The organism is Kitasatospora sp. SolWspMP-SS2h, from assembly GCF_003259315.1.
Lineage (GTDB): Bacteria > Actinomycetota > Actinomycetes > Streptomycetales > Streptomycetaceae > Kitasatospora > Kitasatospora fiedleri.
In genome coordinates, this window is the sequence record NZ_QLLT01000024.1 from 56,721 (window position 1) to 106,372 (window position 49,652).

Below are 49,652 nucleotides of genomic sequence, written 5' to 3' on the forward strand. Positions count from 1 at the left end.
CCTGGCATTGAGGATGCGGGAGGTCTTGGCGTGGTGCCAGCCGCAGAGCACCGACAGTTCCCCTCCCTTCAGACCGGCGTCGCGCATCAGCTCGCCGAGGCGGCCGGCGAGGGCGGCGCGGGCCGCCTGGGCGTTGGAGGACGGGGAGGTCGACATCGTTTGCGCCGTACGGATTCGGGCCGGTCAGACGGTGAACTTCTCGTGCGGTACGGCCCGCTCCCAGACCACTTCGAACGCGGCGGCGCACAGCCGCGCCACCGCCGGGTCTGCGCTGAACGACGGACCGGCGCTCTCTCCGTCACCGGTGAAGTGGTTGAACCTCACCAACGTGCCGTCGAACAGCCAGAAGTCGTTGCCCGGCAGGGGAATGTCCGATGTCTCGCGACGGTCCAGCCATCGGACCTGCTCGCCGGCGGCGATGTTGGTGAAGGTCCCGGAGTGCTCGAACCGGATGTACTCCGACACCGGCGTGGACACGATCCGGGCGCGGCGGATCTCGACGCCCCGCCCGAGGGTCTCCTGGACCGTCGACAGCCACGGGCGCCACCAGGAGGCCCGGTCCGCCGGGTCGTGCCGGAAGCCGTCGCGCCAAGCCGCGAACGCCTCCACTTCCTTGGCCACGCTGTAGCCGTCCCGCATCTCCAGGTGGACCGCCGTGGAACGCGTCGCGGCCAACTGCTCAGCGAACGTGGGTACCTTCGGCTTCATCGCATGCCTTCCTCAAGATCGCCACCATGCGGGCCGGGAGCCGAACCACATCCTCCGTGTCGGGGATGCTTCCGATCTCCAGGCACCTGGCGCGCAGCTCGTCGTCGGCCTTCCAGCCCTGCACGACGATCTCGTCAGCTTCGTCGTCGTACCAGACCGTCGGGCACTCGTCGTCCCCCGTGTTGGGGTCGATCCCGATGAGCCGCAGTGCCATGCCAACTCCCCTCTACAAGAGGTTTGCGCGGTTTTGCAAGACGATTCCCCAGCGAGTCGCCACCGTCAAGAGGGCCGGCGGTCGCGTCTCCGGACGGCAGGTTCGCCGCCCGGAGACGGACGGGACCGGTTCGATCAAGGGGGTACATGCTTTCGGACGGTTGGGGCGGCCCGACGGTTGGAGCGCAAATTCCCGCACATTCCTGGCACCGTCCGCGGTCACCTCACTACGGTCGATCACAGCTTGCGGGACGGTCGGAAGAACGGCATCCACGTACACCGCGGTATCCGCCGCCCCGCACCGGCGCACCACGAATGAACGAGGAAGGAAGCGATGACCACGACCACGCTCCGGCCCTGGGGCCTGAACAGGCTGCGCCCCTACCCGTCGGTGACCGTCGAGCCGTACGCCACCGTCACCCTCGACCCGCTCACCCAGACCGGCGTCTTCCTCGACCAAGGCGGCGACGCCGTGGAGATGGGCAAGCACGGCACCTCCCGGGGGACCGAGACCAGGCCCGAATCCACCAACCAGGACAGCAAGAACGACACCGACCACGACCAGGACACCGAACAGGACTGATGACGATGACGGGCGCGGGACCGGTGGCCGTCGCCACCGCGGCGGACGACATGACCGCCGACACGGTGATCACCGAACTCAACCGGCGCGGCACGGAGGTGATCCGCTTCAACCCCGCCGACCTCGGAACCGACCTGCTGGTCTCCGCCCGCTTCGGCAGCCGTCCGACCGGACCGGCCGGGCAGTTGCGCACACCCTCGCGAAGCGCCGACCTCACGGGCATCCGCTCCCTGTACTGGCGCCGCCCCGACTGGCCGGCGTTCGACCACCTCGATCCGGCCGACGCCCGCTTCGCCGCCGCCCAGACCCGCTTCGGCCTGGGCGGCACCCTCTACTCCCTGCCGAACTGCCTATTCGTCAACCACCCCCTCCGCAACCGCGCCGCCGAGCACAAGCCCCTCCAACTCGCCGCCGCCCAGCGCCTCGGCCTCACCGTCCCCCCGACACTGGTCACCAACGACCACCACGACGCACGCGAGTTCATCACCGCTCACGACCAGGTCGTCTTCAAGACGCTGCGCTGGACGCCCTACCAGAAGGACGGCGTCGGCATGACGACCTGGACCGAGCCGGTGACCGCCGGCGAGATCGACGAGCGGATCACGGTCGTCCCGCACCTGTTCCAGGCCCGCGTCGACAAGACCGCCGACATCCGCGTCATCGTCGCCGGCACCCGGGTGTTCGCCGTCCGCATCGACTCCGACCTGCTCGACTGGCGCCTGGACTACAGCACGCTGGCCTACCGCCCCCTCACCCTGCCGAGCGCCCTGGAGAAGGCACTCCTCGCCTTCCTGGAGGACTTCCACCTCGTCTCGGGCTCCTTCGACCTCGCCCTCGACCACGACGGCAACCACCACTTCCTGGAGCTCAACCCCAACGGCCAGTGGGGCTGGCTCGAAGACGAGACCGGCCTTCCCCTCACCAGCGCCTTCGCCGACCTGCTCACCCGAGGAGCACCGTGACCACCATCGACACCCGGCCGCACCGCCGCGCCCTCGCCGATCGACTCACCGCAGCCGGCCACCTCACCACGCCCCGCCTGCGCGCGGCCGTCGAAGCCACCCCGAGGGAGCTGTTCCTCCGGCCCGGCGTGTTCCTGCCCACCGACGACCTCCGATGGCGGCCGCTCACCCCGCTCGGCACCGACCCCGCCGAGTGGGCCGACATCGCCTACCGCGACGAATCCCTCGTCACCCAGCTCGACAACCACCTCACCGCCGACCAGGCCGCCGAACCCCTCGCCGGCCTCCCCACCTCCTCCTCCACTACCCCCGCCACCGTCGTCTCCATGATCGAAGCTCTGGAACTCCGCGACGGCCACACCGTCCTGGAGATCTGCACCGGCACCGGATACTCCACCGCACTGCTCTGCCACCTCCTGGGCGAGGACAACGTCACCAGCATCGAAGTCGACCCCGACGTGGCCGCCCGCGCCGACGCCGCCCTCGAACAGACCGGGCACTCCACCTGGACCGTCACCGGCGACGGCCTCCTCGGCCACCCCCGCCGCGCCCCCTACGACAAGGTCGTCGCGACCTGCGCCGTCCGCCGCATCCCCCGCGCCTGGATCCGCCAGACCCGGCCCGGCGGCACCGTCCTGGCCACCGTCGGCTCCTGGTCCTACGGCACCGGCCTGGCCAAGGTCACCGTCAACGACGACGGCACCGCGGAGGGCCGGATCACCGGCCCCAGCTCCTTCATGCCCGTCCGCTCCCAGGCCGATCGCCCCCTGGACGGCGACCTCGCCGCCCGCGCCGCCTACCCGGACACCGAACGCCCCACCTCCCTCGACCCGGCGCTGCTCACCGAGTGGATGCCCGCCTTCCTCACCCAGCTCGCCGCCCCCGGCGCGCAACTGGTCCGCGCCACCACCGCCGACGGCGACACCCGCACCTACCTCTTCGACCCGGCTCGGGAGTCCTTCGCCGAACTGACCGGGGCCGACGGCACCCGGACCGTGCGCCAGGGCGGTCCCGCCGCCCTGTGGGACGCGGTCGAGGACACCCTCACCGCCTGGCAGGAGGCAGGGCAGCCCGCCATCAGCGACGTCCTCCTCCGCATCACGTCCCAGGCGCACACCTACCGGATCGGCGCGAACCCCGAGCTCCGCTGGGAACACCGCACCACCTGACCTCCATCGCGGCGTGCTGGCTTGGCGCCTTCCTGCCCAACGCCTTCACGGACCTCCGTCGGCCGCCCGGGCGGCCGGTCACCGGCTGCCGCTGCCGTCCACCGGATGATCGAACCCCTCCTCCCCGGCCGCCCCCCGCCCGCGCGGTGGTGCGTTCGGTCGGAGCCCTTTCGGTCAGAGCCCTTTCAGGAGGATCTCGCGGAGGGTCTCCCACTGGTCCGGGTCGGTGGCGACGAGGAGGCCGTTGGTGCCGCCGGGGGGTTCGGGGCGGTAGGGGGTGCCGTCGAAGCGGGCGCTGCGGCCGCCGGCCTCGGTGACGAGGAGGGAGCCGGGGGCGTGGTCCCAGGGGAGGGTGCGCCAGTAGAGGACGAAGTCGCGGGCGCCGGTGGCGATCAGGGGGTACTCGATGCCGGCGGCGCCGCGGCCGGGGTCGAGGGGGCCGAGGGCGAGGGTGTTGGCGAGCAGGCGGTGGCCGGTGGGCGGGGCGAAGTAGCGGGTCTTGAGGATGCCGCTCCACTCCTCGGGGGCGGTGGTGGCCTTGGGGAGGGTGAGCCGCTGGTCGTCGCGCCAGGCGCCGGAGCCGAGTTCGGCGGTGTACGCGGTGCGGTTGCAGGGCTGCCAGATCCAGGAGGCGACGGTCTCGCCCTGGCGGACCAGGGAGGCCATCACCGCGTACGCGGGCCGTCCGGCGACGAAGTTGCGGGTGCCGTCGACCGGGTCGACCAGCCAGGCGGCGGGTTCGGTGGACAGGGCGCGGGCGAGGTCGGGGTCGGCGGCGACGGCCTCCTCGCCGACGACCGGGACGGGGAGCAGTTCGCGCAGGCGGCGGGCGATGATCCGTTCGGCCTCCCGGTCGGCGACGGTGACGATCTCGCCGGGGGCCTTCTCCATCACCTCGCCGTCGCTCAGCGCCCGGAACCTCGGTTCGACCGCCTCCGCCGATGCCTCGACGAGGATCTCGGTGACCTTCTCCATCAACACGCCCGTGCTCCCTTCACCGACCCCACTCTCCCACGCCGGGGCGGTACGGACGGTGCGCAGGTGGCGGGTGGGGCGGGCGCCGGCGGCCGGGCGCGGTTCAGTCCTCGGTGAGGCAGTCGTACTCGGCGCGCACCCGGCGGTCCATGGCGAGCGCGAACTGGGCGTCGTTGACGGCCCGGGCGAGCGGGCGGACGCGCTGGATCTGCTCGGTGAGCCGGGCCGCCTCGGTGGGGGTGAGGTCCTGGACCCGGGTGAGCGCGCCGAGCAGCCGGTCGCGGATCAGGGCGACGAAGATGCCGGCCATCGCGTCCGCGTACTCGCTGGCCCGGCGGCTGACGTCCAGGACGGCGGCCAGCGGCACGCCCTCGTCGACCAGGGCGACGGTGGCGTCCATCAGGCGGCGGCTGACGTGGGTGATGCCGTCGGGGTGGACGGTGATGTAGCCCTGGGCGACGGACTCGGCGGTGTTGGCCTCGGTGAGCTGGTCGCCGAACGCGGCGCGCAGTTCGTCCCAGTCGAGGTGGACGGGCGTCTCGTCGGACCAGGGGGCGACCAGCGCGGCCTGGAGCCCGATCAGTTCGGCGACGTCCCGGCCGTCCTCGCCGGCGCCGATCAGTTCGGCGATGCCGCCCAGGGCGTGTCCGCGGTCGAGGAGTTCGGCGATCAGGCGCAGCCGGGCCAGGTGCTCCTCGCCGTACCAGGCGATCCGGCCCTCCTTGCGGGGCGGCTGGAGCAGGCGGCGCTCGCGGTAGAAGCGGACGGTGCGCACGCTGACGCCGGCCGCCTCGGCCAGTTCGGCGACGCGGTAGGCGCGGGGGCGCTCGTGGTCCTGTTCGGTCTCCGCCACGCCGGTCAGCATAGGGCCGTCGGGCGGCGCGGAAACAGTCGCGCCCCGCGCTATTCCACTCGGTGTCAACAAGGGCTACTCTGCCAAACGCGCCAGTGATTACTGGCAGCGTCGGCGGGCCCACCCGAAGCACGCGCACCACCCCCGGGACCCGCCCGCAGCACCGCCGGCCACCCGCACCCCCCACCCTCGCCAGGAGGCCCGCCCATGGCACCCCGCAGCAAGAAGCCCACCGCACCCGTGCCCGACCGCCCGGACGGCACCGGGCCCGTGCCGCACGTCCGGGTCGCCGTCATCGGCTCCGGCTTCGGCGGCCTCGGCGCCGGCGTCCGACTGCGCCGGGCCGGCATCACCGACTTCGTCATCCTGGAGCGCGCGGACTCCGTCGGCGGCACCTGGCGCGACAACTCCTACCCGGGCTGCGCCTGCGACGTCCCCTCGCACCTGTACTCGTTCTCGTTCGCGCCCAACCCCGAGTGGCCCCGGGTCTTCTCCGGCCAGCCCGACATCCGCGCCTACCTGGAGCGGGTCGCCGACACCTTCGGACTCCGCCCGCACCTGCGCTTCGGCGCCGAGGTCACCGAACTGCGCTGGGACGAGGAGCACACCCGCTGGCAGGTCACCACCGCCGTCGGCGACTGGACCGCCGACGCCGTGGTCTCCGCCGCCGGACCGCTCGCCGACCCGCAGATCCCCGACCTGCCCGGCCTGGACGCCTTCCCCGGCAAGGTCTTCCACTCCTCCCGCTGGGACCACGACTACGACCTCAAGGGCAAGCGGGTCGCCGTGGTCGGCACCGGCGCCTCCGCCGCCCAGATCATCCCCGCGATCCAGCCCGAGGTCGGCCGCCTGACGGTCTTCCAGCGCACCCCCGCCTGGGTCCTGCCGCGCGCCGACCGCGAGGTCAGCGGCCCGGAGAAGTGGCTGCACGCCAAGCTCCCGCCGACCGGACTGCTGCGCCGCGCCGGGCTGTTCGCGATGCGCGAGCTCCAGGTCGACGCGTTCGTCCGCCGCCCGCAGCTGCTCAAGCTCGTCCAGCAGGTCGCCCTGCGGCACCTGCGCAAGGCCGTCGCCGACCCGGCCCTGCGCGCCACCCTCACCCCCGACTACCGGATCGGCTGCAAGCGCATCCTGCTCAGCAACACCTACTACCCGGCGCTCGCCGCCCCCAACACCGAGGTGGTCCGCGGCGGCCTGCGCGAACTGCGCGGCTCCACCCTGGTCGGCGCGGACGGCAGCGAGCACGAGGTCGACGCGATCGTGTTCGGCACCGGCTTCCACGTCACCGACCTGCCGATCGCCGAACGGGTCTTCGGCACCGGCGGCACCGCGCTCGCCGAAGCCTGGAAGGACGGCATGGAGGCGCTGCGCGGCTCCACCGTGCGCGGCTTCCCCAACCTGTTCTTCCTGATCGGCCCGAACACCGGACTCGGCAACAACTCGATGATCCTGATGATCGAGTCCCAGCTGAACTACCTGATCGACGCCCTCACCACCCTCGACTCGGTCGGCGCCACCGCCATGCAGCCCACCGAGCGCGCCCAGCGCCGGTGGAACCTGGAGCTCCAGCACAAGATGGGCCGCACCGTGTGGACCACCGGCGGCTGCCGCAGCTGGTACCTCGACGAGGGCGGCAAGAACACCGTGCTCTGGCCCGCCTCCACCAGCGCCTTCCGCCGCGCCACCCGGCACGTCGACCTCGCCGAGTACGAACTCGTCAAGCGCACCGCCCCGCAGGCCGCGCCCGAGGCCGAGGCGGTGTCCGCGTGAGCCGCCGCATCCCCGCCGACTGCGTGCTGCCCGACCCGGCGGCCGTGCGCACCGTCCGCTCCGCCGACGGCGCCGAACTCAACGTCGAGGAGTACGGGCCCGCCGGCGCGCCGCTGGTCGTGCTCGCCCACGGCTGGACCTGCTCCACCGCGTTCTGGGCGCCGGTCGTCAACCGGCTCGCCGCCGACTTCCGGGTGGTCGCCTACGACCAGCGCGGACACGGCCGCAGCCCCGCCCCGGCCGGCCCCGCCGGGTACGCCACCGCCAAGCTCGCCGAGGACCTCGAAGCGGTGCTCACCGCCACCGTCCCCGAGGGGCGGCGCGCCGTGGTCGTCGGGCACAGCATGGGCGGCATGACCATCATGGCCGCCGGCGACCGCCCCGCCGTCGCCGCCCGCACCGCCGCCAACGTGCTGGTCAACACCGGCCCGGGCGCGCTGATCGCCGAACTGACCGTGCTGCCGCCCGCCGTCCGGGCCAAGGTGCTGCGCCGCTTCCTGCACCGGCAGATCCTGCGCTCCCGGCTCCCGCTCGGCCCCGTCACCGGCCTCACCCGGGCCGCGCTCAAGTACGCCACCATGGGCCCCGCCACCCCCGCCGACCGGGTCGAGGCCTGCGCGCAGGTGGTGCACGCCTGCCCGGCCAAGGTCCGCTTCCACTGGGCGACCGTGCTGGACACCCTCGACGTGCAGGACGGGCTGGCGAAGCTCACCGCCCCCACCGCCGTCATCGCCGGCAGCCACGACCGGCTCACCCCGCCGGTCCACGCCCGCCGGATCGCCGCCGCCCTCGCCGACCCGCGCGGCCTGCTCGAACTGCCCGGCACCGGGCACATGAGCCCGCTGGAGCGGCCCGCCGAGGTCGCCGCCGAGATCCGCCGCGTCGCCGCCCTGGTCGCCGCGGAACCGCCGACCGCGGAAGCAGTGACCGCAGAAGCACCGACCGCGGAAGCAGCGACCGCAGCACCGCTGACCGCAGAACCGCTGGAGGAGACCGCATGACCCCGCCGCTGTCCTCGCAGGTCGTCGTCATCACCGGAGCCGCCCGCGGCCTCGGCGCGCTGATGGCCCGCAAGCTGTCCGAACGCGGCGCCAAGGTCGCGCTGGTCGGCCTGGAGCCCGCCGAACTCAAGGCGGTCGCCGCCCAGTGCGGCCCGCACGCCTCCGCCTGGGAGGCCGACGTCACCGACCTGGACGCCCTCACCGAGACCGCGAACCGGATCAAGGACCGCTACGGGCGGATCGACGCCGTGGTCGCCAACGCCGGCATCGCGCTCGGCGGACCGATGCAGGACAGCGACCACCGGGCCTGGACCCGGGTGGTCGAGGTCAACCTGTTCGGCTCCGTCGCCACCGCCCGGGCCTTCCTGCCCGCGCTCGCCGAGAGCCGCGGCTACCTGCTCCAGATCGCCTCGCTCGCCGCGCTCACCCCCGCCCCGCTGATGTCCGCGTACTGCGCCTCCAAGTCGGGCGTCGAGTCCTTCGCCCACGCGCTGCGCGCCGAGGTCGCCCACCAGGGCGTCAAGGTCGGCGTCGGCTACCTGAGCTGGACCGACACCGACATGGTGCGCGGCGCCGACCAGGACGCCGTGCTGCGCCAGATGCGGGCCAAGCTGCCCTGGCCCGCCAACAAGACCTACCCGATCGGCCCCGCCGTCGACCGCCTGGTGGCCGGCCTGGCCCGCCGCTCCGCCCACGTCTACGCCCAGGCGTGGCTGCGCGGCATGCAGCCGATCCGCGGCTTCCTGCCCGGCCTGATCGCCGCCGTCGGCTCCCGCGACGTCGCCCGCCTCGCCCCCGAGCTGAAGGCCACCGCCGCCACCCGGCTGGCCCCCGTCGGCGCGGGCGGACAGGCCGACCAGGAGGCCCGGGCGAGCCGGGCGGCCGGGGCGGAGTGACCGGCCGGTGAGGACCGGCCAGTGAGGACCGGCCGGTCAGGACAGGGGGATGGGGACAGGCGGACGGTCGGCCCGGAGGGGAGCCGACCGTCCGCCCGTTTCCGCGTGCTGACTGACCGTCAGCTTCCGTGCACCGAAACCTCGTTGACCGAGTACCCCCACGGGGTCGCCCGGGCCGTCCCGTGGAAGCGGACGTAGCGGGCGGACGTCGGGGCGATGGCCGCGGTGTCCAGGCCCCCGTCGCCCGCCGCGGTCGACCAGGCGGTGTGCCAGCTGGTGCCGTCGGTGGAGAGCTCGATCCGGTAGGACCGCGCGTACGCCCGCTCCCAGTCCAGGGTGACCCGGTCGACGGTGCGGACGGCGCCCAGGTCGAGGCGCAGCCACTGGTCGTCGCTCCAGCCGCTGGCCCAGCGGGTGGCGCGGTCGCCGTCCACGGCGCGGTCGGGCCGGTAGGAGGTGAACGGGCTCCACTCCGACGAGCTGGCGGAGGCCGTCGCGCCGGTGGCCAACTCCCGTCCGGCGGTGTGCCGTTCGGTGGCCCGCCAGGTGCCCAGGTAGGACTCGGCGCCCTTCATCAGGTCGTCCACCACGCCCTGCCCGCCGGAGAGCCGGATCTGCTCGATCCAGTCCGGCAGCAGCCCGGCGTGCGCCAGGCCGTCGGTGTTGACGTCCCAGATCCGCTCGCCGGTCACCTGGCGGTCCAGCAGCGAGCCGCCGTCGGCCGAGCGGAACGGGTACACCACGGCGTCGGGCGCGTCCGGGCCGACCGGGCCGGGCCAGCCGCCGACGCCGTTCAGGTCGCTGCCGTAGCCGTAGCCGACCCCGTACCGCTCGCGCAGCGCCTTCGTCCGGTCCGCCTCGGCGACGAAGGCGGTCGCGTCGTGCGGGTACTGGGCGGCGAACCCGCCCAGCCGGTACAGGCGTTCGGTCCAGTCGAGGTCCATCCAGCTGTGGCTGGAGACCACCCCCGGGTAGCCCCTGGACTCCAGGAGCTCGAAGGCGCTGCGGGCCGCCTTGACGCTCATGTGGTCGACCTCCAGCATCATGCGGCGCTTCACCATGCCGTCGATCGCGTACGCGCCCAGCTCGGTCAGGCCGCGGGTGTTGCACTGCGCGTCGGCCGGGTAGGCGGGCACGCTCACCCCGGCCGGCAGCAGCGCGTCCGCCTGCGCGGTGGGCAGGCCGATCGGGTTATCGCGCTGCGGGCCGGTGCACTGCTCGGTGGCCCAGAAGGTGCCGGTGGACAGGAACTGCCCGGCGTTGACGGCCACCCCGGTGGTGCCCTCGTCGAAGCGCACCCCGCACAGCGCGTTGTCGAACTTGTGGCACAGGAACATGCTGCGCACGCCCAGCGCGTACAGCTCGTCCAGGCCGCGGTCGATCGCCGCCCGGTCGCACTGCGGCACGTCCAGGACCTGCTTGCAGCCGAACGGCTCCGAGGTCTCCACCCCGAGCACCACGGCCAGCTTGCCCTCCGCGACGACCCGGCGGGCCTGCTCGGAGTCGGTGACGATGCGGAACCAGCCCTTGCCGGGGCCGCCGTACATCCGGTCGACGTAGTCCTGGAGCCGGTACGACTCCCGCGCCTCGGTGCGGATGGCCGCCATCTCGTCGCAGGGGCGGTCCTTGTACGGGTAGATCGAGCAGAGCAGCCCGTTGGTCACCAGGTCGTCGACCAGCACGCGCTCGCCGCCGCGCCAGGCCCGCTCCACCCAGGCGTAGTAGTCCTGCTGGTGGCTGAGCGAGTCGTGGGCGGGCCAGTCGGCGAAGGTCGGCCAGCCGACCGGGTCGTGGTGGCCGTCCGCGCCGCCGGTGACGTTCTCGAACAGGGCGAGCGAACCGTCCGGGTAGTGCTCGGGGCAGTCCTTCAACGCGTCCGCGACGCCCTGCTCGGAGAACGCGGAACCGCATATCACCCGGCCGCCGAAGCCCTCGGCGGACATCAGGTGGTTGTGCGCGTCGACAAACCCGCGGACGGCGCCGTCGGGGCCGGTGCCGCGGAACGGTTCGCCGGTCACGTCGATCCGCGAGTCCGGGACGGGTCTGGCGATGGGGTCCCACCACCCGCCGGCGGCCCCGGCGGCGGGGCCGGGCGCGGCGCCGGTGACGAGGGCGGCGGCGAGCAGCAGCGGCGGCAGCAGTCGGGCGAGGACGTTCCCGGCACGGTGGTTCCGGTTCCCGGTCATGGACACCTCTCGGCTCGGGGGAGGCGGCGGCGGGGGAGCGGAGCCCCCGCCCGGGTGCGGTCCCCCGAGAATCCCGAGCGCCTGACGGGCCGTCAAGCCGTCCGACCGGATTCACCGGTCGCCCCGGAACGGGGTCCGGTACTCGTGCGGACACCCGGTGCCACCGACGGACGGAGGCCGGGAACGGCCGCGCCCTACCATCGGACGGAAGGCGGAGCGCCGGGTCGGGATTCCGGCACCGATACGAGGGAGGGATCGGGATGTTCGGTTCGAAGAAGAAGCTCGACGACCTGATGGCGCAGCTCCGACCCGACCTGAGCCGGGAATCGCTCGGCGTCGGGCCCGACTTCCCGGGCATCGCCCCGAACCCGCTGCTGAGCCGCGACGCACGGAAGCGCACGGCGGAACTGCGGACGGGGGTGCTCGCGCTCGGCGTCCTCGTCGACTGGCGGGAGGTCAACAGCAACCCGCGCGTGGTCCTGATGCTCGACGTGGATACCGCCGACGGCGCCTCGTTCCGCGGCATCGCGGACGAGGACCTCACGATCACCGAGCTCACCCGACTCGCCCCGGGACAGACGCTGCCCGTGCGCTACCGGCCGGCCGTCATGGACCACTACGTCGCCCTCGCCCGGGACGCGGACCCCGCCCAGGTGCAGCGGCTCTCGGACCGGATCGCCGGCCGCGGGCGGAACTGAGCCGGAGCCCGCCCGCGCCGCGGGGCGAGCCGCCGCCGCCCGGGGCGGCCCCGGACACGCGTCGGGCCCGGCCCCGTGGGGAGGGGCGGGCCCGGAGGTGCGGAGGCGGTGCCGGTCCGTCAGTGCCGCGCGGGGCGGCGGGGGCGGGCCGGCGGTACGACTTCTATGGAGCGGGCGAGGAGCCGAACGGACATCAGTTCTCCTGGGAGGGAAGGGCGCCGCGTGGGACTGCGGCGCTGCCCGAAACCGTAGGGTGATCGGACGAACGCCGGTGCGGGGCGCGCCGTCGACGTCCCGCGGGTCGCCCGAAGGGCCGAGGGACCGGTGGCCCGGTCGGTCGATGCGGCCACCGGCTACCGCCCGGTACGGTCGGGTCATGACCACCGCTCTCATCACCGGCGCCACCGCCGGCATCGGCGCCGCCTACGCCAACCGCCTGGCCCGCGACGGCCGCGACCTGGTCCTGGTCGCCCGCGACGGCGACCGCCTCGCCGCCACCGCCGCCGAACTCACCGCCCGCCACGGCGTCCAGGTCGAGACGCTCTCCGCCGACCTCGCCACCGAGGCCGGCATCGAAGCCGTCGAGGACCGGCTGCGCGACGCCTCCCGCCCCGTCGACCTGCTGGTCAACAACGCCGGCTTCGGCCACCGCGGCACCTACCTGGACGTCCCCGTGCAGGACGAACTCGACATGCTGAAGGTCCACATCGAGGCGGTGCTGCGGCTCACCACGGCCGCCGTCCCCGGCATGCGCGAGCGCGGCTTCGGCGCGGTCGTCAACGTCGCCTCGGTGGCCGCGTTCCTGCCCCGCGGCACCTACGGCGCGACCAAGGCCTGGGTCGTCAACTTCACCCTCGGCATCGCCCGCGACCTGGCCGGCAGCGGCGTCCGCCTGCAGGCCCTCTGTCCCGGCTTCACCCGCACCGAATTCCACCAGCGCGCCGGCATGGGCACCTCCTCCATCCCCGCCTGGGGCTGGCTCACCGCCGACCGCGTCGTCGACGCCTCCCTGCGCGACCTCGCCCGCAACCGCCCGCTCTGCGTCCCCAGCAAGCGCTACAAGGCCGCCGTCACCGCCGCCCGACTCCTGCCGCCCGGCGGCCTCGGCAAGATCTCCAACACGGCGGGACGCGACTACGGCAAGAAGCCCTGACGGGAACTCCCCTCGGGCAGCGGGGGCGCATTCCCCGGCACGGCATGGCACGGCGGGGCAGGGCGGGGCACGGCGGGGCGGCGGCTGCGGCAAGAAATCCCGACCGGGCGGCGGGGGCGGGGGAGAGGCTGCCGCCCGGTGGTCTCGGCGAGATTTTCCATACCGCAGGGCCTGACCACGGCAGGGAGCCCGGACGGGGGGCCGCTGTCGGGCGGCTGCGGCGTGTTCTCCGGCGGAGGGGGAGGCCCTGGCCGGGCGGCGGGGACGGGGGCGGATGGCCGCGGCGCGTTCTCCGGTGCCGCGAGGTGTGACTGCGGCGAGCCCGTAGCCGCTGCCGCCGTCCCCGCGCCGACCGTCCCCGCTGCCGCCGTCCCCGCTGCCGCCGTCCCCGCGCCGACCGTCCCCGCACCGGCTGTCCCTGAGCCCGTCGCCCCTGGCTCCGCCGTCTCCGGACTCGTCGCTCTCCCGGCTCCGCCGTCCCCCACCGGCTGCTCCCGGGCCTGTCGCCCCGGGCCCGCCCTCCGTCGGCCGCTCTCGGGACCGGCGTCGGGAATGCCGAGAAGTTTAGGTTTGCTAATGATGAGCAAGGCTCGTTAAACTCGTCCCGTCCCGCCCGCCGACCCCCAGGAGGCCCCGTGCGACCGAACCGGATCGACTGGACACCGCCCGAAGGGCAGTCGAAGCAGCCCGCCGAGGTGCGGCGCATCCTGCGGCTGTTCCGGCCCTACGCCGGGCGGCTGGGGGTGGTGGGGCTGCTGGTGGCGGCCTCCGCCGTGGTGTCGGTGGTGACGCCGTTCCTGTTGCGGGCGGTGCTGGACACCGCGATACCGCAGGGGCGGACCGGTCTGCTCAGTCTGCTCGCGCTCGGGATGATCGCCGCCTCGGTGGTCACCAGCGTGCTGAACGTGCTCCAGACGCTGATCTCCACCACCGTCGGCCAGCGCGTCATGCACGACCTGCGCACCTCCGTCTACCGGCACCTCCAGCGGATGTCGCTGGCGTTCTTCACCCGCACCCGCACCGGCGAGGTGCAGTCCCGGATCGCCAACGACATCGGCGGCATGCAGGCCACCGTCACCGGCACCGCCACCTCCCTGGTGTCGAACCTGACCGCGGTGGTCGCCAGCGTGGTCGCGATGGTCGCGCTCGACTGGCGGCTGACGATCGTCTCGCTGCTGCTGCTCCCGGTGTTCGTCTGGATCAGCCGCCGGGTCGGCCGGGAGCGCAAGAAGATCACCGGCGAGCGGCAGCGCCAACTCGCCGAACTGTCCTCCGCCGTCCAGGAGTCGCTGTCGGTCAGCGGCATCCTGCTCGGCCGCACGATGGGCCGCTCCGGCTCGCTGACCCGCGAGTTCGCCGAGCGCTCGGACGGGCTCGCCGAGCTGGAGGTGCGCTCCAGCATGGCCGGGCGGTGGCGGATGTCCACCATCGGGATCGTGATGGCCGCGATGCCCGCGCTGATCTACTGGGCGGCCGGCCTGACTTCCGCCGCCGGGGCGCCGATCGTCTCGCTGGGCACCCTGGTCGCCTTCGTCTCGCTCCAGCAGGGCCTGTTCCGGCCGACCATCGGCCTGCTCTCCACCGGCGTGGACGTGCAGACCTCGCTCGCCCTGTTCCAGCGGATCTTCGAGTACCTCGACCTGCCGGTGGACATCGAGGAGCCGGAGCACCCCGTCCGCCTGGAGCGCGTCCGCGGCGACGTCCGCTTCGAGGACGTCGAGTTCCACTACCGCCCCGACCAGGACCGCCCCACCCTGACCGGCATCGACCTGACCGTCCCGGCCGGCGGCTCGCTCGCCGTGGTCGGCGAGACCGGCTCCGGCAAGTCCACCCTCTCCTACCTGGTGCCACGTCTGTACGACGCCACCGGCGGCCGGGTCCTGATCGACGGGGTGGACGTGCGCGAGCTGTCCTTCGAGACGCTCGCCCGGGCGGTCGGCGTGGTCTCCCAGGAGACCTACCTGTTCCACGCCTCGGTCGCCGACAACCTGCGCTTCGCCAAACCGGACGCCACCGACGCCGAACTGGTCCAGGCCGCCCGGGCCGCCCAGATCCACGACATGATCGCCGCCCTCCCCGACGGCTACGACACCATGGTCGGCGAACGCGGCTACCGCTTCTCCGGCGGCGAGAAGCAGCGCCTGGCGATCGCCCGCACCGTGCTGCGCAACCCGCCGATCCTGATCCTGGACGAGGCCACCAGCGCCCTCGACAACCAGACCGAGCACGCCGTCCAGCAGGCCCTGGACGCGCTCGCCGCCGGCCGCACCACCCTCACCATCGCGCACCGGCTCTCCACCGTCCGCGACGCCGGGCAGATCGCCGTCCTCGACCACGGCGAGATCGCCGAACTCGGCACCCACGACGAACTGCTGGCCCGCGACGGCCGCTACGCCGCCCTGCTCCACCGGGAGGCGCTGCCGGTACCGGCCGCCTGACGCCGCCGGGCCGCCGCCCGCGGCCCAGGACCACCGGCCGCCTGACGCGCACCGGCCCGGGGCGCGCACGCACCCCGGGCCGGTCGGTAGCCGGTCGCGGCCGGTCGGTCAGCCGCGGAAGTCGGCCGGGCGCTCCGGGGAGGCGGCGGCCAGGGCCTCGGTGACGCCCTCGACGCCCGCGCGCAGGCCGTAGACCGGCGTCTCGGGCTGCTGGCGCCAGGAGTCGTCGATGCCGCCGGCGTCCACCGTGTCGAAGCCGAGGGCGTCGATCAGCTCGCGCACCACCTGCTTGGCGGCCGGGTCGTCGCCGGCCACCGGGAGGGCGATCCGCTCGGGGTCGCCGGCCGGGCGGGGCGCGTCCAGGATGTCCTGGGCGTAGGTGCCGTTGAACGCCTTGACCACGGGGTGGCCGAGCTGCCGCTCCACCCAGCGGCTCTCGGTCAGCCCCTCGTCCTCGATGGCGGCGATCCGGCCGTCCCGCTCGCGCGGGTAGTAGTTGTTGGTGTCGAGCAGGACGAAGCCGTCGGCCGCGCCGGCCAGCAGGTCGTCCGGCAGGGCGGGGACGTTCTTCAGCGGGACGGTGACCACGACCAGCTCCGCGCCGGCCGCCGCCTCGCCGGCCGGGACGGGCGTCGCGCCGGTCTCGGCCGCCAGGTCGGCCAGGGTCTCGGGGCCGCGCGAGTTGGCCACCGCCACCTGGTGGCCGAGGGCGGTGAGGCGGCGGGTCAGGTTGCCGCCGATGTTGCCCGCTCCGATGATGCCGATCTTCATGGGGTGTGCTCCGTGCTTCTCGGGCCGGTGCCGCGGTCCGGTTCGGTTCGTGGACGGCTGGGCGCGCCCACGTGGATGCCGAACCGGCGGACCCGGCCGGATGTTCCCGGCCCGGAGAAGTCGTACTGACGGAGGGTCAGGCGGCCTTCGGCGACTCGTTGTACTGCGCGGCGGGCTCCTGCCCGGAGAGCGCCTGGATGGCGGCCATCACCTCGTCGGTGACCTGGCGGCGGGCCTTGGCCGAGCGGGCCTGGCCGTGCAGCTCGTCGAAGTGGAGCGGTTCGCCGAACGTGACGCTGATCTTCCGCAGCCGGGGGATCCGCTTGCCGACCGGCAGGATGTGCTGGGGCCCCTCCAGGGCCACCGGCACCACCGGGACGCCGGCGGTCAGCGCCAGCCAGGCCACGCCGGTCTTGCCGCGGTACAGGCGGCCGTCCAGCGAGCGGGTGCCCTCGGGGTAGATGCCGAAGGCCCGGCCGGAGTTCAGGATCTCCAGGCCCTCGTCCAGCGAGGCGGTGGCGGCCCGGACGCTGCCGCGCTCCACCGGGACGGCGTTGATCACGTGGGTGAAGAAGAACCGGGAGACCGCGCCCTTGACGCCCTTGCCGGTGAAGTACTCGGCCTTGGCCAGGAAGAACACCTGGCGCGGCGCGGCCAGCGGGATCACCACGCTGTCCACGAACGACAGGTGGTTGCTCGCCAGGATCACCCCGCCCTTGCGCGGCACGTTCTCCAGGCCCTCGATCGCCGGCCGGTAGAGGGCCTTGGCGAGCGGCTTGAGCACGAGCTTGGTGACGAGGTCGATCACGGTGTGGCCCTCCCTGGCCGGACAAACGGTACGGCCGGGGGACGTCCCCGGCCGGGGTCTCGCCGCGGGGCGAGGCGCGCGGCTCGGAGCAGGGCCGAACCGCGCGGGTACCGAACCACTGGGTAACGGACCGCAGACTACGACATGCACCCCGAGGTCCGTCCACATTCCGTGCGGCGGTGGCGCTGCGATCCTCGTCACGACCGCCTGTCGGTCACCCGCCGTCCCGCATGGTGAGACAGCGGGGTGGTGGGTCGGCGGGACGGTGGGACAGCAGGACGGCGGGGTGCGCGGCGCGCGCGGGGCGGGTGGTCAGGACCGGAGCGGGAAGATCCGGCTGACCACCCGTTCGGCGGCCCGGCCGTCGTCCCACGGGCAGAACCGCTCGCGGAAGCGCCGCCGGGCCTCCGGCTCCGGGTCGCCGGCCAGCAGCGCCCCGGTGAGCGCCTCCTGGTCGGTGGTGACCGCGCCGGGCGGCTCCTTCATCAGGTCGAAGTAGACGCCGCGGACCTCCTGGTACTCCTCCCAGTCGGGGGCGTACACGGCGATCGGCCGGTCCAGCACCGCGTAGTCGAACATCATCGAGGAGTAGTCGGTGACCAGGGCGTCCGCGGCCAGGTAGAGGTCCTCCACCGACGGGTGGTCGGAGGCGTCCAGCAGGGTCGCCGCGCCGGGGCCGGTGGTCAGGTCGCCCGCGCCGCCGTCGTGGAAGTAGTGGGTGCGCACCAGCACCGTCCAGCCGGGGCCGAGCCGTTCGGCCAGCGCGGGCAGGTCGAGCAGCGGCAGGTAGCCGCCGCGGGACTCGCGGTGGGTCGGCGCGTACAGCACGGTGCGCTGCCCGTCGGCGATGCCCAGCGCGCGGCGGGCGTCGACGCACTGCTCGGGGGTGGCCAGGGCGAGCCGGTCGTTGCGCGGGTAGCCGGTGTCCAGGATCTGGTAGGTGCCGGGGAAGGCCCGGGCGAAGTGCCGGCTGGTGTGCGGGTTGGGCGAGACCAGGTAGTCCCAGCGACCGACCACCTCGCGCAGCCGGTCGAAGTCCATCCCGTCGGCCGCCAGCGGCCGGTCCACCAGGTCCATGCCCATCGCCTTCAGCGGCGTGCCGTGCTGGGTCTGCACGTGCACGGTGCCGGTCCGCTTGGTCATGGTGTGCGGGAAGTTCACGTTGTTGACGAAGTACTTGGCGGTGGCCATCGCCTTCAGGTAGGCGGGCGTGTTGACGATCACGTACGGGACCCCGGCGGGCAGCGTGGCGGCCCGCTCGGCGTTCTCCACCACCCACACCCCGTGCACCTGCGGGGCCAGCTCCCTGGCCTTGGCGTAGATCGCCGCCGGGTTGCAGGCGTACCCGCGGTGCCAGTACGCCGCGTACACCGCCAGGTTCTCGTCGATCGGCAGCCGCTTGAACGCGTTGTACGCGGTGAACCGGGCCCCGCTGCGGACCACCTTCTTCACCCCGGGCGCCACCGACCGGCTGCCGCGCTTGACCGCGCCGGGCAGCCGGCCGCCGCGGCGCAGCTCGGCGTAGGCGCGCCGGGAGCCGCGGGCGGCCAGCCGGTACTGGACGCCGCGCACGCCGGACGGGTAGCGGTAGCCGGCCGGGCGGTGCCTGGCGAAGTGGCCGGTGATCCGGGCGAAGAACTCGGCGCGCAGCTCGGCGGGCACCAGGCCGGGGGTGTCGTAGACGGTGAGCGCCTGCTTGACGGTGCGGTCGAAGACCAGGGTGCGCAGGGCGTCCGCGCGCTCGTTCCGGTCCAGGAAGGCGAAGATCGCGTCGTACTGGGCGAAGGCGTCGGCGTGCTTGGGGGAGGCGGTGGCGGTGATCGCGCCGGGGCGTCCGCGCCGGTAGTTGTAGCAGGGGCGGTCCAGGTAGAGCAGCCGGTCGGCGGCGAGCAGCAGCGGGTAGGTGACCGAGATGTCCTCGTAGTGGCCGCGGCCGAAGCGCACGTCCAGGCCGAGCAGGTACTCCCGGCGCATCACCTTGTTCCACACCGCGAGCACCGCGTTGAACAGCGCCGGGTGCTCGGCGGCGGTGCAGCCGGAGACCAGCGGGGAGCCGGCCAGCACCTTGCGCCAGGGGTTCGGCTCCCGGCCGCCGTCGGGGTAGACGTGGGTGAAGTCGGTGAGCAGCACGTCGGCGGGCAGCTCGCGGGCCGTCTCGGCGCGCAGTTCGCCCAGGACGGCGTCGATGCTGCCCTCGGGCAGCCAGTCGTCGCTGTCGACGAACCAGACGTACGTGCCGGTGGCCTCGGCCAGGCCGGCGGTGCGGGCACCGCCCAGGCCCCGGTTCTCGGCCAGGTGCAGCACCCGCATCCGCGGGTCGCCGGCGGCGTGCGCGTCGAGCAGCGCGCCGCAGCCGTCGGGGGAGCGGTCGTCCACCGCGATCAGCTCGACCTCGCCGGGGGCGGCGCCGTCGGCCCGGAGCGACTCCAGGCACTGCGGCAGGAAGCGTTCCACGCCGTGAACGGGCAGGACGATGCTGAGCAGAGGTGGCACGTGCGTTCACTCCGCGAAGGGAAGGAGGGTGGCTGCCGGCGGGTCGCCCGGTACGGACACTCTACCGAGCGGGACGGGGCGCTCCCCGGGAGCGGGGCGGCGGCGGACCCGGGCCGGTGGCGCTCCGCGCCGGGCCGCGGCACCCCGGGCGCAGGTGGTCGGGGTGACCGGGGTGTCGCGGACGGCGGGGAAACGCGACCGCCGGTGCCGCGCCGTACCAGCGGCGGCACCGGCAGCCCGGTTGGCGATCCGACCGACCCTCAACGGTCGACCGCCGGTCCGTCCACCACAGGGGAGCCGGGCCGCCGCAGCGTCGAGACGGCCTGACAGTGACTCACCGTGGTGTCGGAAGCATCACGGGATGGTCGGGTGATTCGTTCATACTCGAAATCACCCGACCGGGGATGGGTGGGTGTTCCCCGCTATCCCGTGTCGATACAGATATTGCTTGGAGGTTTCAGCCACGTCAATCCCTCGTATGTGTTCAATTTCTGAACACAGGATGTCCTGCGCGCGGGGACGCCGTGTGCGGAGCATTGCCCGGCCCGCGGGCCGCTCCTATATTGACGCCACGTCTCACAAGTGGGGGGTACACCGAGGATGGCCGCCACACCGCCCGTACGACCGGTCAGCCCGCTCCTCAAGGCACTCCTGCTCGGTCCGCTCGCCCTCGCCGCCGGCTGGGTCTTCCTGGTCCTGTGGCCCGCCGCCGGTGCCACCGGCGACCTGTTCGCCTGGACGATGTCGCCCGTCACCGCCGTCCTGCTCGGCTCCGCCCACGGCGGCGCCGCCGCCATGCTGGCCCTCGCCGCCCGGGCCCGCTGCTGGGCCGAGGTCCGGGTGGCCACCGCCGCCGGCTGCCTGCTGATGCTGCTGATGCTCGCCACCACCCTGGCCGGCCGCCGCGACCTCCACCTGGACGGCGGCCCGCTGCTCGGCCTCCTGGCCGCCTGGGGCTGGCTCGCCGTCCACCTCGCCGCCCCGCCGGCCGGCCTGGCCGCCCTCGTCGCCCAGCTGCGCACCCCCGGCCCGGCCCCCGCCCGCACCCCCCGGCTGCCCTGGTGGGTGGCCGCCCCGATGGCCGGCGCGGGCGCCCTGCTCGCCCTGCTCGGCCTCGTCCTCGTGCTGCGCCCCGACCGGCTCGCCGCGCACTGGCCCTGGACCGCCCGCCCGATCGACGTGCGCGCCCTCGGCGCCTGGACCCTCGCCTTCGGCGCGGGCCTGGCGGCGGCCTCCCGCGAGTGCGACCTGCGCCGGGTCCGCGGCGGGATGGCCGCCATGGTGCTCACCGGACTGCTCGGGCTGACCGGCCTGGTCCGCTACGGCGCCCGGGTCTCCTGGCACCAGCCGGGCGGCTGGATCGCCGTGCTGGTGCTCACCGCGCTGCTCGGCCTCGGCCTGTGCGGCTACGGCGTCTCCGCCCTGATCGACCCGCCGCCCGGCGCCGGACCGCGGGTCGACCGGCCGGAGTTCGGCGAGGTCGAGGAGGCCGAACTGCGCTGACCCGGGGGCCGGGGCGGCCGTCTGCGCGCCCGGCGCACCCGCCGCGCCCCGGCACGCCCCGGCAACGCCCCGGGCCGCCGCCGCGCCTGACGCCGGGTCAGGGCTTGGATGGTGCACCATCAACCGATGCGCAGTCGTGACCGAGACCACCGGCCCCTGGTGAAGCGTCAGTTCCGTTCGCACGGTACGGTGGCGGAACACCAGGACGGTTGTGTGAAGGCCGTCGTAGCCGGATAGTCTTCGCCTCACGGCCCTGGCGCCTCGTAGGGGTGGGAAACAGATGGAACAGATGCAAGTGCGGCCGCGGCCCCGGGTGCCCGCGATCCAGTGCGGTGTCGGCACGACCGGCCGCCGGATCGACCGACACCTGTCCGTCCTCGGCGCGCCCGCGCTCCCGGTGATGGACACGGCGGAAGCACTCGGCCTGATAAGGGAACTGACGCCGCGCGGGCCCAGCGCCCCCGCGGCCGCCGCCTCGCCGCGCCGCAGCGCCCGGGTCTCCCTGATGGCCCCGCTGCGCCGCCTCAAGCGGAGCCTCTTCGGCAGCCGGGGCTGACCCGGCGGTCCGGACGCGCGAGCGCCCGGACCGGCCACCGGGCCGCCCGCTGCCACGACCCGACGGACGGGGAGTCCGTCGGGCCCTCGGCGTCCACGGGTGCGGTCCGGCCCGGCGGCCGGTCCGGACCGGCGCGCGGTGGCGGTGCACTGGCGCGCCCTGGCGGGCTCCTGGCGGTCGGGTGGCGTTCAGCCGGCGCCCCTACGCGGCCCCTACCAAGATCGGCCAGGATGGCCCCATGTCCGACACCTTCCACACCCAGACCCTCGACGTCGCCACCGGCCGGGACGAAGTCGCCCTCGACGTCACCGACCGCTGCCACGCCTTCCTCAGAGAAGTCGCGGACGGCCGCGACGGACTGCTCAACGTCTTCGTCCCGCACGCCACCGCGGGCATCGCCGTGATCGAGACCGGTTCCGGCAGCGACCACGACCTGCTCGCCGTGCTGCGCGAACTGCTCCCCCCGGACGACCGCTGGGAGCACCGGCACGGCAGCCCGGGCCACGGCCGCGACCACGTCCTGCCCGGCCTGGTCGCCCCGCACGCCACGCTGCCCGTGATCGGCGGCCGGATGGCGCTGGGCACCTGGCAGTCCGTCGTCCTGATCGACACCAACCGCGACAACCCGCAGCGCAAGCTCCGGCTCTCCTTCCTCGGCTGACCCCCGCCCGCTCCCGACAGCCGCTCCCGACGCCCGTTCCCGACGCCCGCTCCCGACGGCCGGGCCCGCCGGGTGGGCCCGACGCCCGTTCCCGACGCCCGCTCCCGACGGCCGGGCCCGCCGGGTGGGGCGGGGGCCCGGCCGGGCGGGGCCGTACCCTTGGAGGCATGGGAGAACCCGCAGCGGACCGGCGGCAGCCGTCGCCCTCGCCGCAGCCGTCGCAGCAGTCCTCACGGCAGCAGTCCCGGGAGCCGTCGCAGCAGCCGGAGGACCGGGTCTGCGAGGTGTCCGCCGACCCCGGGCAGGCGCTGCGCGGACTGCGCCCGGGCGGCGCGGGGGAGCGGGCCGCGTGCGTGCTGTGCGGCGAGCCGACCGAGTACCCGGCCGACGCGCCCGGCAGCCCGCTGTGCCCCGTCTGCGCCTGGCAGCAGGCCCAGCGCGCCGCCTGCTCCGGCTGACGTGGCGCCGGCCTCCGACGCGGGGCGGCTGGCGCGGCCGCACGCCACCCTCGCCTACTCCACCACCGGCCCCCGACGCGGCCCGCTCGCCGTGCACGCGCACGGGGCGCTCTCCAGCCGGGCGCACGAACGGCGCGCCGGGCTGTTCGACTGGACGGCCGTCACCGCGACGCACCGGCTGGCCCGGTACGACGCGCGCGGCCACGGCGAATCCACCGGCCGGGCCGTCCCCGCCGACTACCACTACCCGGTGCTCGCGGACGACCTGCTGGCGCTCTGCGACCACCTCTCGCCCGACGCGCCCGTCACCGGCTTCGGCGCCTCGATGGGCACGGCCACCGTGCTGTGGGCCGCGCTCGCCCGCCCCGAACGCTTCGACCGCCTGGTGCTGGCCGTCCCCGCCGTCGCCTGGGCGGCCCGGGAGCCCCGGCGCAGCGGGCTGCGGGCCGCCGCGACCCTGGTCGAACGGCGCGGCCGGGGCGCGCTGGACGCCGCCGCGAAACTCTCCGGCCCGCCCGCCGTCCTCGCCCGGGCCCCGCAGTACACCACCGAGTTCGACCTCGCCGAGCCCCTCCTCCCGGCCGCCCTGCGCGCCGCCGCCGCCTCCGACCTCCCCGCCCCCGAGGCCCTGCGCGCCCTCCCCCACCCCACCCTCCTGCTCGCCTGGGACACCGACCCGCTCCACCCCCTCACCACCGCCCGCACCCTCGCCGCCTACCTCCCGAACGCCCGCCTGCACGTCGCGGACACCCTCGCCGACATCCGGAGCTGGGACCGGCTGGCGGCCGGCTTCCTGGCGGGGGAGCGGCCGGCCCCGCGCTGACCCGGCCCTGCGGGGTCAGGCGTTCTCGCGGGTGGTGTGGTGGACGGTGGAGCCGGTGCGGTGCTTGCGGACCAGGAGCTGGGCGGGGATGCGGGTGCGGAGGTCGGCGACGTGGCTGACGATGCCGACGGCGCGGTCGCGTTCGCGCAGGGAGTCGAGGACGTCCATGACCTCTTCGAGGGCGTTCTCGTCGAGGGTGCCGAAGCCCTCGTCGATGAAGAGGGTGTCCAGGGGCATGCCGCCGGCCTCGTCGGTGACGACGTCGGCGAGGCCCAGGGCGAGGGCGAGGGAGGCGAAGAAGGACTCGCCGCCGGAGAGGGTGGCGGTGTCGCGCTCGCGGCCGGTCCAGGCGTCGACCACGTGCAGGGAGAGGCCGGAGCGGCGGTTGCCGGAGACCAGGCCGTCGCTGTGGACCAGGGTGTAGCGGCCGCCGGACATCCGGAGCAGGCGCCGGCTGGCGGCGGCGGCGACCTGCTCCAGCCGGGCGGCCAGCACGTAGGACTCCAGGCGCATCCGCAGGGCGTTCTCGGCGGGGGCGCCGGCCAGCAGGGCGGAGAGCCGGCTGATCCGGGCGTGGGCGTCCAGGACGGGGGCGAGTTCGGTGGCCAGCGCGGCCAGTTCGCGGCCGATCCGGGCCAAGTCGGCGACCCGGCGGCGGGCCTGGTCGTGGGCGGAGTGCGCGCGGGCGAGGAGTTCGTCGGCGCGGGCGGCGGCGGCCCGGGCGGGTTCGGCGTCGGCGGGCGGGAGTTCGGCGGCGGCCCGCAGGGCGGGGTCGGCGAGCTGGGCCGCGGCGAGTTCGAGGTCGGCGTCGAGCTGCTTGAACGTCCCGCGCAGCACGTCGAGTTCGTACGGGGGCAGGACGGCCGCGTCCAGCGCGGCCAGGTCGGCGAAGCCCGCGGCGCGGGCGGCGCGGCGCAGCGCCCCGGTGCTCTCGTCGCGGTGGGCGCGGGCGGCGGCGGTGGCCCGGGTGGCGTCCAGCAGGGCGGTGGTGGCGGTGGACAGCGCGGTGACGGCGGCGGTGCGGGCGGCCACCGACGGGGCGTCGCCGCGGACGGTGGCGAGCCGCTCCTCCAGGGTGGCGAGTTCGGCGGCCAGCGCGCCGAGCTGGCCGGTCAGGCGGGCGCTCTGCTCGCCGGCCTGGCGGAGCTGCTCGCGGTGGGCCGCGCCGTCCCGCTCCAGCCGTTCGAGCTGCTGGCCGAGCGGCAGCCAGCGCTCCGCCGCGTGCAGGAGCGCGTTCCGGCGGCCGGTCAACGCGTGGATGCCGGCGGTGAGTTCGTCCACGGTGTGGCCGCCGGCGGCGGCCTCGGCGGCGGCGGCCGCCGCGGTCAGGGCGCTCAGGTGCCGGGCGGCGGCGGCGAGTTCGTCCTCGGCGGCGTGCTGGGCGGCGCGGGCGCGGCGCTCGTCCCCGGCGGTGACCTGGTCGGCGGAGGGCTCGGCGGGGGCCGGGTGCGCGGGCGAGCCGCAGACCCGGCAGGGGGCGCCGGGGGCCAGGGCGGCGGCCAACTCGGCGGCCATGCCGGCCAGGCGGCGCTCCTGGAGGTCCAGGGTGCGCTGCCGGGCGGCCTGGGCGGCGTCGGTCAGGGCGCGGACCGCGTCCTCGGCCCCGGTGCGGTCCGCCAGCAGCCGCAGGTGCCGGTCGGCGGACTTCCGCTGCTCGGCCAGCTCCTGGTGCCGGGCGTCGAGCTGGTCGAGCCCGGCGCGGGCCTCGCGGGCCGCCTCGCGGTCCTGCTGGAGGCGTTCGTGCCGGTTCTCGAAGTCGTCCAGCCAGCGGCGGGAGTCGGCCGCGAGGTCGTCCGCGCCGTCCCGCCGGCGGGTCAGTTCGGCGCGCTCGGCGAGCAGCGCGCGGTAGCGGGCCTCGTCGGCCCCGGCGGCCTCCAGCCGGCCCACCTCGGCGCGCAGCACCCCTTCGGCGGCGCGCACTTCGTCGGCGGTGCCGAGCGGGCCGGACCAGTCGGCGGCGCGGGCGCGGGCGGCCAGTTCGGCGCGGCGGGCGACCTCCTCGGCCTCGGCGCGCTCCAGTGCGGCCAGCGCGGCGCGGTGCGGGGCGCGCAGCGGGGCCGGGGCCTCGGCGGCCAGCGCGGCCTCCAGCCGGGCCCGTTCGGGGGCCGAGCGGGCGGCCAGGTCGGTGAGCCGCAGGCGTTCCCGCTGGGCCAGCCGGTGCCGCGACTGCCGTTCGGCCAGGGCGTTCTGTCGCTCCAGCCGGGTGCGGGCCGCGGCCCGTCCGGTCTCGGCGGCGGCCAGCCGCAGCGCGGCGGACTCGGCCCGCTCGGCGGCGGTGCCGCGGAGCATCGCCGCCCAGGCCAGCACCTCGCCGACCGGGGCGTCCTCGCCGGGGCGGTGCGCGGCGGTGTCCCAGCCGGGCCCGGCCAGCGGCCCGGCGGCCTCCTCGGCGCGGGCGGCCAGGGCGTGCAGCCGCTGCCGCCCGCCCTGCACCTCACGTTCGTGGCGCAGCCGCAACTCGGCCGTCCAGCGCTCCAGTTGCTCGAACCGGCCGGTGTCGAAGAGCCGGCCCAGCAGGTCGGCGCGCTGCTTGGAGTCGGCCCGCAGGAAGCGGGCGAAGTCGCCCTGCGGGAGCAGCACGACCTGGCAGAACTGCTCCCGGCTCATGCCCAGCAGCCGGGTCAGCTCCTCGCCGGCCTCCTGGTGCGAGCGGCTGACCGCGGCCCAGCCCGGCTCGCCCGCCCCGGCGTCGGCGGCCCACTCGCGCAGCAGGGTCTGCGCCTTCTCCGGGGTCAGGCCGGTGCCGCGCTTCTTGGGCCGCCACTGCTCGGGGCTGCGGGTGATCTCCAGCCGCCGCCCGCCGAGCGTCGCCTCCAGCACGACCTCGGTGCGCACGCCCGGTGCGGCGTGGTCGCTGCGTACCCCGTTGCTCCGGCGGGTGCCGGGCAGTTCGCCGTACAGCGCGTAGCAGACCGCGTCCAGCACGCTGCTCTTGCCCGCGCCGGTGGCGCCGCGCAGCAGGAACAGGCCGGCGGCGGAGAGCAGGTCGAAGTCGATCCGCTCGGTGCCCGCGAACGGGCCGAAGGCGGTGACGGTGAGCCGGTGCAGCCTCATCGGGTGTGCTCCAAGCGCAGGGGGCGGGGCGTCATCGGGCGCTCTCCTCGGCCCGGCCGGCCGCCGCGCGGCGCACCGACTCCAGGCCCTCCAGCAGCCAGGACTGCTCGTCGCCGTCCAGCTCCCGGCCGGGGCGGACGTGGGCGACGAAGCCCTCCACCACCTCCTGGTCGGTGCGCCCGCGCACCCGCTGCGCGTAGGAGGTCCGGGCGGCCCGCTCGCCGCCCTCCGGTTCGAAGAGCAGTTGCAGGGTGTGCGGGAAGCGGGCCCGCAGCCGCTCCATCGCGTCGGCCGGGCGGACCGGGTCGGTCAGGGTGGCCTGCACCCAGCGGTCGACGGCGTACGCGTGCGCCTCGGCGGTCAGCAGCTCGTCCAGCCGGCCCCGCAGCCGGGCGAGGCGGCGCGGCACCGGGCAGGGCACCCGGCGGGCCTCGACGGCGCCCGCCGCGTCCAGCTCGACCAGCCACATCGACTTCTCGTGCGCCGCCTCGGAGAAGGAGTACGCGAGCGGGGAGCCGGAGTAGCGCAGGTGCGGGGCGAGGGTCTGGCAGCCGTGCAGGTGGCCGAGCGCCGCGTAGTGCACGCCGTCGAACACCGCGGCGGGGACGGACTCCACCCCGCCGACCGCGATGTCGCGCTCGCTGTCGCTGGCCGCGCCGCCGGTGACGAAGGCGTGCGCCAGCACCACGGCGCGGGTGCCCGCGGGGCGGGCGGCCAGGTCGGCGCGGACCCGGTCCATGGCCGCGGCCAGCACCTGCTCGTGGCCGCCCCGGGCGAGCCCGAGCCGCTCGCGCACCAGGGCGGGCTCCAGGTAGGGCAGCCCGTAGACCGCCACCGGGCCGTGCGCGTCGGCGAGCAGCACCGGCTCGGCCAGCGCGCCGGGGTCGGTGCGCAGGTGGATGCCGGCCCGGTCGATCAGCCGGGACGCGACGCCCAGCCGCCGGGCCGAGTCGTGGTTGCCGGAGATGAAGACCGTCGGCACGCCCAGTTCGGCCAGCCGCCACAGCACCTCGTCGAAGAGCGCCACCGCCTCCAGCCCGGGCAGCGCCCGGTCGTAGACGTCCCCCGCGACCAGCACCGCGTCCACCCGCTCGGCCGCCGCGGTCGCCACCAGGTGCTCCAGGAAGGCCCGCTGGGCCTCGTGCAGGCTCTCCCGGTGGAAGGAGCGCCCCAGGTGCCAGTCCGAGGTGTGCAGCAGTCTCACGCCGACGCTCCCCGCAGCATGTCCCGTCACTCCTCGTCGGTTCGGTGGTCCGGTCCGGCCGAGTACGAGTATCACAGGTGGCGGACACCGCTCCGGGCGCGCGGCGGCGCGGGCGGTGACCCGGGTGGCGGCCGGGACTGTTCATCGGTCGGGCGTTCGGGGAAGATCATCAGGTGGTGCCGCGGGCCTACCGGGAGAGCGGAGGGAGTGGGGATGGGCATCGAGTACAGCCCGGAGATCTCCGAACTGCTCGGGCGGGTGCGGCGCCGGCCGAACGCGGGGTGGCCGTGGCGGCCGGCCGAGGCGGTGCCGGCCGGGCTGCCGGTGAAGCAGTCCTGGGGGTGGCTGTTCGCGCCGGACGGGCGGGTGCTGACGCTGGTGAACCCGCGCGACGGGGTGGTCAGCCTGCCGGGCGGCTCGCTGGAGCCGGAGGACGCGGGGGACCCGGGGCGGGCGCTGGCCCGGGAGGCGGCGGAGGAGGCGCAGGCGCTGATCGCCGGGCCGGTCTACCTCGGCTACCTGTACGACCGGGTGGGGTCGGCCAACGGCGGGAACGAGTGCGCGCGGGTGCGGATGGCGGCGGCGCTGCTGGGGGCGGGGCCCTCGGCGCCCGACCCGGCGTCGGGGCGGCACTACCGGCGGCTGCTGGTGGCGCCGGGCCTCGCGGTGGAGCTGCTCGGCTGGGGGCTGCCGGGGCTGCGGCAGGCGCGGGCGGCGGTGGCGGCGGCGGCCGTCCGGTGGGGGGTGCCGGTGCGGGCGGACGAGACGATCGAGGAGCTGCCGGCCGCGGGCTGCCGGCTGCGCTGAGCCCCGCCGCGTCCCCGCCGTTCTCCGGCCGTTCCCCGGTTGTCCCCGCCGGCCCGGCCCGGCGGTCCGACCGGACGTCAAGCACCCTGTCCGGCGGTGCGATCACCCGCTGATGGTATTTCCGCAGCCCAGGTCAGGGGCGGGTCTGCGCGCGTAGCTCCCCGTTGGGGCGGCATTCCGTGAACGTTCGTCAACTTCTTTGGCATGAGCGCTTCCCCCCGGACCTACCGACTGGTATCCAATGTGTGGCCTGCGTCACTCATGGAGGATCAGATGTCTCGCGTCCGTGTCGTTTCCGTCGCCCTCACCGCGGCGGCCCTGTCCCTCACCACCCTCGCCGCCGCCACCGAGGCGAACGCCGCCGGCGTGCGCTACGCCGCGCTCGGCGACTCCTACTCGGCCGGCGTCGGCTCCGGCAGCTACACCAGCGAGAGCGGCAGTTGCAGCCGCAGCACCAAGGCGTACCCGTACCTGTGGAACGCCGCGCACGCGCCCACCTCGTTCTCGTTCGTGGCCTGTTCGGGCGCCAGGACCGACGACGTGATCGCCAACCAACTGGGCGTCCTGAACACCTCGACCACCCTGGTCTCGATCACCATCGGCGGCAACGACGCGGGCTTCGCCTCCACCATGCAGACCTGCGTGCTGAACAGCGAGAGCTCCTGCCTGAGCGCCGTCAACACCGCCAAGAGCTACGCCACCAACACCCTGCCGGGCAAGCTCACCAACCTGTACGGGCAGATCAAGTCCAAGGCGCCCAACGCGAAGGTCGTGGTGCTGGGCTACCCGCACCTGTACAAGGTGCCCGGCAGCTGCATCGTCGGGATCTCGGACACCAAGCGGACCGCGATCAACGGCGCGGCGGACACCCTGGACACGGTCATCGCCAAGCAGGCGGCGAACGCCGGGTTCACCTTCAAGGACGTCCGGACGGTCTTCGCCGAGCACGAGATCTGCGGCTCCTCGACCCAGTGGCTGAACAGCACCACGCTGCCGATCAGCGACAGCTACCACCCGAACGCGAGCGGCCAGGCCGGCGGCTACCTGCCGTCGTTCAGCGCCGCGGCCTGACGCACCGGCGGTAGGCGGCCGCACGTCCGCGGGGACGGACGACCGGTGGCCGGGCTCGTGGAAGGAGCCCGGCCACCGGCGTTCTCGGGGCGGCGCTCAGCGCAGGTGGTCGCCGAGCGCGGCGGGCCGCAGACCGGCCTGCCCGGCCGCGTCCAGCGCGCGCCGGAGGTCGTCGGCCAGGGTGTCGGTGAAGTGCGTGATGATCACGTCGCCGGGCTGGAGCGGGCCGCCGTGGTAGACGTTCGCGGCGCCCGAGGTGAAGTCGGCGGTCGCGGTCAGCACGTACGCCATGCCGCAGTTCGCGGCGGCCTGCCGGGTGTCGTCGTCGAAGGCGAAGTAGGGCGGCCGGAAGACCGTCGGGACGGTGCCGTAGCGCGCGGTGACCGCGTCCCGGGCGTCGCAGATCTCGGCCTGCTGCTCGGCCGGGGAGAGCGTGGTCAGGTCGCGGTGCGAGACGCCGTGGTCCTGGATCGAGGAGCCGGGCGCGGCGGTGACCCGGCGGAAGTAGTCCGGCTCGAAGCCCGCCGGCATCGGCAGCGGGAAGACGGTCACCGGCAGCGCGCGGTCGGCGATCAGCCGGGCCGCCTCCGGGGTGCGGGTCCAGCCGTCGTCGACGGTCAGGAAGACCGCCCTGTCGTCGGTCGGCACGTTCCAGGTGGCGGGCGCGGGCGCCGGGCGGTCGCCGGTGACCGAGACGTCGTCCACCGCGACCGGGCCCTGGCCGTACCAGCCGTGCACGTACAGCTGCACCGAGGTGGTGGCCGGGCCGGTGGTGAAGCCGGTCGACAGCCGCTGCCAGCCGTCCCCGGTGGACGCCGTCCAGGCCGGGGCGACGTCGTGGCCGGTGCCGGTGGCGCCGAGGAAGACGTACGAGCCGTGCACCCAGGCGCGGTACGTGTAGGCGGTGTTCGGGCGCACCGCCAGGGTCTGGGTGCACCGGCCGGTGGAGTCGCCGGCGGCGGGGGTGATCGCCAGGGCGGCGGTGCCGGTGCGGGCGGCGGCGGTGAGCGCGCCCTCGCCGGGCGCGCAGTGCCAGCCGGGGACCGAGCCCCAGTCGGCCAGCGGCAGGGTGGGGATCTCGAAGCCGGGATTGGTGGCCAGGTTCGGCGCGGGGGCCGGGACGTCCGCGCGCGCGGCCGGGACGGCGGCGGCGGAGGCCAGCGCGGCGGTGGCGGCGAGCGCCGCGAGACGGCGGCGGGCGGAACTGAGCACGGGTCGACTCCAGTGTGGGGGACGGGCGGAGGGGCGAACCCCGGAGGGTCGGAGATCGGGTGGGGGTCCTGCCGCACCAGGCCGCTGCACACAATGGACTGGACCAATCACGGCGGTCAAGCGGAACCGGCCGACCGGCCGCCGAGATCGGTCAACCGGCGTAGAGCTCCTCGATGTCCGCCGCGTACCGCTCCGCCACCGCCGCCCGGCGGATCTTCAGCGAGGGCGTCAACAACCCCTCCTCCAGGGAGAACTCGCGCGGCAGCAGCCGGAACGCCCGGATCGACTCGGCCCGCGACACCGTGGTGTTCGCCGCCCCCACCGCCCGCTGCACCTCCTGGTGCAGCTCCGGGTCGGTGAGCGCCTGCCACATCTCCAGCGGCGCCCGCCCGCGCGCCCGCAGCCAGTGCGCCAGCGCCACCGCGTCCAGCGTGATCAGCGCCGCCAGGTACGGCCGGTCGTCGCCCACGATCAGGCACTGCGCGATCAGCGGGTGCGCCCGCACCCGCTCCTCCAGCACCGCCGGGGCCAGGTTCTTGCCGCTGGAGGTGACGATCACCTCCTTCTTGCGGCCGGTCAGCGTCAGGTAGCCGTCCTCGTCCAGCACCCCCAGGTCCCCGGTGGCCAGCCAGCCCCGGCACAGCGCCTCGTCCGAGCAGCGCGGGTGGTTGAGGTACCCGGAGAACACGCCCGGACCCTTCACCCACACCTCGCCGTCCTCGGCGATCGCCACCGTCGAACCCGGCATCGGACGCCCCACCGTGCCGAACTTCGGCCGCCGCGGCGGGTTCGCGGTCACCGGCGCGGACGACTCGGTCAGCCCGTAGCCCTCGTACACCGTCATGCCCGCGCCCGCGAAGAACAGCCCCAGCTCCCGGCCCAGCATCGACCCGCCGGTCATCACCGCCCGCACCCGGCCGCCCAGGACCTCCCGCACCCGCTGGTACACCAGCCGCTCGTACGCGGCGTGCCGCACCCGCAGCGCCGGCGAGGGGCCCGGGCCGGTGCGGTGCGCCCGGCGCTCCCAGGCCGCCGCCCACTCGACGGCCACCCGCTCGGCCTGCTCGAACAGCTCCAGCCGGCCCGCCGCCTCGGCGGCCTCCCGGGCCCGGCGGTGGATCTTCTCGAAGACGTACGGCACCGCGTGCAGGAAGGTCGGCCGGAACGCGGCCAGGGCCGGCAGCAGGCTGTCCGAGGCCAGCTTCGCGTGGTGGCCGATCCGGATGCCGCCGCGCACCGCCGCCACCTGCGTCAGCCGCCCGAACACGTGCGCCAGCGGCAGGAACAGCAGGGTGGCCGGCTGCCCGCCGCCGGTGTCGCGGAACACCTCGTCCCAGCCCGCCAGCAGGGCGTCCGCCACCGCCGCGAAGTTGCCGTGGGTCAGCAGGCAGCCCTTGGGACGGCCGGTGGTGCCCGAGGTGTAGATGACACTGGCCAGCGAGTCCGCCGTCACCCCCAGCCGCTGACGGTGCACCAGCGCGTCCGGCACGCCCGCGCCGTCCGCCGCCAACTGGGCCACGCAGCCGCGGTCCAGCTGCCAGATGCCGGTCAGCTCCGGCAGCGCGTCGCACACCGCGCCGACCGTCATCGCCTGGTCCTCGTCCTCCACCACGCAGGCCACCGCCGAGGTCTCCGCCAGGATCCAGCGGACCTGGTCGGCCGAGGCCGTCGGGTACACCGGCACCGGGATCGCCCCCACCGACCAGAGCGCGTAGTCGAACAGCGTCCACTCCCAGCGGGTCGCCGACATCACCGCGACCCGGTCGCCGTAGCGCACCCCCCGGGTCAGCAGTCCCCTGGCCAGCGCCAGCACCTCGTCGCGGAACCCGGCCGCCGTCACCGGCGTCCAGACGCCGTCCACCAGCCGGGACACCACCGGCAGCCCCGGCTCCCGCTCGGCCCGGTCGAACACCGAGTCGGCCAGCCCGCCGGCCGGCCCGCCGCCCAGCGCGGGGCTGCTGAACTCTCGCACGGTACCCCCGATCCCGCCCCGAACCACCCACCCGGACCCGGCCCGCACGGCCCGGTCCGCACGGCCGGCCGAGGGCCGGACCGCGGTACCGGCGAAGCTACCCGATCGGCGCGGCGCTGCCCAGAGTCACCGTCCGACGACGCCCCGCACCGGAGGAAGCCCCGCAGGTCGGGGCCATGCCAGACCCCCGGCGGGGAAATTAAAGGACGATCCGGACAACAGCCGATCACGATGCACTTCCACCCTACGAACGGACGGTCAGGAAGTAGTAGGCTCGCGGCTCTCGACCCCACCCGCACCCACCCCTGCCCGCGCGCCCCCGCCCCCGCGCGTCCGCCCGCGTCCGACAACCTTCCCGCCCGAGGACCACAAAGGACCCGTATGCGCCTGCGCCGCAGCTCGATCCGCGCGAGGATCGTCGCGCTGCTCCTGGTGCCCGTCGCGGCGCTCAGCGGCCTGTGGGTGTACGCCACGCTCGTCACCACCGGCGACGTGTGGAGCCAGATCGACCTCGGCTCCACCTACACCGCCTTCGGCAACCCCGCCGACCGGTACGCCTACGACCTCCAGCAGGAACGCACCGCCGCCGTGCTGCGGCTGGCCGCCCCCGCGAACGCCGACTACGCCGCCGCCTACGACAAGGCCCGCACCACCACTGACCGCGACCTCCAACTGCTGCGCTACCAGGGCACCAGCCACGACGCCGGCAAGCTCGACGCCGACCAGCGCGCCCGCTACCAGGACGTGCTCGCGGTCGCCGGCCAGCTCGGCGCGATCCGCAACCAGATCGCCCAGTCCCGGCAGAGCTGGGACGGCGCGCTCAAGGACTACAGCGACCTGATCAACCCGGTCTTCGCGTTCCGCTCCTCCTTCATCGCCAAGCAGACCGGCTCGCTGCCCCGCCAGGGCACCATCCTGGTCGAGCTCTCCCGGGCCGGCGAGTACCTCTCCCAGGAGACCGCCGCGATGCGCGCCCTGCGGGCCGGCCCCCTGGCCGACGCCCAGGACCCGCGCAAGCAGCAGGTCGCCCTGGACGCCGTGAACGCCCAGCAGGCGCTGTTCCGGATCTACATCGCCGAACTCGACGACCAGGACCGGCAGGCGTACAACGCGCTGCGCCTGGGCCTGAACTGGAGCTGGCTCACCGCCGCCGAGTCCGGCTTCGACAAGGCCGCCGACCGGGCCCTGGAGCTGCGCGGCGACCCCGCCGACTCCTGGGGCGGCCCCGCCACCAAGGTCCTCGCCGACGTCGACGCGATCAACTTCCGGCTGGCCAAGGAACTCGGCGACCAGGCCCGCACCAGCGCGATCGACGCCCTGGTGCGCGGCGGCACGGCCGGCCTGATCGGCCTCACCGCGGTCGTCCTGTCGATCGTCATCTCCTACCGCACCGGCCGCCGCCTGGTGCGCGAACTCGTCGGCCTGCGCAACGCCGCCGCCGACCTGTCCGCCACCCGGCTGCCCTCCGTGATGCTCCGGCTGCGCCGCGGCGAGGCCGTCGACGTGGTCGCCGAGGTGCCCCCGCTGGAGTTCGGCGCGGGGGAGATCGGCCAGGTCGGCCGGGCCTTCAACGAAGTCCAGCGGGTCGCCGTCGAGGCCGCCGTCGAACAGGCCGAACTGCGCCGCGGCGTCTCCGCCGTCTTCGTCAACCTGGCCCGCCGCTCCCAGGTGCTGCTGCACCGCCAGCTCACCCTGCTCGACACCATGGAGCGCCGCACCGAGGACCCGCGCGAACTGGAGGACCTGTTCCGGCTCGACCACCTCACCACCCGCATGCGCCGCCACGCCGAGGGCCTGATCATCCTCTCCGGCGGCTCGCCCGGCCGCGCCTGGCGCAAGCCGGTCCGGATGGTCGACGTGGTGCGCGCCGCCGTCGGCGAGGTCGAGGACTACGCCCGGGTGCAGGTCCGCCCGTTCCCCGGCACCGGCCTGCTCGGCTCCGCGGTCGCCGACGTCACCCACCTGGTCGCCGAACTCGTCGAGAACGCCACCGTGTTCTCGCCGCCGCAGACCCAGGTCACCGTCCAGGGCGAGGTGGTCGCGCACGGCTTCTGCCTGGAGATCGACGACCGCGGCCTCGGCCTGGGCGAGCAGCACCTGGAGGAGATCAACCAACGCCTGTCCGTGGAGCAGGAGTTCGACCTCGCCGACACCGACCGGCTCGGCCTGTTCGTGGTCTCCCGGCTGGCCCGCCGGCACGGCATCCGGGTGCACCTGCGGCCCAGCCCCTACGGCGGCACCTCCGCGGTCGTGCTGATCCCGCGCGAACTGCTCGCCGAGACCGTCGAGACCGCCCCCGACGCCCCCCGGCAGGGCGCCGAGGACACCGGCACCCACCGCCGCCCGCCCGCCCCGGCCGCCGCCTCCACCGCGGTCGCCGTCCCGGCCCGCGGCCAGGGCGCGCACGCCGCGCCCGCCGCCGCGCTCGGCGGGCCCCGCCCGTCCGAGGCCGAGCCGTCCCGCACCCCCGGCGGGCTGCCCCGCCGCCGGTCCGCCGCCGCGGCCCCGCAGGCCGCCGCCGGGGGCACCGGGCGCCACCGCCGCCCCGAGGAGGACGGCGAGCGGCCCGCGCTGCCCGCCGCCGCCTCCACCGCTGCCGCCTCCACCGCCACCGCCTCCACCGCCACCGCCGCCGGACCGGCCGCGGGTCCGGCGCTCACCCCGGTGGCCGGCGGACTGCTGCCCAAGCGGGTCCGGCAGGCCAGCCTGGCCCCGCAACTGCGGCCCGGCGCCGAACCGGAGACCGCCGAACCGGCCCGCGCGCGCGACCCCGAGGAGGCCCGCTCCGCGTTCGCCTCCTTCCAGCGCGGCTTCGCCCGCGGCCGCGGCGACCGGCTCCAGCCCGCCTCGCTCACCGTGGTGCGCTCCGAGCCGGAGTCCCCCGACGGCGCCCGCACCCCCGAACGGCCCGCGCCGGTCCGCCCCCCGGGGCCCGGACAGCCGCCCCGGCTCCGGATCGCGCTGCCGTCCGCACCGGTGCCGCACGCGCTGCCCGCCGCCCCCGCCCGCTCCGTCCCGCCGGCGCACCCGACGCCGACCGCACCGCCCGCACCAGCAGAAGGAACCGAATCATGACCGCAACAACACCGCCGTCCGGGGACCTCGACTGGCTCCTCAACGACCTGGTCGGCCGGGTGGCGACCCTTCGGCATGCGGTGATCCTGTCCAGCGACGGCCTGGCCACCGGCGTCTCCAGCGGCCTGGACCGGGAGGACGCCGAGCACCTCGCGGCGGTCGCCGCGGGCTTCCACAGCCTCGCCAAGGGCGCCGGACGGCACTTCCGGGTCGGCGGCGTCCGGCAGACCATGGTCGAGCTGGACGACGCCTTCCTGTTCATCACCGCCGCCGGCGACGGCAGCTGCCTGGCCGTGCTCAGCGACGCCGAGTCCGATGTGGGCCAGATCGCCTACGAGATGGCACTGTTGGTCAAGCGCGTCGGCGAGCACCTGGCCGCCGAGCCGAGGACCGACACCACGCTGCCCGGGAGATGACCGATTCGATGAGCGAGCCCGAGCCGACCGAGCCGACCGGGGCCCCCGCCCCGGCCGACCTCAGCGGTGCGACCGCGGACGGGCGGGCGGCCGGCGGAGGACCGGCCGACCCGTTCGCCCCCCGCACCCCGGTGGACGACCGCTGGTTCGACGACGAGGCCGGACCGGTGGTCCGGCTCTTCTCCATGACCAGAGGGCGCGCCCGCCCGGTCGACGACGGCCTGTTCGACCTGATCTCGCTGGTCACCGCCGCCGGGCCGGACCCCGGTCCCGGCGGCGCCCGGCCCGACCCCGCGCCCGACCCCGCGCTCGACCCGGAACACCACGCGATCCTGGAACTCTGCCGCGACGAGCCGCTGAGCGTCGCCGAGCTCGGGTCCTACACCGACCTGCCGGTGAGCGTGGTCCGGGTCCTGCTCGGGGACCTCCACGACGCCGACCTGATCAGCGTCACCCGACCCGTCCAGCTCGCCCAACAACCGGACGAGCGCCTGCTGCGAGACGTGATCAATGGCCTCCGTGCACTCTGACGCCCCGTCGTCCCCCGCCGCCCGCAAAGCCCCCTGGGGCGCCGACGCGGTCAAGATCCTGATCGCCGGCGGCTTCGGCGCGGGCAAGACCACCCTGGTGGGCGCGGTCAGCGAGATCCGCCCGCTGCGCACCGAGGAGCTGCTCAGCGAGGTCGGCCGGCCGGTCGACGACACCGCCGGGGTGGAGGCCAAGCGCACCACCACCGTCGCCATGGACTTCGGCCGGATCGACCTCCGACCCGGCCTGGCCCTCTACCTGTTCGGCACCCCCGGCCAGGACAGGTTCTGGTTCGTCTGGGACGAGCTGGCCCGCGGCGCCCTCGGCGCGGTCGTCCTCGCCGACACCCGGCGGCTGGCCGACTCCTTCCCCTCGGTCGACTACTTCGAGCAGCGCGGCATCCCGTTCGTGGTCGCCGTCAACTGCTTCGAGGGCACCGAGGTCTACGCCCCCGAGGACGTCCGCGCCGCGCTGGACCTGCCGGCCGGGGTGCCGGTGCTGCTGTGCGACGCCCGGCGGCGCGAGGACGGCAAGGAGCTGCTGATCCGGCTGGTCGAGCACGCGGCGGCCCGCGTCGGGGTGCGGCTGTAGCACCGCCGGGGCGCGGCGCGCCCGTAGCACCGTCGCGGCACCGCCGCAGCACCGTCGTGGCGCGCCCGTGATGCGGCCGTCGCGGGCTGCCGCGGGGCTGTCGTGCGGCCGTTGCCCTGCCGTTGCCCTGCCGCCGCCGACTTCTGACGTCCGTGCAGGTCAGCGCGGTGACGTCCGGATGGCGGACGGTTTCCGTCTCGGTCTGCGGATGGGGTGGTGCAGTGGGTTGCCTTCCGGGCACCGGGCGTGGAAGTCTCGTACCCGTGCCCGCCGCCGTTCCGCCGCGGGCCCGACACGATTTCGGGGGAGGAGCAGCGCCATGACCGTCTCGGTCCGCCTCGCCGCGCTCCCCGTGCTCACCGTCCGCCGGTACCTCGACCACGGCCGGATCTACAGCACCTGCTGTCGCTGACGCACCGCCACTCCTCCCCGCTCGACGCCGGGGAGTGGCGGTTCCGTGCGTCCCGTCGACCCCCTGCCGCGCTCCGGAGAGCAGCCGTGCACCTTCGCACCCTCCTCGAACCGTTCTGGCCCTCGCGCCGGAACCACCACTTCGACCAGACCTGTCGGCGCGCACCCCGCGCCTCCCGGCCCCGGACCTGACCCACCGTCAACTCCCGTGCGCCGGAAGCGCAGACGACGACCACCCCCCGACCGTCACGCGCGAAAGAGCCCTCACATGTCGTACGCCACCGCCACCGCCGCCACCACCTCGACCCCGCACCTGCGCGCGGTCCGCGCCCTCCCCAACCTGGCCCCCGCCACCACCGTGACCGAGCACCGGCGGCCGATCCCGCCGCGGCCGGTGGGCGCGGCCGTGACCCCCGCCCCGGTGTCCGTCGCCCCGGCCCCCGCGCCGGAGAGCCTGCTGGCCGGGCTCCAGGACGGCGCGGCCGTGGTCGCCGCCCTCCCGCAGTCCGTCCTGCCGCAGGCGCTGCTGGCGCAGCTCGGCGCGGCCAACTCCCCGCTGGTGGGCTACCTGGTGCTGGTGCCGGCGGAGGGCCAGAGCGCCCCCGCCCCCACCGCCGCCGCGGTCGCCGAGGCTCCCGCGGCCCGCCCGTTCACCCGCCCCGCCGACAGCGGCATCTCCGTCGACCTGGACCGCCGCAACGCGTACGTCGACGGCTCCCTGCTCGACCTCACCTACCTCGAGTTCGAGCTCCTCGCCCACCTCACCGAGCACCCGCACCGGGTGCACACCCGCGACCAACTGGTCCACACCGTCTGGGGCTACGGCCACGTCGGTGACGGCCGCACCGTCGACGTGCACGTCGCCCGCCTGCGCCGCAAGCTCGGCGCGGCCTACCGCGACACGATCGTCACCGTCCGCCGGGTCGGCTACAAGTACGCGCCGGCCGCGTAGCGGGCGCACCGCGCGACGGGGGAACGCGCGCGGGCGGCACCCACCGGGGGCCGTGGCCGGGACGACGACAGGTCGTCCCGGCCACGGCCCCGCCGCGTGTTCAGCGCTGGTCCGGGGGGAGCAGGAGGACCGCCAGGGCCCGGGCGCAGGCGTGGGCGTGGGCGAGGGTGCGGGGGAGCGCCTCGTCGGGCAGGTGGGCGGGGGTGGAGCGGACGGCGAGCGCGAAGCGGGCGGTGCCGGCGCGGTCGAGCACGGGGACGGCCAGGGTGCGGACGCCGGTGGCGGACTCGCCGTCGTTGAGGGCGTGGCCGCGCTCGCGGGTGCGGGCGAGTTCGGCGTCGAGGGCGGCCGGGTCGGTGAGGGTGCGCGGGGTGTAGGCGGGCAGCGGCCCGCGCAGCGGCGTCTCGGCGGGGGAGGGCCAGGCGAGCAGCACCTTGCCGAGCGCGGTGGAGTGCAGCGGGCGGCGCAGGCCGAGGCCGGTGGAGGGCAGGACGGAGCCGCCGACCAGGATCACGGCGTGCGGGCCGGAGCGGATGGCGAGGTCGGCGGTGGCGCCGGTGCGCCGGGCCAGCTCGGCGAGTTCGGGGCCGGCCAGGTGCAGTCCGCGCTGGTGGAAGCTGAGTTGGCCGAGTTCGGCGACGGCCGGGCCGAGCCGGTAGCGGGCGGTGCGCTCGTCCTGGTCGAGGAAGCCGGTGGCGACCAGGGTGCGGGCCAGGCGGTGCGCGGTGGAGACGGACAGGCCCATCCGGCGGGCGAGTTCGGAGGCGCTCAGGTCGGGCCCGTTGTCGTGGAAGCAGTGCAGCAGGCCCAGCGCCCGGTGGACCGCCTGGGCGCCGGGCGGCGGGCCGGTCGGCGGGGCGGGGAGGGTTCCGGGGCCGGGCATCGCACCTCTTCGTGGGTCGGCTCGTCGGGTCGACGTCCGTGCTTTTACCAGGATATGGGAGTGATCACTGCGGCAGTGTGTCGGCAGTGTTGCGGCTGTCCGGCCTTCCGTGAACAGGTGATCCCATCATCTGGCAAGGCTTGATTCCACCCCCGGCCGGGTGGAACGCTCAGCTCACCAGCCGGTCCGAACAGGAAGGAGTCCACCGTGAAGACGCACCGGGGCCACTCCTCCTGTTGCCGCTGACCGTACCCAGAGCCCTTCTCCCGCCGCGCCCGCCTTCCCACCATGCGGAAGGCCGGGCGCGCGCCGCCTGCCGATCCCCGGAGCCCCGCCATGAGCACGCCCCCCGCCGCGCCGCCGTACCCCGACACCCTGTGGTTCACCCGCTGCCCCGTGCCGACCGCCACCGGCATCGCCGCCGACCGGGGCTGGCTGGCCGAGGAGTTCGCGGCCGAGGGCATCGCGGTGCGCTCCCTCCAGGACGTCCCGCCGGAGGTCGCCGCCGACCACCACTACACCCACGCGCTGGCCGGGCTGTTCCGCGAGGGCGGCAACGTCCCGGCGCTGTGGGCGCGTTCGCGCGGCGAGCGGACCAGGCTGATCGGCCTGACCTGGATCGAGGAGCGGCAGAGCGTCCTGGTCCGCGAGGGCAGCGGCATCACCTCCGCCGAGCAGCTGCGCGGACGGCGGCTCGCCCTGCCCCGGCACCCGATCGCCATCGACTTCTGGCGGGCGATGGCGCTGGCCGGCCACCACGGGGCGCTCGCCTCGGCCGGGCTCACCCTCGCCGACGCCGAACCGGTCGACGTCGAGGCGGCCCCCGGCGGCGGCCAGTGGGAGGCCGAACTCGCCGCGCTGGCGGACGGCCGGGTGGACGCCGTGTACGTCAAGGGCGCGCTCGCCGTCGAGGCCGCCCGCCGCCACGGGGCCGTCCCCGCCGTGGAGTTGGACGCGCTGCCGGACCGCCGGCACCGGGTCAACAACGGCACCCCGCGCCCGATCACCGTCCACCAGCAGCTCCTGGACGAGCACCCCGAGCTGGTGGCCCGCTTCCTGGCCGTCCTGCTGCGGGCCGCCGACTGGGCGGCCGGGCAGCCGGGCGAGGTGGCCCGCATCCTCGGCGCCGAGACCGGCGCCGGCCCCGAGGGCGTCGCCGGCGCGTACGCCGCGGGCGGCCACCGCACCCTGCACCCCGACCTGTCCGCCGACCGCCTCGACCTGCTCGCCCGGCAGGAGGAGTTCCTGCACGCCCACGGCTTCCTCGCCGACCGGGTCGACGTCCACGCCTGGGCCGACCCCGCCCCGCTGGCCGCCGCCCGCGCCCTGCTCGCGCGGCGGCCGTGATCGCCCGCCCCTCCCCGCCCTCCTGACCCGCCGCCCCTTCCCGCCCCCCTGATCCGCCGCCGACCCCCGCTCGGCACCCCCCTCTGTTGGAGAGACCCATGCACACCCCCGTCCGCCGCCGCTCCCTGCTCGCCGCCACCGCCCTGACCGCCGTCGCCGCACTCGCCCTGACCGCCTGCGGCTCGTCCGCCGAGAACGCCGCGGCCTCGGCCGACGGAAAGGGCGGCGCGGAGGTGGTGCTGAGAGTGCCGGACCCCGGCAACTCCGGCTTCCTCGCCAAGGGGAAGCAGGACGGCTCGCTGGACAGGGCGCTGGCCGCCGTGCACGCCAAGGTGACCTGGACCGGCAGCGCCGGCCCGTTCGCCCCCGCCGCGCAGGCCCTGAACGCCGACCAGCTGGACGTCGCCCAGGGCTCGATCACCTCGGCGGTCGCCGCGCTCGCCCAGAAGCCCGGCTTCAAGCTGTTCTCGCAGACCGAGCCCGACCAGGCCGGCGAGGGCATCCTGGTGAAGAACGGGTCGCCGATCAAGGAGGTCAAGGACCTGGTCGGCAGGAAGGTCGCCGTCTCGCAGGGCGGCACCTCCGAGTACCTGCTGCTCAAGGCGCTGGAGAAGAACGGCATCCCTGCCGACAAGGTCGAGCGGGTCTACCTCCGGGCCGACCAGACCTCCGGCGTCTTCAACTCCGGGCAGGTCGACGCCTGGGCGACCTGGAACACCTTCTCTATCCCCGCCATCGCCAACGCCGACGCGCACTTCCTGGTCGACGGCAAGGCCGTCGGCAGCGACAACTACGCGGTGTGGGCGGTGCGTTCGGCCTTCGCCGACAAGCACCCCGAGGTGGTGCGGGCGTTCTACGACTACCTGCACGAGAACGGCGCCAAGGAGAAGGCCGACCCGGCCGCCTACCTCAACGTCTTCACCGACGCCGGGCCGACCGCCGTCACCCCCGCCGAGCGGACGATCGCGGTCGACTTCGGCCGGCAGCGCGCCGTGGACGCCCCGATCACCGCCGCCGACACCGCCCGCTTCGACGTGGTCGCCAAGTTCTACGCCGACCAGGGCGTCACCAAGACCCAGGTGGACGTCAAGCCCTACCTGATCGACATCAACTCCCTCGCCGGGAGCGGGAAGTGACCACCGCCACCACCACCGGCGGGGCCGCCACCGACGGCACCGAGGCGGCGACCGGCACCGAGGCGGCCCGGGCCGCCGGGCTGGTCGCCCCTCGGGCCCGGGCCGCCACGACCCGGCCGCGCGGCGTCTCGCCCGCCCTGCGCACCCTGGGCCCGCTGGCCCTGCTCGCCGCCTGGCAGCTCTCCTCCGCGACCGGCGTCCTCACCCCCGACGTGCTCGCCTCGCCCGGCCAGGTCCTGCAAGCCGTACGGGAGTTGTGGGGCAACGGGCAGCTCACCGACGCGCTCTCCACCTCGCTGACCCGGGCCGCCCTCGGCCTGCTGTTCGGCGCCGGCGCCGGCCTGGTGCTCGGCGTGGTCACCGGCTTCTTCCGGCTCGGCGACGAACTGCTCGACTCGGCGATCCAAGTCCTGCGCACCGTCCCGTTCCTGGCGCTGGTGCCGCTGTTCATGGTCTGGTTCGGCATCACCGAGACCGCGAAGATCGCGCTGATCGGCGTCGCCACCTCCTTCCCGATGTACGTCTCCACCTCCGGCGGCGTCCGCAACACCGACCGCAAGCTCGTCGAGGCGATGCGCAGCTTCGGGCTCTCCCGCTGGGCGATCGTCCGCGAGGTGGTGCTGCCCGGCGCGCTGCCCGCGCTGCTGTCCGGACTGCGGCTGTCGATGACGCTCAGCGTGATCGCGCTGATCGCCGCCGAGGAGATCAACTCCACCGAGGGGATCGGCTACCTGATGGCCCAGGCGCAGAACTTCTCGCGCACCGACGTGCTCGCCGTCTGCATCCTGATCTACGGCCTGCTCGGCCTGGCCGCCGACGGCGCGGTGCGCGTCCTGGAACGCGTCCTGATGCCCTGGCGTCCCGGCACCGGACGGCAGGGGGCCGGACGGTGAGCGACCCCCGCACCCCCGCCGTCCACCTCCGGGGCCTGCGCCGGGTGTTCGGCACCCGCGCCGTCCTGGACGGCATCGACCTGGACATCGCCCGCGGCGAGTTCCTGGCCCTGCTCGGCGCGTCCGGCACCGGCAAGACCACCCTGCTGCGCATCCTGGGCGCTCTCGACCGGGCCGACGGGGGCACCGTGCTCGTACCGCCCTCGCGGACCGTGGTCTTCCAGGAGCCCCGGCTGATCCCCTCCAAGCGCGTCCTGGGCAACGTCACCGTCGGCCTGCCGCGCGGCGCCGCCACCCGGGAGACCGGCCGCCGGGCCCTGGCCGAGGTCGGCCTCGCCGACCACGCCGACGCCTGGCCCGGCACCCTCTCCGGCGGCGAGGCGCAGCGCGCCGCGCTCGCCCGGGCCCTGGTCCGGGAGCCCGAACTGCTGCTGCTGGACGAGCCGTTCGCCGCCCTGGACGCGCTCACCCGGCTGCGCATGCAGGACCTGGTCGGCGAACTGTGCCGCCGGCACCGGCCCGCCGTCCTGCTGGTCACCCACGACGTGGACGAGGCGATCCGGCTCGCCGACCGGGTGGCCGTCCTGCGCGACGGCGCGCTCGTCCGCGACGAGACCGTCGCCGTCGACCACCCCCGGGACCCGGCCGACCCCGACTTCGCGGCGCTGCGCCGCCGCCTGCTCGCCGACCTCGGCGTGCACCGGGACACCGCACCGCAGCACGCCAACTGACCCACCGCCCCAGAGAAGAGACCGCCATGACCGTCACCGTCGGTGTGCACCGCTCCAATCCGTCGCTCTACCACCTAGCCCGACTCGACTACCTCCAGCAGGAGTTGGCCCCGCTCGGCGAGAGCGCCGAGTTCCACCACTACACGGACGGCACCAGGACCGGCCCCTACCTGGCCGACGGCACCATCGACTTCGGCGGCACCGGCTCCACCCCGCCGATCACCGCCCAGGCCGCCGGCCACGACATCGTCTACACCGCCGTCTCCGCGCCCCGCCCCGACCACGGCGCGCTGCTGGTCGCCGCCGACGGCCCGGTGCACTCCGTCGCCGACCTGAAGGGCGCCACCGTGGTGCTCGGGATCGGCTCCTGGCAGACCCACCTGCTCGCCAAGGCCCTGTACCGGCACGGCCTCTCGTACCGCGACGACATCAGAGCCGAGCGCCCCGCCGGGGACGAGGCCGAGCGGCTGCGCGACGGCCGGATCGCCGGCTGGATCGCCCAGGGCGCCGAACTCGCCGCCGCCCGCCGCACCGGCGAGTTCCGCGAACTGATCCGCACCGGGGACGTCATCACCGACCGCTCGGTGTTCTTCGCCCGCCGCGAACTCGCCGTCCGGCGGCCCGAGGTGGTCGCCGCCATCGTCACCGCCCTCCAGCGCGCCGACCACTGGGCCGCCGCCCACCCCGCCGAGGCCGCCGCGCTCGCCGCCGAGGACCAGGGCGGCGAGGCCGCCGACTGGCACACCGCGCTCGCCGCGCTGCCCTGGCAACTGGAGCCCGCCACCGCCGCGTTCGTCGCCGAGCAGCAGGAGGCCGCCGACATCTTCCACGGCGTCGGCTTCATCGACCGCCCCGTCACTGTCGCCGACATCCACCTGCCCGAGCTGGAGCAGCCCGTCGCCGCCGCCATCGCCCGCGCCGCGCAGGAAGGCTGAGCGCCGTGGCCACCGAAGTCCTCTGGTACCTGATCCCGCGCGAGGGCCACTACCCGTGGGAGCCCGAAGGCCGCCGCCCGGTCGACCTCGGCTACCTCCAGCACCTGGCCGCCACCGTCGAGCGGCTCGGCTACACCGGCGCGCTGCTGGCCACCGACCAGTACGACGTGTGGGCGCTCGGCTCCGCGCTGGCCGCCGCCACCGGCCCCGGCTTCCAGCCGCTGCTCGCCGTCCACCCCGGCCTGGTCTCGCCCACCCTGCTGGCCAAGATGGCGCTCTCCTTCGAGCACCTGCACGGCCCCGGCCGGCTGCGCTTCAACGTGGTCAACGGCTCCACCGGCCAGCTGCGCGAGTACGGCCTGCACGTCGAGCACGACGACCGCTACCGGCTGTCCGCCGAGTACTGGAGCCTGGTCAAGCGCCTCACCAGCGGCGAAGTCTTCGACCACGAAGGCGAGTTCTACCAGCTCAAGAACGCCGGGGCCTCGCTGCGCGACCTGCCGCCACTGCGCGAGGGCCACATCCCGCTCTGGTTCGGCGGCTCGTCCGCGGCCGGCATCGAGGTCGCCGCCGAGCACGTCGACGTCTACCTCACCTGGGGCGAACCCCCGCACCTGCTCAAGGAGAAGCTGGAACGCGTCCGCGAACGCGCCGCCGCGCACGGCCGCACCCTGCGGCTCGGCCTGCGCCTGCACCTGATCGTCCGCGACACCGAGGAGCAGGCGTGGGCCGCCGCCGACCGGCTGCTCGACGTCACCAGCGAGGCCACCTACGCCCGCCAGCTCGGCGGCCGGGCGGGCGAGGACGGCGTCGGCTGGCAGCGCCAGTTCCGCCAGCACGGCGGCCGGGTCCCGGCCCGCGCCCGCGAGCTGGAGACCCACCCCAACCTGTGGCCCGGCATGAGCCTGTTCCGCCCCGGCCCCGGCACCGCCGTGGTCGGCTCCACCGAACAGGTCGTCGAACGGCTGCGGGAGTTCCAGGAGCTGGGCGTGGACACCTTCATCCTGTCCGGCAACCCGCTGCTGGAGGAGGCGTACCGGGTCGCCGAGACCGTCCTGCCGAAGCTGCACCCCTGAGTCCGGACCGCCTGAGTCCGGACCGCCCGAGCCCGGACCGCCCGAGCCCGGACGGGCGGGCGGCCGCACTTCCCCCGGCCGCCCGCCCGCCCGTCCACCCGGCTCCTCACCCGGCCGGCTGCCCGCCCTGCCAGGCCGACTGCCGGGCCCGGTCGGCTACTTGCTCAGCCGGTCGATCTCGGCCAGCTCCTCGGCGGTCAGCGGACCGGCCGCCAGCGCGTCCAGGTTCTGGTCCAGCTGCTTCACGCTGGAGGCGCCGATGATCACCGACACCACCCGCTCGTCCCGCAGCACCCAGGACAGCGCCAGCTGCGCCAGGCTCTGCCCGCGGCCCTCCGCGACCTTCGCCAGCGCCCGGAGCTGCTCCAGCTTGGCGTCCGTCAGCGCCTCCTCCTTCAGGAAGTGGCCCACCGACATCCGCGACCCGGCCGGCACGTCACCTGACAGGTAGCGGTCCGTCAGCAGGCCCTGCGACAGCGGCGAGTAGGCGATCAGCGCGGTCTGCGTCTCGCCCACCGCGTCCAGCAGGCCCTGCTCCGGCTCCCGGTTCAGGATCGAGTAGCTGGCCTGGTTCAGCAGGCACGGCGTACCCAGCTCGCGCAGGATCGCCACCGCCTCCCGGTGCTGCTCCGCCGGGTAGTTGGAGATCGCCGCGTACAGCGCCCGGCCCGAGCGCACCGCCGTGTCCAGCGCCCCCATGGTCTCCTCCAGCGGGACGGTCGGGTCCCACCGGTGCGAGTAGAAGACGTCGACGTAGTCCAGGCCCATCCGGCCCAGCGACTGGTCCAGGCTGGCCAGCAGGTACTTGCGGCTGCCGCCGTCCCCGTACGGGCCCGGCCACATGTCCCAGCCCGCCTTCGAGGCGATGAACAGCTCGTCCCGGAACGGGCGGAAGTCCTGCGCGAACAGGTAACCGAAGTTGCGCTCCGCGCTGCCGTACGGCGGGCCGTAGTTGTTCGCCAGGTCGAAGTGGGTCACCCCCCGGTCGAAGGCCCGGCGCAGCACCGCGCGCTGCACGTCCAGCGGCTGGGTGTCACCGAAGTTGTGCCACAGGCCCAGCGACACGGCGGGCAGCTGCACGCCGCTGCGCCCGGCGCGGCGGTAGGTCATCGAGGCATAGCGGTCGTCCGCAGGGAGGAAGCTCATGACCAGCATCCTGCCAGGTGGCGGCCCCCGGCGGGACCAACGGCCCTGCCCCCGGACACCGCCCCGGCGTAGCCTGACCGGGCGGGCACCGCGGCGCGCCACCGCCCGTGACAGCGGGTGAGGGCGGGTGGCGGCGCGCGTGACAGCACCAGGAGGACACCGCCGTGGCACTGCCGGACATCACCAGCCGGGCCGACCTGGAACGGGCCCTGCGGCTCTTCTACCGCGCCGCCTTCGCCGACCCGCTGATCGGCCCGCACTTCACCGAGGTCGCCCGCCTCGACCTGGAGGCCCACCTCCCCCGGATCACCGACTTCTGGGAGAGCGCCCTGCTGCGCACCGCCGCCTACCGCGGCAACGCGCTCGCCCCGCACGCCGCCCTGCACGCCGTCGCCCCGCTCACCGCCGCGCACTTCGGCCGCTGGGTCCAGCTCTGGCGCGCCACCCTCGACGGCCGCCACACCGGCCCCGTCACCGAACGCGCCAAGGCCCAGGCCCAGCGGATCGCCGTCACCATGCTGCGCCGCCTGGACGGGGGCGGCACCGACGGCGGCAGCGGCGGCTTCGTCCCGCTCGCGGCCGTCCGCCTGGCATCCGGCAGCGCCGCGCCCTGACGGCCGGGCACCGCGTTCCGGCGGCCGGGCACCGCCTTCCGGCCGTCGGGCGCCGGGTTCCGACGGCCCGGTCAGGTGTTCGCCACCGGGCGCGGCTCCAGGGGGCGCGGCTCCACCGTCCGGGCCTTCGGCGCGGCGGGCTCCGCCGCGCGGGGCTCGCGCAGGTCGGGGATGCGGCGCAGGCCGCCGCTGACGGTGCTGTAGAGGGCCAGCGCCAGCAGCACGCCCGCGTTCAGCAGCAGCACGGTGGACGCCGAGAAGTGGTCCAGCAGGGCGCCGCTGACCAGCGGGCCGAACGGGACGAACAGCGCGGGCGCGATGCCGCAGGCGGTCTGCACCCGGCCCAGCAGGTGGTCCGGGACGGAGTGCAGCCGGGCCGCGGAGATCACCGCGTTCGCGGCGGGCGAGGTCAGGCCGCACAGGCCGATCACCAGCGCCGTGAACGCCACCCCGTAGCCGAGCGCGAGCAGCGGGGTCAGCAGCGCGGTGCTCCAGCAGACCGCCAGCACCAGGGTGCGCGGGGCGAGGGTCCGTCCGGCCTTGGCGGAGAACACCGCGCCGACCAGGTTGCCCGCGCCGGACATCGCGATGATCAGCCCGTTGTGGTAGCTGCCGCCGGGCCCGGCCTGCGCGCCCTGCGCGACCAGCACCACCACGATGCCGCTGAACACGAAGTTCACCAGTGCCGCGTTCACCAGCGTGTACCGCAGGAACGCGCTGCGCCGCACCTCCACCAGCCCCGTGGTCAAGTCGCGCAGGAACGGCGGACGTTCGGCCTTCGGGCGCCCCGCGCCCGGCGTCTCCTTCGGCAGCCGCACGAACAGCACGCACAGCGCGGACGCGGCGAACGAGGCGGCGTCGACCACGAACGGGAGCACCGGCGTGACGGCGTACAGCGCGGCGCCGAGCATCGGCCCGCCCAGGGTGGCGACCGCCGAGCGGGCCTGCGCCATCGACACGGCGGTGGTCAGCTGGCTGCGCGGCACCACGTGCCGCAGCGCGGCCGAGGCGGCCGGCCCGAACGGGGCGCTGAGCAGGCTGTTCAGCACGGCCAGGCCCACCGCGAGCGGCAGGTTCACCCGGTCGGCGAGCACCGCCAGCGCGAACAGCGCGAAGGCCGCGGCCCGGGCCAGGTCGCAGCAGAGCATCACGGTGCGGCGGCTCAGCCGGTCGACCAGCACGCCGGCCGGGAAGCTGGCGAACAGCGAGGAGACGATCTCGGCGAAGGTGACCAGGCCGAAGTCGGTGATCGAGTGGGTGGCCGCCAGCAGGACCAGGGGAAGCGCGATGTACGTCGCCTGCGAGCCGAACGCGGACAGGGCGTGGGCCAGCCACAGGCGCTGGTAGTCGGGGTTGCGGTACAGCGGGGTGGGCGGGGCGTCTGCCACGGCGGTCCTCCCGGATCCGGAGCGGGCTGGGAATCGGGACTGGGAATCGGGCTGGAAATCGAGCGGGGAACGGAACGGCCGGGGCGGCCGGCACCCGGAAGGTGCCGGCCGCCCCGGCCGGACCCGGCCGCGCCCTACGGGGGTGAAGGGCGGGCCGGGGGGCGGTGTCCGGCGAGGATCAGACGGCGTCCTCTTCGATCTTGCTGTGGCAGTAGTTGCTGACGGTGCTCCACTCGTTGAGCTCGCCCTCGTCGGTGTCGGCGACGGACAGGTTCTGCAGCTTCAGGACCTCGGACATGGTGAACTCCTCTGCGATGGTGGTCGGTTGTGGTGCGGTGGGGTGGGGCGGGATCGAGCGAGGAGGCTTAGAGCGCGTCTTCCTCGATCTTGCTGCCGCAGTGGTTGGAGACGGTGCTCCAGTCGTTGAGCTCGCCCTCGTCGGTGTCGGCGACGGACAGGTTCTGCAGCTTCAGGATCTCGGACATGGTGAACTCCTCTGCGATGGTGGGTTTCTGTGCTGGTGCGGGGGTGG

The 49,652-nt window shown here is 75.0% G+C and carries 46 protein-coding genes (1 of these 46 only partly in view); 28 read left to right on the plus strand and 18 right to left on the minus strand.

From position 1 onward, the window contains the following. The 3 genes in view from K353_RS26475 to K353_RS26485 are tightly spaced (at most 27 nt apart) and all read right to left on the minus strand, a layout consistent with a single transcriptional unit that may run on beyond the window. On the minus strand, window positions 1-156 hold the beginning of the coding sequence (locus tag K353_RS26475; RefSeq protein ID WP_111556046.1) for a helix-turn-helix transcriptional regulator. Its footprint begins 696 nt before the window's first position; 156 of the gene's 852 nt are visible here — the first part of the coding sequence; it begins with the start codon at window positions 154-156; its stop codon lies beyond the left edge, outside the window. 27 nt (window positions 157-183) lie between these two features. Further along, window positions 184-708, minus strand: a complete 525-nt coding sequence (locus K353_RS26480; RefSeq protein WP_111556047.1) for a DUF6879 family protein — start codon at window positions 706-708, stop codon at window positions 184-186. After that, window positions 680-922 (minus strand): hypothetical protein, encoded by a 243-nt coding sequence (locus tag K353_RS26485; protein ID WP_111556048.1) that lies wholly within the window; start codon window positions 920-922, stop codon window positions 680-682. The genes K353_RS26480 and K353_RS26485 overlap by 29 nt, the downstream gene beginning before the upstream one ends. Before the next feature lie 333 nt (window positions 923-1,255). Between K353_RS26485 and tgmA the strand changes: the two genes are divergently transcribed. Genes tgmA through tgmC form a run of 3 tightly spaced genes read left to right on the plus strand, consistent with a single transcriptional unit; the run spans window position 1,256 to window position 3,635 of the window. Then, on the plus strand, window positions 1,256-1,504 hold the full coding sequence (tgmA, locus tag K353_RS26490) for a putative ATP-grasp-modified RiPP (protein WP_111556049.1): 249 nt from the start codon (window positions 1,256-1,258) through the stop codon (window positions 1,502-1,504). Window positions 1,505-1,509: 5 nt separating this feature from the next. Next, on the plus strand, window positions 1,510-2,466 hold the full coding sequence (gene tgmB, locus K353_RS26495) for an ATP-grasp ribosomal peptide maturase (RefSeq protein ID WP_111556084.1): 957 nt from the start codon (window positions 1,510-1,512) through the stop codon (window positions 2,464-2,466). After that, complete coding sequence (gene tgmC / locus K353_RS26500) at window positions 2,463-3,635, plus strand: ATP-grasp peptide maturase system methyltransferase (RefSeq protein WP_233533848.1); 1,173 nt, start codon at window positions 2,463-2,465, stop codon at window positions 3,633-3,635. The genes tgmB and tgmC overlap by 4 nt, the downstream gene beginning before the upstream one ends. Before the next feature lie 174 nt (window positions 3,636-3,809). Here the strand turns inward: tgmC and K353_RS26505 are convergent, their stop codons facing one another. Then, window positions 3,810-4,610: an inositol monophosphatase family protein gene (locus K353_RS26505; RefSeq protein WP_233533853.1), complete on the minus strand. Its 801-nt coding sequence runs from the start codon at window positions 4,608-4,610 to the stop codon at window positions 3,810-3,812. A gap of 103 nt (window positions 4,611-4,713) precedes the next feature. Next, window positions 4,714-5,463: a MerR family transcriptional regulator gene (locus K353_RS26510; RefSeq protein WP_370447661.1), complete on the minus strand. Its 750-nt coding sequence runs from the start codon at window positions 5,461-5,463 to the stop codon at window positions 4,714-4,716. A 207-nt stretch (window positions 5,464-5,670) separates the two neighbouring features. Between K353_RS26510 and K353_RS26515 the strand changes: the two genes are divergently transcribed. The 3 genes from K353_RS26515 to K353_RS26525 are packed head-to-tail and all read left to right on the plus strand — an operon-like array spanning window position 5,671 to window position 9,130. Then, window positions 5,671-7,233, plus strand: a complete 1,563-nt coding sequence (locus tag K353_RS26515) for an NAD(P)/FAD-dependent oxidoreductase (protein ID WP_233533849.1) — start codon at window positions 5,671-5,673, stop codon at window positions 7,231-7,233. Then, window positions 7,230-8,234 (plus strand): alpha/beta fold hydrolase, encoded by a 1,005-nt coding sequence (locus tag K353_RS26520; protein WP_111556053.1) that lies wholly within the window; start codon window positions 7,230-7,232, stop codon window positions 8,232-8,234. The genes K353_RS26515 and K353_RS26520 overlap by 4 nt, the downstream gene beginning before the upstream one ends. After that, window positions 8,231-9,130 (plus strand): SDR family oxidoreductase, encoded by a 900-nt coding sequence (locus K353_RS26525; RefSeq protein ID WP_111556054.1) that lies wholly within the window; start codon window positions 8,231-8,233, stop codon window positions 9,128-9,130. Before K353_RS26520 ends, K353_RS26525 begins: the two co-directional genes overlap by 4 nt. Window positions 9,131-9,249: 119 nt before the next feature. Here K353_RS26525 and K353_RS26530 read toward each other — a convergent pair whose 3' ends face one another. Further along, a complete protein-coding gene (locus K353_RS26530) occupies window positions 9,250-11,316 on the minus strand; it encodes a discoidin domain-containing protein (protein WP_199528252.1) in 2,067 nt (688 codons plus the stop codon). A gap of 260 nt (window positions 11,317-11,576) precedes the next feature. On the opposite strand from K353_RS26530, the gene K353_RS26535 reads away from it, so the two are divergent. The 3 genes from K353_RS26535 (at window position 11,577) to K353_RS26545 (ending at window position 15,605) form a co-directional block, all read left to right on the plus strand. Further along, window positions 11,577-12,014 carry a hypothetical protein gene (locus K353_RS26535; protein WP_111556055.1) on the plus strand — a complete coding sequence of 146 codons (438 nt, stop codon included), beginning with the start codon at window positions 11,577-11,579 and terminating at the stop codon, window positions 12,012-12,014. Between the two features lie 376 nt (window positions 12,015-12,390). After that, a complete protein-coding gene (locus tag K353_RS26540) occupies window positions 12,391-13,167 on the plus strand; it encodes an SDR family oxidoreductase (protein WP_111556056.1) in 777 nt (258 codons plus the stop codon). A 635-nt stretch (window positions 13,168-13,802) separates the two neighbouring features. Beyond that, window positions 13,803-15,605, plus strand: coding sequence for an ABC transporter ATP-binding protein (locus K353_RS26545; RefSeq protein WP_111556057.1), 1,803 nt, complete (start codon window positions 13,803-13,805; stop codon window positions 15,603-15,605). A 108-nt stretch (window positions 15,606-15,713) separates the two neighbouring features. Here the strand turns inward: K353_RS26545 and K353_RS26550 are convergent, their stop codons facing one another. The 3 genes from K353_RS26550 to K353_RS26560 form a co-directional block, all read right to left on the minus strand. Next, window positions 15,714-16,478 carry an NADPH-dependent F420 reductase gene (locus K353_RS26550; protein ID WP_305000338.1) on the minus strand — a complete coding sequence of 255 codons (765 nt, stop codon included), beginning with the start codon at window positions 16,476-16,478 and terminating at the stop codon, window positions 15,714-15,716. A 34-nt stretch (window positions 16,479-16,512) separates the two neighbouring features. After that, on the minus strand, window positions 16,513-17,184 hold the full coding sequence (locus tag K353_RS26555; protein WP_111556059.1) for a 1-acyl-sn-glycerol-3-phosphate acyltransferase: 672 nt from the start codon (window positions 17,182-17,184) through the stop codon (window positions 16,513-16,515). 312 nt (window positions 17,185-17,496) lie between these two features. Next, a complete protein-coding gene (locus K353_RS26560; RefSeq protein ID WP_199528253.1) occupies window positions 17,497-19,677 on the minus strand; it encodes a bifunctional glycosyltransferase/CDP-glycerol:glycerophosphate glycerophosphotransferase in 2,181 nt (726 codons plus the stop codon). A gap of 600 nt (window positions 19,678-20,277) precedes the next feature. On the opposite strand from K353_RS26560, the gene K353_RS26565 reads away from it, so the two are divergent. The 5 genes from K353_RS26565 (at window position 20,278) to K353_RS26580 (ending at window position 23,678) form a co-directional block, all read left to right on the plus strand. Then, on the plus strand, window positions 20,278-21,180 hold the full coding sequence (locus K353_RS26565) for a hypothetical protein (RefSeq protein ID WP_111556060.1): 903 nt from the start codon (window positions 20,278-20,280) through the stop codon (window positions 21,178-21,180). A gap of 280 nt (window positions 21,181-21,460) precedes the next feature. Continuing rightward, complete coding sequence (locus K353_RS26570) at window positions 21,461-21,736, plus strand: hypothetical protein (RefSeq protein ID WP_111556061.1); 276 nt, start codon at window positions 21,461-21,463, stop codon at window positions 21,734-21,736. Between the two features lie 238 nt (window positions 21,737-21,974). Beyond that, entirely contained in the window at window positions 21,975-22,397 is a 423-nt protein-coding gene (locus K353_RS26575) for a secondary thiamine-phosphate synthase enzyme YjbQ (RefSeq protein ID WP_111556062.1), read from the plus strand. A 167-nt stretch (window positions 22,398-22,564) separates the two neighbouring features. Further along, window positions 22,565-22,855, plus strand: a complete 291-nt coding sequence (locus K353_RS33945; protein ID WP_146616576.1) for a hypothetical protein — start codon at window positions 22,565-22,567, stop codon at window positions 22,853-22,855. A gap of 1 nt (window position 22,856) precedes the next feature. Then, window positions 22,857-23,678 carry an alpha/beta fold hydrolase gene (locus tag K353_RS26580; protein ID WP_111556063.1) on the plus strand — a complete coding sequence of 274 codons (822 nt, stop codon included), beginning with the start codon at window positions 22,857-22,859 and terminating at the stop codon, window positions 23,676-23,678. Between the two features lie 15 nt (window positions 23,679-23,693). Here K353_RS26580 and K353_RS26585 read toward each other — a convergent pair whose 3' ends face one another. Continuing rightward, entirely contained in the window at window positions 23,694-26,732 is a 3,039-nt protein-coding gene (locus tag K353_RS26585) for an AAA family ATPase (RefSeq protein WP_111556064.1), read from the minus strand. 31 nt (window positions 26,733-26,763) lie between these two features. Further along, entirely contained in the window at window positions 26,764-27,936 is a 1,173-nt protein-coding gene (locus K353_RS26590) for an exonuclease SbcCD subunit D (RefSeq protein WP_111556065.1), read from the minus strand. A 213-nt stretch (window positions 27,937-28,149) separates the two neighbouring features. On the opposite strand from K353_RS26590, the gene K353_RS26595 reads away from it, so the two are divergent. Beyond that, window positions 28,150-28,743 carry a hypothetical protein gene (locus K353_RS26595; protein WP_199528254.1) on the plus strand — a complete coding sequence of 198 codons (594 nt, stop codon included), beginning with the start codon at window positions 28,150-28,152 and terminating at the stop codon, window positions 28,741-28,743. Window positions 28,744-29,016: 273 nt separating this feature from the next. Next, entirely contained in the window at window positions 29,017-29,814 is a 798-nt protein-coding gene (locus K353_RS26600; protein ID WP_111556066.1) for an SGNH/GDSL hydrolase family protein, read from the plus strand. A gap of 96 nt (window positions 29,815-29,910) precedes the next feature. Here K353_RS26600 and K353_RS26605 read toward each other — a convergent pair whose 3' ends face one another. After that, window positions 29,911-31,026, minus strand: a complete 1,116-nt coding sequence (locus K353_RS26605; protein ID WP_158585494.1) for a polysaccharide deacetylase family protein — start codon at window positions 31,024-31,026, stop codon at window positions 29,911-29,913. Window positions 31,027-31,177: 151 nt separating this feature from the next. After that, a complete protein-coding gene (locus K353_RS26610) occupies window positions 31,178-32,998 on the minus strand; it encodes a long-chain fatty acid--CoA ligase (RefSeq protein ID WP_111556068.1) in 1,821 nt (606 codons plus the stop codon). Between the two features lie 381 nt (window positions 32,999-33,379). On the opposite strand from K353_RS26610, the gene K353_RS26615 reads away from it, so the two are divergent. The 5 genes from K353_RS26615 (at window position 33,380) to K353_RS26635 (ending at window position 38,971) form a co-directional block, all read left to right on the plus strand. Next, the gene (locus K353_RS26615; protein ID WP_146616577.1) at window positions 33,380-36,073 is read left to right on the plus strand and encodes a nitrate- and nitrite sensing domain-containing protein; all 2,694 of its coding nucleotides are present in this window, start codon (window positions 33,380-33,382) and stop codon (window positions 36,071-36,073) included. After that, a complete protein-coding gene (locus K353_RS26620) occupies window positions 36,070-36,489 on the plus strand; it encodes a roadblock/LC7 domain-containing protein (RefSeq protein ID WP_030462671.1) in 420 nt (139 codons plus the stop codon). Before K353_RS26615 ends, K353_RS26620 begins: the two co-directional genes overlap by 4 nt. Beyond that, on the plus strand, window positions 36,486-37,019 hold the full coding sequence (locus K353_RS26625; protein WP_370447662.1) for a DUF742 domain-containing protein: 534 nt from the start codon (window positions 36,486-36,488) through the stop codon (window positions 37,017-37,019). Before K353_RS26620 ends, K353_RS26625 begins: the two co-directional genes overlap by 4 nt. Then, the gene (locus tag K353_RS26630; RefSeq protein WP_100839556.1) at window positions 37,000-37,608 is read left to right on the plus strand and encodes an ATP/GTP-binding protein; all 609 of its coding nucleotides are present in this window, start codon (window positions 37,000-37,002) and stop codon (window positions 37,606-37,608) included. Before K353_RS26625 ends, K353_RS26630 begins: the two co-directional genes overlap by 20 nt. A gap of 679 nt (window positions 37,609-38,287) precedes the next feature. Then, the gene (locus K353_RS26635; RefSeq protein WP_111556070.1) at window positions 38,288-38,971 is read left to right on the plus strand and encodes a winged helix-turn-helix domain-containing protein; all 684 of its coding nucleotides are present in this window, start codon (window positions 38,288-38,290) and stop codon (window positions 38,969-38,971) included. A gap of 100 nt (window positions 38,972-39,071) precedes the next feature. On the opposite strand, the gene K353_RS26640 is transcribed toward K353_RS26635, so the two are convergent. Beyond that, window positions 39,072-39,854: an IclR family transcriptional regulator gene (locus K353_RS26640; RefSeq protein ID WP_111556071.1), complete on the minus strand. Its 783-nt coding sequence runs from the start codon at window positions 39,852-39,854 to the stop codon at window positions 39,072-39,074. Window positions 39,855-40,190: 336 nt separating this feature from the next. On the opposite strand from K353_RS26640, the gene K353_RS26645 reads away from it, so the two are divergent. The 6 genes from K353_RS26645 to K353_RS26670 all read left to right on the plus strand — a co-directional run bounded on the left by K353_RS26645 (window position 40,191) and on the right by K353_RS26670 (window position 45,972). Then, window positions 40,191-41,201 (plus strand): ABC transporter substrate-binding protein, encoded by a 1,011-nt coding sequence (locus K353_RS26645; protein ID WP_111556072.1) that lies wholly within the window; start codon window positions 40,191-40,193, stop codon window positions 41,199-41,201. Between the two features lie 98 nt (window positions 41,202-41,299). Next, the gene (locus K353_RS26650; protein ID WP_111556073.1) at window positions 41,300-42,337 is read left to right on the plus strand and encodes an NrtA/SsuA/CpmA family ABC transporter substrate-binding protein; all 1,038 of its coding nucleotides are present in this window, start codon (window positions 41,300-41,302) and stop codon (window positions 42,335-42,337) included. A gap of 80 nt (window positions 42,338-42,417) precedes the next feature. Then, window positions 42,418-43,230: an ABC transporter permease gene (locus K353_RS26655; RefSeq protein ID WP_111556089.1), complete on the plus strand. Its 813-nt coding sequence runs from the start codon at window positions 42,418-42,420 to the stop codon at window positions 43,228-43,230. Continuing rightward, the gene (locus tag K353_RS26660) at window positions 43,227-43,961 is read left to right on the plus strand and encodes an ABC transporter ATP-binding protein (protein ID WP_111556074.1); all 735 of its coding nucleotides are present in this window, start codon (window positions 43,227-43,229) and stop codon (window positions 43,959-43,961) included. The genes K353_RS26655 and K353_RS26660 overlap by 4 nt, the downstream gene beginning before the upstream one ends. A gap of 26 nt (window positions 43,962-43,987) precedes the next feature. Continuing rightward, window positions 43,988-44,896 (plus strand): ABC transporter substrate-binding protein, encoded by a 909-nt coding sequence (locus K353_RS26665; protein WP_111556075.1) that lies wholly within the window; start codon window positions 43,988-43,990, stop codon window positions 44,894-44,896. Between the two features lie 5 nt (window positions 44,897-44,901). Then, window positions 44,902-45,972, plus strand: coding sequence for an LLM class flavin-dependent oxidoreductase (locus tag K353_RS26670; protein WP_100839549.1), 1,071 nt, complete (start codon window positions 44,902-44,904; stop codon window positions 45,970-45,972). A 156-nt stretch (window positions 45,973-46,128) separates the two neighbouring features. Here K353_RS26670 and K353_RS26675 read toward each other — a convergent pair whose 3' ends face one another. Beyond that, window positions 46,129-47,118: an aldo/keto reductase gene (locus K353_RS26675; RefSeq protein ID WP_111556076.1), complete on the minus strand. Its 990-nt coding sequence runs from the start codon at window positions 47,116-47,118 to the stop codon at window positions 46,129-46,131. Between the two features lie 164 nt (window positions 47,119-47,282). Here K353_RS26675 and K353_RS26680 point away from each other — a divergent pair, with 164 nt between their 5' ends. Next, window positions 47,283-47,732: a group III truncated hemoglobin gene (locus tag K353_RS26680; RefSeq protein WP_111556077.1), complete on the plus strand. Its 450-nt coding sequence runs from the start codon at window positions 47,283-47,285 to the stop codon at window positions 47,730-47,732. A gap of 71 nt (window positions 47,733-47,803) precedes the next feature. Here the strand turns inward: K353_RS26680 and K353_RS26685 are convergent, their stop codons facing one another. From K353_RS26685 to K353_RS37295, 3 genes are all read right to left on the minus strand, one after another. Beyond that, complete coding sequence (locus tag K353_RS26685) at window positions 47,804-49,120, minus strand: MFS transporter (protein WP_111556078.1); 1,317 nt, start codon at window positions 49,118-49,120, stop codon at window positions 47,804-47,806. Between the two features lie 178 nt (window positions 49,121-49,298). Further along, window positions 49,299-49,418: a class III lanthipeptide gene (locus K353_RS34955; RefSeq protein ID WP_193588065.1), complete on the minus strand. Its 120-nt coding sequence runs from the start codon at window positions 49,416-49,418 to the stop codon at window positions 49,299-49,301. 67 nt (window positions 49,419-49,485) lie between these two features. Further along, window positions 49,486-49,605 carry a class III lanthipeptide gene (locus K353_RS37295; protein ID WP_193588066.1) on the minus strand — a complete coding sequence of 40 codons (120 nt, stop codon included), beginning with the start codon at window positions 49,603-49,605 and terminating at the stop codon, window positions 49,486-49,488. Window positions 49,606-49,652: the final 47 nt, after the last annotated feature.

Excerpts from the sequence above, each read along its gene's own strand:
- K353_RS26480 (WP_111556047.1), bottom strand. The coding sequence starts at position 708 with ATGAAGCCGAAGGTACCCACGTTCGCTGAGCAGTTGGCCGCGACGCGT.
- K353_RS26485 (WP_111556048.1), bottom strand. The coding sequence starts at position 922 with ATGGCACTGCGGCTCATCGGGATCGACCCCAACACGGGGGACGACGAG.
- tgmA (WP_111556049.1), top strand. The coding sequence starts at position 1,256 with ATGACCACGACCACGCTCCGGCCCTGGGGCCTGAACAGGCTGCGCCCC.
- tgmB (WP_111556084.1), top strand. The coding sequence starts at position 1,510 with ATGACGGGCGCGGGACCGGTGGCCGTCGCCACCGCGGCGGACGACATG.
- K353_RS26505 (WP_233533853.1), bottom strand. The coding sequence starts at position 4,610 with ATGGAGAAGGTCACCGAGATCCTCGTCGAGGCATCGGCGGAGGCGGTC.
- K353_RS26515 (WP_233533849.1), top strand. The coding sequence starts at position 5,671 with ATGGCACCCCGCAGCAAGAAGCCCACCGCACCCGTGCCCGACCGCCCG.
- K353_RS26525 (WP_111556054.1), top strand. The coding sequence starts at position 8,231 with ATGACCCCGCCGCTGTCCTCGCAGGTCGTCGTCATCACCGGAGCCGCC.
- K353_RS26530 (WP_199528252.1), bottom strand. The coding sequence starts at position 11,316 with ATGACCGGGAACCGGAACCACCGTGCCGGGAACGTCCTCGCCCGACTG.
- K353_RS26535 (WP_111556055.1), top strand. The coding sequence starts at position 11,577 with ATGTTCGGTTCGAAGAAGAAGCTCGACGACCTGATGGCGCAGCTCCGA.
- K353_RS26540 (WP_111556056.1), top strand. The coding sequence starts at position 12,391 with ATGACCACCGCTCTCATCACCGGCGCCACCGCCGGCATCGGCGCCGCC.
- K353_RS26565 (WP_111556060.1), top strand. The coding sequence starts at position 20,278 with ATGGCCGCCACACCGCCCGTACGACCGGTCAGCCCGCTCCTCAAGGCA.
- K353_RS26570 (WP_111556061.1), top strand. The coding sequence starts at position 21,461 with ATGGAACAGATGCAAGTGCGGCCGCGGCCCCGGGTGCCCGCGATCCAG.
- K353_RS26575 (WP_111556062.1), top strand. The coding sequence starts at position 21,975 with ATGTCCGACACCTTCCACACCCAGACCCTCGACGTCGCCACCGGCCGG.
- K353_RS33945 (WP_146616576.1), top strand. The coding sequence starts at position 22,565 with ATGGGAGAACCCGCAGCGGACCGGCGGCAGCCGTCGCCCTCGCCGCAG.
- K353_RS26585 (WP_111556064.1), bottom strand. The coding sequence starts at position 26,732 with ATGAGGCTGCACCGGCTCACCGTCACCGCCTTCGGCCCGTTCGCGGGC.
- K353_RS26595 (WP_199528254.1), top strand. The coding sequence starts at position 28,150 with ATGGGCATCGAGTACAGCCCGGAGATCTCCGAACTGCTCGGGCGGGTG.
- K353_RS26600 (WP_111556066.1), top strand. The coding sequence starts at position 29,017 with ATGTCTCGCGTCCGTGTCGTTTCCGTCGCCCTCACCGCGGCGGCCCTG.
- K353_RS26615 (WP_146616577.1), top strand. The coding sequence starts at position 33,380 with ATGCGCCTGCGCCGCAGCTCGATCCGCGCGAGGATCGTCGCGCTGCTC.
- K353_RS26620 (WP_030462671.1), top strand. The coding sequence starts at position 36,070 with ATGACCGCAACAACACCGCCGTCCGGGGACCTCGACTGGCTCCTCAAC.
- K353_RS26625 (WP_370447662.1), top strand. The coding sequence starts at position 36,486 with ATGACCGATTCGATGAGCGAGCCCGAGCCGACCGAGCCGACCGGGGCC.
- K353_RS26630 (WP_100839556.1), top strand. The coding sequence starts at position 37,000 with ATGGCCTCCGTGCACTCTGACGCCCCGTCGTCCCCCGCCGCCCGCAAA.
- K353_RS26635 (WP_111556070.1), top strand. The coding sequence starts at position 38,288 with ATGTCGTACGCCACCGCCACCGCCGCCACCACCTCGACCCCGCACCTG.
- K353_RS26640 (WP_111556071.1), bottom strand. The coding sequence starts at position 39,854 with ATGCCCGGCCCCGGAACCCTCCCCGCCCCGCCGACCGGCCCGCCGCCC.
- K353_RS26645 (WP_111556072.1), top strand. The coding sequence starts at position 40,191 with ATGAGCACGCCCCCCGCCGCGCCGCCGTACCCCGACACCCTGTGGTTC.
- K353_RS26650 (WP_111556073.1), top strand. The coding sequence starts at position 41,300 with ATGCACACCCCCGTCCGCCGCCGCTCCCTGCTCGCCGCCACCGCCCTG.
- K353_RS26665 (WP_111556075.1), top strand. The coding sequence starts at position 43,988 with ATGACCGTCACCGTCGGTGTGCACCGCTCCAATCCGTCGCTCTACCAC.
- K353_RS26675 (WP_111556076.1), bottom strand. The coding sequence starts at position 47,118 with ATGAGCTTCCTCCCTGCGGACGACCGCTATGCCTCGATGACCTACCGC.
- K353_RS34955 (WP_193588065.1), bottom strand. The coding sequence starts at position 49,418 with ATGTCCGAGGTCCTGAAGCTGCAGAACCTGTCCGTCGCCGACACCGAC.
- K353_RS37295 (WP_193588066.1), bottom strand. The coding sequence starts at position 49,605 with ATGTCCGAGATCCTGAAGCTGCAGAACCTGTCCGTCGCCGACACCGAC.